The 51,416-nt window shown below is 67.8% G+C and carries 50 protein-coding genes and 6 pseudogenes (1 of these 56 only partly in view); 23 read left to right on the top strand and 33 right to left on the bottom strand.

Annotated elements, in window-relative coordinates:
• From ACIBK6_RS24660 to ACIBK6_RS24670, 3 genes are all read right to left on the bottom strand, one after another.
• Nucleotides 1-1,456, bottom strand: partial view of an acetoacetate--CoA ligase gene (locus ACIBK6_RS24660; protein ID WP_399053499.1) — the 5' portion only. 566 nt of this gene lie to the left of the window's left edge; only the first 1,456 of its 2,022 coding nucleotides appear in the window; the start codon lies at nucleotides 1,454-1,456; the stop codon falls past the left edge of the window.
• Between the two features lie 251 nt (nucleotides 1,457-1,707).
• Nucleotides 1,708-2,826: an MFS transporter gene (locus tag ACIBK6_RS24665; RefSeq protein WP_399053500.1), complete on the bottom strand. Its 1,119-nt coding sequence runs from the start codon at nucleotides 2,824-2,826 to the stop codon at nucleotides 1,708-1,710.
• Between the two features lie 107 nt (nucleotides 2,827-2,933).
• A complete protein-coding gene (locus ACIBK6_RS24670) occupies nucleotides 2,934-3,698 on the bottom strand; it encodes a BTAD domain-containing putative transcriptional regulator (protein ID WP_399053501.1) in 765 nt (254 codons plus the stop codon).
• A gap of 648 nt (nucleotides 3,699-4,346) precedes the next feature.
• Between ACIBK6_RS24670 and ACIBK6_RS24675 the strand changes: the two genes are divergently transcribed.
• The gene (locus tag ACIBK6_RS24675) at nucleotides 4,347-5,675 is read left to right on the top strand and encodes a cation:proton antiporter (protein ID WP_399053502.1); all 1,329 of its coding nucleotides are present in this window, start codon (nucleotides 4,347-4,349) and stop codon (nucleotides 5,673-5,675) included.
• An 84-nt stretch (nucleotides 5,676-5,759) separates the two neighbouring features.
• A complete protein-coding gene (gene fabG / locus ACIBK6_RS24680; RefSeq protein WP_399053503.1) occupies nucleotides 5,760-6,581 on the top strand; it encodes a 3-oxoacyl-ACP reductase FabG in 822 nt (273 codons plus the stop codon).
• A gap of 173 nt (nucleotides 6,582-6,754) precedes the next feature.
• Here the strand turns inward: fabG and ACIBK6_RS24685 are convergent, their stop codons facing one another.
• Complete coding sequence (locus ACIBK6_RS24685) at nucleotides 6,755-7,111, bottom strand: 3-oxoacyl-[acyl-carrier-protein] synthase III C-terminal domain-containing protein (protein WP_399053504.1); 357 nt, start codon at nucleotides 7,109-7,111, stop codon at nucleotides 6,755-6,757.
• 385 nt (nucleotides 7,112-7,496) lie between these two features.
• Here ACIBK6_RS24685 and ACIBK6_RS24690 point away from each other — a divergent pair, with 385 nt between their 5' ends.
• Nucleotides 7,497-8,090 carry a hypothetical protein gene (locus ACIBK6_RS24690; RefSeq protein ID WP_399053505.1) on the top strand — a complete coding sequence of 198 codons (594 nt, stop codon included), beginning with the start codon at nucleotides 7,497-7,499 and terminating at the stop codon, nucleotides 8,088-8,090.
• Between the two features lie 96 nt (nucleotides 8,091-8,186).
• Here the strand turns inward: ACIBK6_RS24690 and ACIBK6_RS24695 are convergent, their stop codons facing one another.
• The 4 genes from ACIBK6_RS24695 to ACIBK6_RS24710 are packed head-to-tail and all read right to left on the bottom strand — an operon-like array spanning nucleotide 8,187 to nucleotide 11,931.
• Nucleotides 8,187-9,167: a C40 family peptidase gene (locus ACIBK6_RS24695; protein WP_399053506.1), complete on the bottom strand. Its 981-nt coding sequence runs from the start codon at nucleotides 9,165-9,167 to the stop codon at nucleotides 8,187-8,189.
• A 21-nt stretch (nucleotides 9,168-9,188) separates the two neighbouring features.
• On the bottom strand, nucleotides 9,189-9,662 hold the full coding sequence (locus ACIBK6_RS24700; RefSeq protein WP_399053507.1) for a poly-gamma-glutamate biosynthesis protein PgsC/CapC: 474 nt from the start codon (nucleotides 9,660-9,662) through the stop codon (nucleotides 9,189-9,191).
• Nucleotides 9,659-10,861: a poly-gamma-glutamate synthase PgsB gene (gene pgsB, locus ACIBK6_RS24705; RefSeq protein WP_399053508.1), complete on the bottom strand. Its 1,203-nt coding sequence runs from the start codon at nucleotides 10,859-10,861 to the stop codon at nucleotides 9,659-9,661. The genes ACIBK6_RS24700 and pgsB overlap by 4 nt, the downstream gene beginning before the upstream one ends.
• Nucleotides 10,861-11,931: a HAMP domain-containing protein gene (locus ACIBK6_RS24710; RefSeq protein ID WP_399053509.1), complete on the bottom strand. Its 1,071-nt coding sequence runs from the start codon at nucleotides 11,929-11,931 to the stop codon at nucleotides 10,861-10,863. The genes pgsB and ACIBK6_RS24710 overlap by 1 nt, the downstream gene beginning before the upstream one ends.
• A 166-nt stretch (nucleotides 11,932-12,097) precedes the next feature.
• Here ACIBK6_RS24710 and ACIBK6_RS24715 point away from each other — a divergent pair, with 166 nt between their 5' ends.
• From ACIBK6_RS24715 to ACIBK6_RS24740, 6 genes and pseudogenes are all read left to right on the top strand, one after another.
• Nucleotides 12,098-12,790, top strand: coding sequence for a response regulator transcription factor (locus ACIBK6_RS24715; RefSeq protein WP_399053510.1), 693 nt, complete (start codon nucleotides 12,098-12,100; stop codon nucleotides 12,788-12,790).
• A complete protein-coding gene (locus ACIBK6_RS24720) occupies nucleotides 12,787-14,085 on the top strand; it encodes a sensor histidine kinase (RefSeq protein ID WP_399053511.1) in 1,299 nt (432 codons plus the stop codon). Before ACIBK6_RS24715 ends, ACIBK6_RS24720 begins: the two co-directional genes overlap by 4 nt.
• A 105-nt stretch (nucleotides 14,086-14,190) precedes the next feature.
• A pseudogene (locus tag ACIBK6_RS24725) lies at nucleotides 14,191-14,739 on the top strand (integrase core domain-containing protein); the annotation flags it as partial.
• 40 nt (nucleotides 14,740-14,779) lie between these two features.
• Nucleotides 14,780-15,151, top strand: a complete 372-nt coding sequence (locus ACIBK6_RS24730) for a hypothetical protein (protein WP_399053512.1) — start codon at nucleotides 14,780-14,782, stop codon at nucleotides 15,149-15,151.
• Between the two features lie 896 nt (nucleotides 15,152-16,047).
• Nucleotides 16,048-16,209 (top strand): hypothetical protein, encoded by a 162-nt coding sequence (locus ACIBK6_RS24735; RefSeq protein ID WP_399053513.1) that lies wholly within the window; start codon nucleotides 16,048-16,050, stop codon nucleotides 16,207-16,209.
• A 273-nt stretch (nucleotides 16,210-16,482) separates the two neighbouring features.
• Nucleotides 16,483-18,195: a purine-cytosine permease family protein gene (locus ACIBK6_RS24740; RefSeq protein WP_399053514.1), complete on the top strand. Its 1,713-nt coding sequence runs from the start codon at nucleotides 16,483-16,485 to the stop codon at nucleotides 18,193-18,195.
• 68 nt (nucleotides 18,196-18,263) lie between these two features.
• Here ACIBK6_RS24740 and ACIBK6_RS24745 read toward each other — a convergent pair whose 3' ends face one another.
• The 10 genes and pseudogenes from ACIBK6_RS24745 to ACIBK6_RS24790 all read right to left on the bottom strand — a co-directional run bounded on the left by ACIBK6_RS24745 (nucleotide 18,264) and on the right by ACIBK6_RS24790 (nucleotide 25,856).
• On the bottom strand, nucleotides 18,264-18,608 hold the full coding sequence (locus tag ACIBK6_RS24745) for an integrase core domain-containing protein (protein WP_399053555.1): 345 nt from the start codon (nucleotides 18,606-18,608) through the stop codon (nucleotides 18,264-18,266).
• Between the two features lie 10 nt (nucleotides 18,609-18,618).
• Nucleotides 18,619-19,719 carry an Ig-like domain-containing protein gene (locus ACIBK6_RS24750; protein WP_399053515.1) on the bottom strand — a complete coding sequence of 367 codons (1,101 nt, stop codon included), beginning with the start codon at nucleotides 19,717-19,719 and terminating at the stop codon, nucleotides 18,619-18,621.
• Between the two features lie 1,210 nt (nucleotides 19,720-20,929).
• Nucleotides 20,930-21,331 (bottom strand): hypothetical protein, encoded by a 402-nt coding sequence (locus ACIBK6_RS24755; protein WP_399053516.1) that lies wholly within the window; start codon nucleotides 21,329-21,331, stop codon nucleotides 20,930-20,932.
• Complete coding sequence (locus tag ACIBK6_RS24760; RefSeq protein WP_399053517.1) at nucleotides 21,303-21,539, bottom strand: helix-turn-helix transcriptional regulator; 237 nt, start codon at nucleotides 21,537-21,539, stop codon at nucleotides 21,303-21,305. The genes ACIBK6_RS24755 and ACIBK6_RS24760 overlap by 29 nt, the downstream gene beginning before the upstream one ends.
• A 201-nt stretch (nucleotides 21,540-21,740) precedes the next feature.
• Nucleotides 21,741-22,511, bottom strand: coding sequence for a polysaccharide deacetylase family protein (locus tag ACIBK6_RS24765; protein ID WP_399053518.1), 771 nt, complete (start codon nucleotides 22,509-22,511; stop codon nucleotides 21,741-21,743).
• 287 nt (nucleotides 22,512-22,798) lie between these two features.
• Nucleotides 22,799-22,921: a hypothetical protein gene (locus ACIBK6_RS24770; RefSeq protein WP_399053519.1), complete on the bottom strand. Its 123-nt coding sequence runs from the start codon at nucleotides 22,919-22,921 to the stop codon at nucleotides 22,799-22,801.
• Nucleotides 22,922-23,249: 328 nt separating this feature from the next.
• Nucleotides 23,250-23,486, bottom strand: a complete 237-nt coding sequence (locus ACIBK6_RS24775; RefSeq protein ID WP_399053520.1) for a hypothetical protein — start codon at nucleotides 23,484-23,486, stop codon at nucleotides 23,250-23,252.
• Complete coding sequence (locus ACIBK6_RS24780) at nucleotides 23,479-23,880, bottom strand: hypothetical protein (RefSeq protein ID WP_399053521.1); 402 nt, start codon at nucleotides 23,878-23,880, stop codon at nucleotides 23,479-23,481. The genes ACIBK6_RS24775 and ACIBK6_RS24780 overlap by 8 nt, the downstream gene beginning before the upstream one ends.
• Nucleotides 23,880-24,897, bottom strand: a pseudogene (locus ACIBK6_RS24785) (IS481 family transposase). The gene ACIBK6_RS24780 and the pseudogene ACIBK6_RS24785 overlap by 1 nt, the downstream one beginning before the upstream one ends.
• Nucleotides 24,898-24,956: 59 nt before the next feature.
• Nucleotides 24,957-25,856: an NAD(P)-dependent oxidoreductase gene (locus ACIBK6_RS24790; RefSeq protein WP_399053556.1), complete on the bottom strand. Its 900-nt coding sequence runs from the start codon at nucleotides 25,854-25,856 to the stop codon at nucleotides 24,957-24,959.
• An 18-nt stretch (nucleotides 25,857-25,874) separates the two neighbouring features.
• On the opposite strand from ACIBK6_RS24790, the gene ACIBK6_RS24795 reads away from it, so the two are divergent.
• Nucleotides 25,875-26,489: a CGNR zinc finger domain-containing protein gene (locus ACIBK6_RS24795; protein ID WP_399053522.1), complete on the top strand. Its 615-nt coding sequence runs from the start codon at nucleotides 25,875-25,877 to the stop codon at nucleotides 26,487-26,489.
• A gap of 174 nt (nucleotides 26,490-26,663) precedes the next feature.
• Here the strand turns inward: ACIBK6_RS24795 and ACIBK6_RS24800 are convergent, their stop codons facing one another.
• Nucleotides 26,664-26,963, bottom strand: a complete 300-nt coding sequence (locus ACIBK6_RS24800; protein WP_399053523.1) for a YciI family protein — start codon at nucleotides 26,961-26,963, stop codon at nucleotides 26,664-26,666.
• A 515-nt stretch (nucleotides 26,964-27,478) separates the two neighbouring features.
• Here ACIBK6_RS24800 and ACIBK6_RS24805 point away from each other — a divergent pair.
• From ACIBK6_RS24805 to infA, 7 genes and pseudogenes are all read left to right on the top strand, one after another.
• Complete coding sequence (locus ACIBK6_RS24805; RefSeq protein ID WP_399053524.1) at nucleotides 27,479-28,888, top strand: family 2B encapsulin nanocompartment shell protein; 1,410 nt, start codon at nucleotides 27,479-27,481, stop codon at nucleotides 28,886-28,888.
• 11 nt (nucleotides 28,889-28,899) lie between these two features.
• On the top strand, nucleotides 28,900-30,078 hold the full coding sequence (locus tag ACIBK6_RS24810; protein ID WP_399053525.1) for a family 2 encapsulin nanocompartment cargo protein terpene cyclase: 1,179 nt from the start codon (nucleotides 28,900-28,902) through the stop codon (nucleotides 30,076-30,078).
• Nucleotides 30,079-30,124: 46 nt separating this feature from the next.
• On the top strand, nucleotides 30,125-30,985 hold the full coding sequence (locus ACIBK6_RS24815; protein ID WP_399053526.1) for a geranyl diphosphate 2-C-methyltransferase: 861 nt from the start codon (nucleotides 30,125-30,127) through the stop codon (nucleotides 30,983-30,985).
• Between the two features lie 324 nt (nucleotides 30,986-31,309).
• Nucleotides 31,310-31,549: pseudogene (locus tag ACIBK6_RS24820) on the top strand (transposase family protein); the annotation flags it as partial.
• Nucleotides 31,550-31,569: 20 nt separating this feature from the next.
• Entirely contained in the window at nucleotides 31,570-32,142 is a 573-nt protein-coding gene (locus ACIBK6_RS24825) for a transposase (RefSeq protein WP_399053527.1), read from the top strand.
• A 26-nt stretch (nucleotides 32,143-32,168) separates the two neighbouring features.
• Nucleotides 32,169-32,960 carry a GNAT family N-acetyltransferase gene (locus ACIBK6_RS24830; protein ID WP_399053528.1) on the top strand — a complete coding sequence of 264 codons (792 nt, stop codon included), beginning with the start codon at nucleotides 32,169-32,171 and terminating at the stop codon, nucleotides 32,958-32,960.
• Nucleotides 32,957-33,181: a translation initiation factor IF-1 gene (infA, locus tag ACIBK6_RS24835; RefSeq protein ID WP_399053529.1), complete on the top strand. Its 225-nt coding sequence runs from the start codon at nucleotides 32,957-32,959 to the stop codon at nucleotides 33,179-33,181. Before ACIBK6_RS24830 ends, infA begins: the two co-directional genes overlap by 4 nt.
• Nucleotides 33,182-33,286: 105 nt before the next feature.
• On the opposite strand, the pseudogene ACIBK6_RS24840 reads toward infA, so the two are convergent.
• A pseudogene (locus tag ACIBK6_RS24840) lies at nucleotides 33,287-33,454 on the bottom strand (transposase); the annotation flags it as partial.
• A gap of 619 nt (nucleotides 33,455-34,073) precedes the next feature.
• Here ACIBK6_RS24840 and ACIBK6_RS24845 point away from each other — a divergent pair.
• Nucleotides 34,074-34,283 (top strand): annotated as a pseudogene (locus ACIBK6_RS24845) (SDR family oxidoreductase); the annotation flags it as partial.
• Between the two features lie 39 nt (nucleotides 34,284-34,322).
• On the opposite strand, the gene ACIBK6_RS24850 reads toward ACIBK6_RS24845, so the two are convergent.
• The 6 genes from ACIBK6_RS24850 to ACIBK6_RS24875 all read right to left on the bottom strand — a co-directional run bounded on the left by ACIBK6_RS24850 (nucleotide 34,323) and on the right by ACIBK6_RS24875 (nucleotide 39,342).
• Nucleotides 34,323-34,643: an antibiotic biosynthesis monooxygenase family protein gene (locus tag ACIBK6_RS24850; protein WP_399053530.1), complete on the bottom strand. Its 321-nt coding sequence runs from the start codon at nucleotides 34,641-34,643 to the stop codon at nucleotides 34,323-34,325.
• Between the two features lie 21 nt (nucleotides 34,644-34,664).
• Nucleotides 34,665-35,912 (bottom strand): MFS transporter, encoded by a 1,248-nt coding sequence (locus ACIBK6_RS24855; RefSeq protein WP_399053531.1) that lies wholly within the window; start codon nucleotides 35,910-35,912, stop codon nucleotides 34,665-34,667.
• A gap of 10 nt (nucleotides 35,913-35,922) precedes the next feature.
• Nucleotides 35,923-37,053 carry a transaldolase gene (gene tal, locus ACIBK6_RS24860; protein WP_399053532.1) on the bottom strand — a complete coding sequence of 377 codons (1,131 nt, stop codon included), beginning with the start codon at nucleotides 37,051-37,053 and terminating at the stop codon, nucleotides 35,923-35,925.
• A 23-nt stretch (nucleotides 37,054-37,076) separates the two neighbouring features.
• Nucleotides 37,077-37,910, bottom strand: a complete 834-nt coding sequence (locus tag ACIBK6_RS24865) for a mycofactocin-coupled SDR family oxidoreductase (RefSeq protein WP_399053533.1) — start codon at nucleotides 37,908-37,910, stop codon at nucleotides 37,077-37,079.
• Between the two features lie 71 nt (nucleotides 37,911-37,981).
• Entirely contained in the window at nucleotides 37,982-38,683 is a 702-nt protein-coding gene (gene rpe / locus ACIBK6_RS24870) for a ribulose-phosphate 3-epimerase (protein WP_399053534.1), read from the bottom strand.
• Nucleotides 38,680-39,342, bottom strand: a complete 663-nt coding sequence (locus tag ACIBK6_RS24875; RefSeq protein ID WP_399053535.1) for an HAD family hydrolase — start codon at nucleotides 39,340-39,342, stop codon at nucleotides 38,680-38,682. Before ACIBK6_RS24875 ends, rpe begins: the two co-directional genes overlap by 4 nt.
• Nucleotides 39,343-39,653: 311 nt before the next feature.
• Between ACIBK6_RS24875 and ACIBK6_RS24880 the strand changes: the two genes are divergently transcribed.
• Together ACIBK6_RS24880 and ACIBK6_RS24885 are read left to right on the top strand one after the other, a co-directional pair.
• A complete protein-coding gene (locus tag ACIBK6_RS24880; RefSeq protein WP_399053536.1) occupies nucleotides 39,654-39,812 on the top strand; it encodes a hypothetical protein in 159 nt (52 codons plus the stop codon).
• A 168-nt stretch (nucleotides 39,813-39,980) separates the two neighbouring features.
• Nucleotides 39,981-40,457, top strand: coding sequence for a hypothetical protein (locus ACIBK6_RS24885; RefSeq protein ID WP_399053537.1), 477 nt, complete (start codon nucleotides 39,981-39,983; stop codon nucleotides 40,455-40,457).
• Nucleotides 40,458-40,948: 491 nt separating this feature from the next.
• On the opposite strand, the gene ACIBK6_RS24890 is transcribed toward ACIBK6_RS24885, so the two are convergent.
• From ACIBK6_RS24890 to ACIBK6_RS24905, 4 genes are all read right to left on the bottom strand, one after another.
• Complete coding sequence (locus ACIBK6_RS24890) at nucleotides 40,949-41,503, bottom strand: HAD domain-containing protein (RefSeq protein WP_399053538.1); 555 nt, start codon at nucleotides 41,501-41,503, stop codon at nucleotides 40,949-40,951.
• A 67-nt stretch (nucleotides 41,504-41,570) separates the two neighbouring features.
• Entirely contained in the window at nucleotides 41,571-42,053 is a 483-nt protein-coding gene (locus ACIBK6_RS24895; protein WP_399053539.1) for a hypothetical protein, read from the bottom strand.
• A 107-nt stretch (nucleotides 42,054-42,160) separates the two neighbouring features.
• Entirely contained in the window at nucleotides 42,161-42,427 is a 267-nt protein-coding gene (locus ACIBK6_RS24900; RefSeq protein ID WP_399053540.1) for a hypothetical protein, read from the bottom strand.
• Between the two features lie 388 nt (nucleotides 42,428-42,815).
• Complete coding sequence (locus ACIBK6_RS24905; RefSeq protein ID WP_399053541.1) at nucleotides 42,816-43,100, bottom strand: hypothetical protein; 285 nt, start codon at nucleotides 43,098-43,100, stop codon at nucleotides 42,816-42,818.
• Between the two features lie 540 nt (nucleotides 43,101-43,640).
• On the opposite strand from ACIBK6_RS24905, the gene ACIBK6_RS24910 reads away from it, so the two are divergent.
• Complete coding sequence (locus ACIBK6_RS24910; protein ID WP_399053542.1) at nucleotides 43,641-44,030, top strand: hypothetical protein; 390 nt, start codon at nucleotides 43,641-43,643, stop codon at nucleotides 44,028-44,030.
• Here ACIBK6_RS24910 and ACIBK6_RS24915 read toward each other — a convergent pair.
• A complete protein-coding gene (locus ACIBK6_RS24915; protein ID WP_399053543.1) occupies nucleotides 44,014-44,187 on the bottom strand; it encodes a hypothetical protein in 174 nt (57 codons plus the stop codon). The two genes, ACIBK6_RS24910 and ACIBK6_RS24915, sit on opposite strands and share 17 nt — an antisense overlap.
• Before the next feature lie 49 nt (nucleotides 44,188-44,236).
• Complete coding sequence (locus tag ACIBK6_RS24920; protein WP_399053544.1) at nucleotides 44,237-44,443, bottom strand: hypothetical protein; 207 nt, start codon at nucleotides 44,441-44,443, stop codon at nucleotides 44,237-44,239.
• Between the two features lie 398 nt (nucleotides 44,444-44,841).
• Between ACIBK6_RS24920 and ACIBK6_RS24925 the strand changes: the two genes are divergently transcribed.
• Complete coding sequence (locus tag ACIBK6_RS24925; RefSeq protein WP_399053545.1) at nucleotides 44,842-45,675, top strand: PIG-L family deacetylase; 834 nt, start codon at nucleotides 44,842-44,844, stop codon at nucleotides 45,673-45,675.
• Nucleotides 45,676-48,202: 2,527 nt separating this feature from the next.
• Here the strand turns inward: ACIBK6_RS24925 and ACIBK6_RS24930 are convergent.
• Nucleotides 48,203-48,978: pseudogene (locus ACIBK6_RS24930) on the bottom strand (phage minor capsid protein).
• A 1,767-nt stretch (nucleotides 48,979-50,745) separates the two neighbouring features.
• Between ACIBK6_RS24930 and ACIBK6_RS24935 the strand changes: the two are divergent.
• Nucleotides 50,746-51,087 carry a hypothetical protein gene (locus ACIBK6_RS24935; protein ID WP_399053546.1) on the top strand — a complete coding sequence of 114 codons (342 nt, stop codon included), beginning with the start codon at nucleotides 50,746-50,748 and terminating at the stop codon, nucleotides 51,085-51,087.
• Nucleotides 51,088-51,416 lie beyond the last annotated feature (329 nt).

Below are 51,416 nucleotides of genomic sequence, written 5' to 3' on the forward strand. Positions count from 1 at the left end.
CGTCGGTGTCTCCCCACAGGGCGACGGGCATGCTGGGCATGGGGTGGGTCACTACGAGCTCCCCGGTGCGACCAGTGACTGGCTGCCCGGCGGGATCGTACGCCTCGATCCGCGCCCCCAGACAGCGGCAGCTGATCTCACCCTCGACGACGGGTAGTAGCGGAACTCCGCCGACGAAGCCAGTGCACACGTCGGTGCCGCCTGACAACGATGTGAGCATGGGGGAGGGCGCCTCGCTCTCGCCGGACGCCTCGTACACCCAGCGGAACCCTTCCGCGGGCAGCGGGGCGCCGGTCGATCCAATGCCGCGCAGCCGTGAGAGGTCGTGGTCTCGCCACGGGGTGATCCCGGCCTTGCGGCAGGCCATCAGGTACGGCGCCGAGGTGCCGAAGTATGTGGTTCCGGACTCCGCTGCAAGCTGCCACAGGGCACCGAAGTCGGGATGCGTGGGATTGCCGTCGAAGAGCACCACCGCGCTGCCCACGGCGAGCCCGGAGACCAGGTAGTTCCACATCATCCAACCCGTGGTGGTGAACCAGAAGAAGTGGTCCCCTGGGCCCAGGTCGTGATGAAGGGCAAGCATCTTCAGGTGTTCCAGGAGGATGCCTCCGTGGCCGTGCACGATGGGCTTCGGCAGCCCCGTGGTTCCCGACGAGTACAGCACGTACAGGGGATGGCCGAAATCCACCTGCTCGAAGTCGAGTTCATCCGTCTCGGCAAGCAACTCGCACCAGGGCAGAGTGTCGAAGATGCCGGAACCCGCGTACGGCACGGTCACGGTGTGCGTCAGACTCGGCAGCGCGGCACGGATCGCCTCGACCTCCGGCGCGCGGTCGACGAGCCGGTCGCCCGAGCGATAGCCCGTGACGGTGACCAGGACCTTCGGTTCGATCTGGCGCCATCGGTCCTGCACCGATCGGGCGCCGAACTCCGGGGCACATGAGGAGAAGACGGCACCCAGACTCGCGCATGCGAGCAGTAGTACCAGGGCTTCGGGAATATTGGGCAGATAGGCGGCCACCCGATCTCCACGTCCCACCCCGAGTCCGCGCAGTCCGCGCCGTGCCCGCGCGACTTGGTCGCGTAGATCGTCGGCGGTGAGCACGGTGGGCTCCCTCGTTTGGGAATGACCGAACACCACAGGAGTGGAGCCCTCGATACCTGGCATGCTGAGTACGCGCTGCGCGTAGTTGATGCGCGCCCCAGGGAACCATTGGACGTCTGGCATGGCGGGAGCGTCGACGAACGCGGTGGCTGGCGTCTGTGGCGTGACCTCAAAGTATTCCCATATGGACGACCAGAAGCCGTCCAGATCCGTCACTGACCAATGCCACAACGCGGCATAGTCGTCGAAGCGGAGCCCACGGCGCCGGTCGAGCCAGCGTAGGTAGTCGCCGATGCGGGAGCGGTCGAGTACGTCATGGGGCGGAGTCCACAGGGGGGTGTCGGTGGTCATGGTGGTCACCTCGCACGGAGTGAAGTGCTAGTTGGACAGGGCCGTTGAGCAGTGCGACGCAGCAGACATTGCCGGGCCGCTCCAGTTGATGTCGGGCCCAGGCTGAGCCGCGACCGTAGTGGCCGCGACCGATGTCGCGCAGCCCTGTGCCGGTGGCCTTTACCCAGGCCTCGCGCCGGGTCCAGGTGCGGTACCAAACCGCGACGTTGCCGCACCCTAACCACGGCCGCTAAAAGGCCACTTAGCTTCCCTTAAAGCGTGTTGACCCAGCCTGTGCGGGACTTGGCCGCGACAAAGACACACGCGGGGATCGCCACCGCTGAGAAGGCGACCACTGCCGTCAGCAGATCGGTTGACGTAGCCAGCAGGCCGACGCCGATGACGGGCAGGCCGACGCCGAGGTAGGTGACCATGTAGAAGGCGGAGAGAATCTCCGCCCTCGATTCTGGCGGCGCCAATTCGTTCACCCTGGCGAGGGCGGCGATGAAGGTGATGCCCTGGCCCGCCCCGCCACAGGCGGCGGCCGCGAGGAGCAACCAGAGCGAGCGGGTGCCTCCGGCGGCCGCCAGCATCGCAAGGCCGACGCAGAGTAGGAGCAGACCGGTCGTCGGCCGTGCCACGGCGCCCGCGCGCGCCAGCCCATATTGTGTGCCCGCGGCGAAGAGGAGGAACATGCCCGCGGCCGTGCCGGACAGCAGCAGGTCGTGGCGGTGCAGGATGGTGGTGGCGTATGACGGCACCACGGCGAGGAAGAGTGCGACTGCGGCCCACCCCAGGACGCTGACTGCGGAAGCGAGTGCGAACCGCCGCCGCAATGGGGCCGGGATGTGGGGTCGGTGAAAGCGTCGGACACCGGGCCGCGTCTGCCTGGGCAGCAGGGTGGCAGCGGCCGCCGCTAGGGCGAGCAACGCCAGTTCGACGAGGTAGGTCAGGCGCAGCGGTAGCGGTGCGTGTTGCCCGAGGAACCCGGAGAGGATCGGGCCGATCCCGCCTCCACCTGTGATCATGGTGGAGGCGAGCAGGGACGCCCGCGCGCGGTCCCCTGCGGGTTCTGTCTCGACGAGGGCGGCGGTGAGCGCGCTGGAGGCCGACCCGACCGAGATCCCCTGCAGTGCTCGCGCGGCGAACAGCCAGGCGACGCTATGGGCGCAGAGGAACAGGAGCGCCGCCACCGCCGCGAGCGCAATGGCGGGGCGGGCCATGCGGCGGTACCCGATACTGTCGGTTAGCGCCCCGGCGAGCATGGCTGTGGGGATCAGGGTGCCTGCATACACGGCGAAGATGAGGGTGACCATCAGCGGGGACAACCCGAACTCGGTCTGATAGAGGGCGTACAGCGGGGTCGGTATGTTCGTGCCGACGGTCAGCACGAAGAGGATGTAGGCGGCTGCCGCGAAGGGAAGGCGGGCGCCAGGCCTGAGTCGTTCGTACCATTTCGCGGTCCGCGACCGCCCCAGGTATGGGTCCCCGGTGACGTTCACGAGGCGTACGCCATCGACAGCGGCCGAGTGTGGTCGTCAAGCCACGGCTCCCGGGCGAGTATCGCGCGGTGCAGATTATGCAGGCGGCTGCAGGGTTCCATGCCCAACTCCTCGTGAAGTGTCTTTCGGATGCGCTGGTATGCCGTCAGACACTCCGGTATTCGTCCGCTGCGGTAGAGAGCGATCATCAGGCAGGCGTGCACGGTTTCCCACATGGGGTGTTCCTGGGCCAGCCCGTAGAGCTCGCCGATGAGCTGGCTATGGCGGCCCAGCCGGAGTTCCAGGGTGAGCCGCTGTTCGTGCAGCGCGTTGCGCCGCTCGTCCAACTGCTGGGCGTACCCCTCCAACGCGGGTGTGGTGCGCACGTCGGCGAGTGCTGGTCCCCGCCAGAGCATCAGCGACTCGGACAGCAGCCGGGCGGACTCCTGAGGCCGGTCGATGTGGATGGACTGTTGGGCCCTGGCCGCTCTGGATTCAAAGAGGAGGAGGTCGAGGCAGTGGTCGTCGAACCGCATCGTGTAGCCGGATGCCGTGGTCGTGATGAGGTTGGGGCTCGCGCCGGCTTGGGTGAACTGCCCACGCAACTTGGAGACATAGACCTGGAGCGCTGTCGCAGCTGTGCGCGGCGGCGTCCCTGCCCAAAGATCGCTGATGAGTCGGGTGGGGGAGATCGCGTGGCCCGCGTGCATGCAGAACAAGGCCAGTAGTGACCGGATTTTGAACGCCTGCGGGGTAATTATCTCGCCGGCGTCCGTCTCCACCTCTATCGTGCCCAGAATCCTAAACCTCATATACACTCTCGCTTTATTTTCGAAGGCTTTCCCTGCCCAGGTGGCGCGCTGGGCGTCAGGCGTAAAAAATCATGGATGGAGGCTTGGGGGACGTCAAGTAGCAGAAGATCGAAGGCCGAGTTATTCGGGCGATTCAGGGGGTGGTCCGCCGAGTTATTGACGGAGGGGCCATGGTGTAGGATCTAATCCTTGGATGCCCTCTAAATATATCTATATCGTGACATCTGGGTGGAATTTCTCAAAGAGTGATTCCAGCAGCTGGCCGCAGATGATCGTGGGTAGGGTCGGAATCCGGACAGTCTTTCCTTCGGTGGTCAAGTCCTTGCAAATAAAGACCGGGGGCCGCGCGCCCTGCAGCGGGGCGAGGGCGACGCCAGGGTTTGGGCATCCTTAAGCGAGATGTTAGTAAGACCCATCCCTGCGCCGGCCCCTGGCTGGTTGCGCGCCACGGTGCGGCGGCCATGCGCAAGTGTTGGCGCTTAGGGGATATTTAGGCACTGCTTCAGCGCGAGATGGCAGGCTCGTAAGGCGTATCCGACGAGTGACCCAAGGGGCATCATGCGGTATCTCGCTTTTTACTCTCCGAGTGATCCAAATCTCGAACTTACTCTAAAAGTAGTGCTCGCCATACTCGCCATTCTGGCCGTCTCCGCGCTCTGTGGGCGGCTGGCGCTCATGATCAAACAGCCGCGAGTGCTCGGCGAGATGGTCGCCGGGGTTCTTCTTGGTCCCACGTTGCTGGGGCTTCTGTTTCCTGGATTTCAGAGGTCGCTCTTCCCAGCGGATGTGAAGCCGATTCTCTATGTGTTGAGCACTATCGGGCTCACGTTGTACATGTTCCTGGTGGGCGCCGGGCTCGATCACAAAAAAGAAGCGAACAAGAGTGAGGATGGCGCGAAAGGCGCAGGAGAGGTGAGGCAGGGGCGCCACGCGATGCTGCTCGCAGTGTCAGGCATGTTTCCCTCTCTTGTGCTGGGTGCCGCAGCGGGACTGCTGTGGTACTCGCGACTTTCCAGCCACGACGTTTCCCGCATGGAGTTTGCCTTCTTCATCGGCGGCGCTCTGTCCCTCACAGCCTTTCCCATGCTCGCCCGCATCTTGTACGAGCGAGGCCTGGAGAACTCGCCGCTGGGCAGACTGACGTTGATCGCCGCCTCCGTGGACGACGCGGCCGGCTGGTGTTTCCTCGCGATACTGTCCGCTGTGCACGCCGGCTCGGGCCCCATGAGCGCGCTGCAGAGCATCCTGCTCGCTGCGGTCTTCACCATCGTGATGATCTTCGGGGTCGCGCGGCTGCTGCGCCCGATCGGAACCCAGGTGGCACGGACGAAGAACCTTACGCTCGGTCAGATGTATGTGGTGGCACTCGTCGCCCTCGGCGCCGGCTGGTTCACGGACCGCATCGGCATCTACTCGGTCTTCGGCGGGTTCATTGCGGGACTCGCTATGCCGCGGGACGCTGCGTTCCGCGAAGCGCTGCACGGCAAGATGATGGACTTTGTGAGCGTCTTCCTGCTGCCGATCTTCTTTGCTTTCTCCGGGCTCAACACCAAGCTCAACGGCGTGGCCGGTGTCACCATGCTGCTTGCCTTCGCGACATTGTTCACTGCCGGATTCCTCGGTAAGTACGTCGGCTGTGGGCTCGCAATGCGGGCGGTGGGATTTTCCTGGCGGGAATCCTGGGCGGTGGGTGGTCTCATGAATGCCAGGGGCCTGATGATTCTGATCTTCATCAACATCGGTCTTAGCCAGCACATCATCTCCCAGGAGGTCTTCTCGATCCTGGTCCTGGTGGCGGTAGTGACCACGGCCGCAGCCGTGCCGCTCTACCGATGGGCTCTTCCGCCGACGGTGGAGGCACGTGTCGCAGCCCGCGTCTCCGGCGCCGCGAGCCCGCTGCAGGGAGACCAGGCCGAACGGCGCGAGATGGCGGCCGATGCCTCTTGACGACGGCAGGGCGCGTTTGGCGAGATCTCCGCGGGTGAGGGAATTAAGCGGCTCTTTATAGGCCGGTGCTTTCCTGGGACGCAAATGTTCCGCGACCCGGGAGGGATCTTGTCCAACGAAATCGCTGAGGGTGGGCCGCACGCCGCGCCCGACACGGAACGTGAGCCTGGCATTCAGCGCCGCGTTCTGGTGACGGGGGCGGCGCGGGGGATTGGCCGGAGCATCGCCCTCAAGCTTGCCGCGGAGGGGTACGACGTCGTGGGCTGCTACCGGTCCGATAGTAAGGAGGCCCGGGAGACCCAGGAGGAGGTCGAATCCCTGGGGGTACGTGCGCTGTTCACGGAGTGCGACATACGGGACCGAGATGCCGTTGAGGAGATGGTGGCCCGAGCCGAGAGCGAGCTGGGCCCCCTCACGGCGCTGGTGAATAACGCGGGAATCACCAGGAACGGCCCCATGCCGCTGCTGACGGGCGAGGCCTGGGACGACGTGGTCGACACCAATCTCACCGGCACGTGGAACGTGTGCCAGTCGGTCCTGTACCGCTTCCTGCGACGCAAGTCCGGCGCGTGCGTCAACATCTCCTCCATCGTCGCCCTCAGCGGCTTTGTGACCATGAGCAACTACGCCGCCAGCAAGGCGGGCATCATCGGCATGAGTAAATCCCTTGCGCGGGAGGTCGCGGCCCACGGTGTCCGGGTCAACGTGGTCGCTCCTGGAATCACTGATACGCAGATGATGGAAGACATCCCCGTACCGATGCGAGAGAAGATGCTGGAGCGCATCCCGCTCAAGCGGTTCGGCCGTCCCGAAGAGACCGCCGAACTGGTCGCCTACCTCCTTTCCGACCGCGCGGAGTACATCACCGGTCAGGTGATCCGGGTGGATGGCGGCGCGGCCCTGTGACATCCCGGCCGACGAAGTGTGCAGGCAAACCGTCCCCGACAGGATGAGCGCGCACTCGCCGCGTCCTCGTGCACGTCCTCCAGGACGTGCACGAGGACGCGGCGACACTGGTACTTACCTTCACGGCGTACGCCGATATGGTCAGGGGCAGATCACGACTTGGGCCGCGTAGCTCAGCCCGGCGCCGAATCCGACGAGCAGCAGAATGCCCCGCTGGCGATCCGCCCGGACGCGCGCATGTGGTCCAGGGCGAGCGGGATCGACGCGGACGAGGTGTTGCCCGACTCTGCGATGTCGTCGGCGACCACCAGGTCGGGCCGGGCTCCGTCCGCCTTCAACTGCTTGGCGATGGAGTTCACGATGCGAAGGTTGGCCTGGTGGGGCACCAACGCGTCGATGTCGGCGAGCTGGAGCCCCGCCCGCTCGACGGCGCGCGCGGCGACCGGGGCGGCGGTCTCCGTCGCCCACCGATAGACCGAAAGCCCGTCCTGCTGAGGGTGCTTGCGGTTCCAGATGCCGACGGTCGACACCTGGTCACCCGCGCTGCCCCACACGACCGGCCCGATCTGGGGCTCGTCGGACGGGCCACAATCCCCAGACCTGTCAGGAGTGCCGCCAGCCGCTGTGACTTCTTCATGATCCCCTTCGCCGTGCGATCGGTTTGATGTGTGCGTGAATGGATTACGGGCCTCAGGGTCCCGTGGGTGAGGCTGGGTGGGAAGTTGTTTGTCAGCCACGGCCGTTCCAGGAGTGTCCGACGGGTTGCAGCGCGGCCGAAAGCGCGTCTTGACGAGTAATGAGGTGGACGGGATTATCCGGAAGCGAAGACGCACCTCAGAGGTCGGCACCGGTAATTCGTTTCGGCTCATATCGACGGCGGAGTGGTCGTCGACGTGTCCACGCGGAGAGTGGGTCATGGGACATCGCGAGAGTTCACCGCACGCTGACCGGAGAATCTTTCTCACCAAAGCATTCGGCGTGACAGCGGGACTCGTCACCGCCGCGGCGGCCATCGACACCCGAGCCGCCGTAGCGGATCAGGCAAGATCCACCTCGTCCAAGCAAGCCGTTGCCTCCGTGACCGGGCAGGACAACTGGCGCTTCTGCGTAAAGTGCTACGTCATGTTCTACTACGGCTATCCGGACAACGGTCGTTGCGCGGCCGGAGCGGACCACAGCATGGCCGGATATAACTTCGACATCCCGCACGACATACCGGAAACGCCAAATGTGCAGGCGAATTGGCGCTTCTGCACCCGTTGCTACGCGATGTACTTCTTCGGATACCCCAGCGGCGGCTGGTGTCCAGTTGGCGGGTCACACAACGCCGCCGGTTTCAACTTCGTCCTCCCGCATGACATCGTCGAAACGCCCAACGCTCAGGCGTATTGGCGTTTCTGCACAAACTGCTTCGCACTGTTCTTCTGGGGTTACCCGGAAAAGGGCCGATGCCCCGCAGGCGGCGGACACAACGCGGCCGGTTTCAACTTCGTCGTTCCCCACTACTGAGACGGGGGTTCGCGCCGACGCCGCCTGTGCCCGGTGCTTGTTTCCGTGAGCTGCCGCCGCCCCGGCCCTCCGCTCGTTCAACTCCCGGCGAACTGATCAAAGCCGCTTGGCGGCGCGGAAGGCACGGGCGTACAGGCCGGTGCCGTCGAGCAGGGATGCGCCGCCGGCATCGCCCAGGGTCGGACCGTTGGCGGTTTTGCGACTGGAGACGAACCGGTGGTGACCGGTGGAGTCGAGGCCGAGGTAGATCCCGACATGGTCGATTTGCGGTCCGGCATCAGGGCTGGCGTTGAAGAAGAGCAGATCTCCTGGTTGCAGGGCACCGAAGTCGGTGGCCTGGTGGTGGCTGTTCGCGACGACGGTCACGCCCGGACCGTCCTGCGCCATCATGACGGCGCGGCGGGGCAGCGCCCGGCCCGTCGGCTGCTTGAACTCCAGGGGGTATCCGGAGCGGTAGCCGTAGACCAGGCGGACGAAGCCGGAGCAGTCGACCGAGCCGTAGAAGTCGCTCCGCGCCTTGCGCCGACGGCCGTTGGGGAACGCCCAGTCGATCCCGAGGTAGTCGTTGAAGTCGGCGGTGGCCTTCCGTTCGTCGTTGTCGTCCATGGGGCCGTAGGTGGCGGGGCCGGCGTACCGGGTGCCGTCGGCGGCGCGCTGGTCGGACGCGGCGGGCAGGTACTGAGCGGCGATGTCCAGGAGGTCGGGGTCGCGGCTCGTTCGGGCTGCGGCGAACCATCGCTTGAACCAGTCCTCGTCCGCGGCCCCGGGACGCCACGGCTGCGGGGCGAGTCGGACCACGGCGTGGGTGGTGACCGTGCTCGTGCTGGTGGCTGGTTCGGTGAAGGTGCGTTCGGGGCCGGTGAACAGGACCGTGCGGGCGCCGTCGGTGAGAACGGCCACCGTGGCGCCGTCACCGGACCGGATGACGGTCCGGGCCGGCGAGTCGAGTCGCTCGTCATCCGGTCCGTGCTGCCACAGCAGGACGAGGGCTGTGACAGCGGCGAGGACGAGAATGAGTGCGCACCCTTGCCGGAAGTGCGGTCTGTGGACGGTCAGTTGCTTCACATCAGGTGGCATGGGTATCCGGGTCCTGCTTGGTCAGACCGTCAGGTGCAGCAGGAGACCGCTGGCGAGGACGGTGTAGGTGAGGCCGGTGACGGCAGTGGTGGCGGTGGCGGTTGCCAGCACCGGTTGCCTCAGGAACTGGTAGGCGATCAGGCCGGGCACGATGAAACCGAGCGTCTGGTGACTGAACAGCAGCGGATACTCCTTGAGCAGGAACAGGGAGAGCGTCATCTGTAGAAAGACGCCGAGCAGGACCACGCTCGCGAACAGCCGCTTGCCGTACAGGATGATGACCTTGCGCGCACCGGCTGCTCCGGCCCAGGTGAGGAGGGTGACGGCGCCGATCAGAAGGAGCCTGCTCCAGTCCTCGACCAGGGTCAGCGCCAGCCACGCCGGGGTGATCATGCCGCCCGGGGAGAGATTGGTGGCCAGGTAGCAGCCGAGACCGAAGAGCAGCCCGATGGCCAGGCCCAGGGTGGCCACTTCGGTGGAGAGCGGGGAGTTCACAGCACCTTCCTCTGCGCCGGGACGACGGGAACGGACTCCAGGTGCTCCAAGAGACGCTCTCCTTGGCCGTGGATGTTGCCGACTGCGACCAGTGAGGCGGTGCCGGTGACGTGGGTGGTGATGGTGTGCCAGATCTCGGCCGGGTTCCGCTGCGATCCCCCGAGGTCCAGCACACGACCGGGCCAGTCGGCGGGTACCGCTTCCCTGGCCGACCTTGTGGGGTGGCCGATGAGGACCAGAGTGTCCGTCTCCAGTTCCGTCACGATGCGGCCCATCTGGCTGTTGCGCTCGATCCGGTCGGGACGGCAGTTGATCAGGGTGATGTACGGCGGCTTGAGCGTGCCGGTCGCCACCAGTTGGCGGAAGTTCATGACGGTGGACTCCGGGTCGTTCGCGGCGAATATGTTCGCGAGCCGCACGGTGCCGTGCTCCACAGGGATCTCACGGACGGTCAGCACTCCCGGGTCGGGCGGAGCGGCGTACATCCCGCGCAGCGCGTCCCTGCGGCCCACGCCCAGTTCCTCGGCAACGGCCAGGGAGATTGCCACGTTCTCCTTGAAGGTGACGTATGCGAAGCCCGTCATCTCCTCGTCCGTGACCGCTTCCGGGTCGACCACCACCAGTCGGCAGTCGCGGCGGGCCGCTTCGCGCTCCAGGACGGCCCGGCGCTCGTGCTCGGCAGTCACGCACACGCCGCGGTAGGGCATGGAACGGGCCAGCGACCGGGCCACGTCATCGAGCGTCGGCCCCATTTCCTCCAGGTGGTCCTCTCGGACGTTGCAGAGCACGCCGATGGTGGAGCGCACCAGTACCTGCTGGTTGATCTCCTGCAGCGCGGGCTGGACGGCCATGCACTCCATCACCAGGACGTCCGGTTCTGCGGCTGCGGCCTGCCGGACGATGCCGATCTGTTCGACGACGTTGGCAATCCCGAACTTGCGGTGCACCGGTTCCTCGGTGGCGTCCGGGTGGATGAAGCGGGCGGCCGTCCCTGTCGTCTTCGCCACCACTCTCAGCTCGCCACCACGCAGTGCTCCTGCGGTGAGCCGGGTGATGGAGCTCTTGCCCCGGATGCCGTTGACCAGGATGCGCACGGGTATCCGCCGGAGGTTGCGGTCGTGGCGGCGGCGCTCGGCCACGCCGGCCAGGAACAGCAGCGCCAGGGCGACGGTGAAGACCCAGTAGAGGTAGAGGGCCATCAGTGCACCGGCGTCCGGTCGGAGGCTGCCTTGACCAGCCGGAGGCGGATCCGTTCGAGCGCGTGGGCGACCTGGCCCAGCTCGTCGTGCCGGCGTACCTCGACACCCGCGCGCAGCTCACCGTCGGCTATGCGCTCTGCGTCACCGACCAGCCTGCGCAGCGGACGCAGCCACATGACGTACAGCCAGCCGAACACGGCGACAGCCACCGCAGCGACGGCCAGCGCCGCCAGTTTTGCCTGGTCGCGCGCCTGGGTCTCCGGCAGCAGGACGGTGTTGACGTTGCGCGCGGTGACCACCCGCCAGGACGGTCCGGGCGTCTTTCCGCCATCACGCACCGGTGCGGAGGCCACTATCTCCCGGGCGTCTATGCTGCCGCCGCCCGCGAGGGACACCGCGGGCCGGTCCGCTTCGGCCGCCCTGCGCAGCTCACTCCGCTCCAGCTTCTGGAGGGCCGTGAAGCCCGAGGTCGAGGCGAGCACCTCGCTCCTTGCGTTGACCACCCAGGCCGTGGCCGGCAGGACGGCATCGAAGGCGTGCTTGAGGCTGGCCAGAGCGAACTCGGCGACGACAACTGCCCCGTTCCTGTTGCTGTATGTGAAGGGCGCGTGCTGTATCACCACCGGCAACTTGTCCACTATGAGCGCGTCAGTGCTGCCCGCCCCCGTCGGTCGGTCCGGCACCCGTTCGGGGTGAGGCTGGCCACCGGCCCTGGCCACCAGGTGCCGGTCGGCGTCGAGCACGTAGACGGCTTGGTAACGCCCGTAACGCTTGCGGAAATCCTTGAGCTGGCCTTCGAAGTGTGACGTGTCGGCTGCCAGCGAGAGCCCCGCCGCGAGCTGGCCCAGGTCGAGCTCACTGCCACGGACCGCTCGCCGAACGTGCTGTGCCGCGCCCACAGTGACCTGCTGCTGGCTGTCCAACACCGCCATCGGGACGGTGACACCGCCCTGTACCCGGCCGCCAACGGCCAGCGCCGCCCCCGCGATCGTCAGCAGCGCCAGCACTCCGGCTGCCCACGGCAACCAGAGCGATGACGCCAGGCGCCGGGCTCGCCGTGAACCGCTCATGCCCGGCCGGGGCTCCCCCTGCCGCAGGCCGGCCAATCCCGGTAACTCCCTTGCGAACCAACGCACTTCAGGCCCCCTCGCCCTGGATACCACGATGTCCTCGCTGGAGGATTCCTGAGCGAACCTGAGGATTTGATGAAGTCGGGGCCGGGCTATCCTGACCGCCGTGCGGGTACTGGTGGTCGAGGACGACGATGATCTGCGGTTCGCGGTGGCCGCCGCCCTGCGCAGCGGGGGACTGGCCGCCGACGCGGTGCCCGATCTGCCGGCCGCCGACGAGGCACTGTTCATCACCGAGTACGACTGCGCAGTCTTCGACCGGATGCTGCCCTCCGGGGACGCCGTTGACTACGTGCACGGGCTGCGCCGCTCGGGACGGAGCGTCCCTGTGCTGTTCCTCACCGCCCGCGACACCGTCGCCGACCGCGTCGAGGGATTCGCCGTGGGAGGCGACGACTACTTGGTCAAGCCGTTCGCGGTACCCGAGCTGGTGGCCCGGGTCCGCAGCCTCTGCCGTCGAACGGCGCTCATCAGGCCCCCGCTCCAGCAGTTCGCCGACCTTCGGATCGACACTGCCCGACGCCAGGTGCACCGGGGCGGCATCCTGCTCATCCTGACCCGCAAGGAGTTCGCCGTGCTGGAACTCCTGGCCGCCCGGCCGGACCAGGCAGTGCCCCGCGGCGACCTGATAGCAAAGTGCTGGGACGAGATGGCCGAGCCGAGATCCAACGTGGTCGACGTGCTGATGTCCCAACTGCGCCGCAAACTCGGCGATCCGCCGCTGATCCACACCGTCCGCGGAGTGGGCTACCGACTGGCACTGCCCGACACCCCCGGCAGCAGCGACCTCGGCCGATGATGACGGCCGCGGCCCGGATCCGGCGTCTGCGCTGGCGGCTCACCGCCCTCTTCGCCACGACCAGCGCGGTCGGACTGATCGGCCTGGCAGCCTTCGCCATCCGAAGCGACGACAACGCATGGAGCCGTCAGCTCAACGACGCGCTCAACCTGCAGACCAGCCGGGCGATCCCGCTGATGAACTTCGACGACAACGGCCGACTTGCCGTACAGGACCTGCTGGACGATCTGGAGGCCGAATGCCCGCCTGTGACCGTGTTGTCCACTACGGCGGGCCGGCCCACCATCGCCTACGCGCCGGGCAAACCCTGTGTACGGGCCCGCACTTACGACCTTGAGGCAGCGGCCGCCAGAGCCGTGGAGGAGGGTTCGGCCATCGTCGCCGATGCACGCAGCGAGGACGGCCACCGGATCAGGCTCCTCGCCGAGCCCTACGACGGACCTGACGGCCATTCGTACGGCGGCGCGCTGGTAGCCGCTGCCGACACGACCGCTGACCGGGCCGAGCACCGCAGTCTGGCGTTACTGCTGGTGGCGGGCTGCGGGGTGCTGGTGGCGCTGTCCGCGGGAGCAGGGCACCTGCTCTCCGGGCGGGCGATCCGGCCGGCCCTGACGGCACTTCACCAGCAGGAGCGGTTCCTCGCCGACGCGGCCCACGACCTCCGCACCCCGACGGCCTCCCTGCGGAGCCTCGCGGAGACCGCGCTGTACGGGGATGCCCACCGCACCGCCGCGCTCGAACGCACCGTGCGACTGGCAACCCGCATGGGGGACCTGATCGACGGCCTGCTCACCCGGGCACGGCTGATGGCCGGCGTCGGCGTGCTCGCCCGCCAGCCCATGCGCATCGACCAGCTGGCCGAGACGGTCGTCGAGGACACCGATACCGGCGAGCACCAGGTCACCGTCCACACCGAACCGGCCGTCGTGGTCGGCGACCCCGACCTGCTCCGGCGGGCAGTGGCCAACCTGCTCGGCAACGCACTGGTCCACGGGCACGCGCCGGCCCGGCCTGCCGAGATAGAGCTGACCGTGACTGCCGACGGCACAGTGACGGTCGACGACGCCGGCCCGGGGGTGCCCGATACCCTTGCCGACTCGTTGTTCCAACGCTTCCACAGCGGCTCGGGCTCCACTGGGCTCGGCCTGTCCATCGCCTCGTGGATAGCTCACGCGCACGACGGGAGCCTCGACGTCGGTACCAGCCCCCGCGGCGGTGCCCGTTTCACCCTCCGCCTGTCTCCCCGGACGAAGCAGGGCCCCGCCAGCGGCGGAGGATCGTTGCAACACAAGTGATCAGCCGGTTGCGGCCAGGAGCCCGACGAGGCGCTCGGCACGGATTGCCCAGCGGGTTTCCGGAGGCGGCTGCTGAGCTCGGCGGCGTCCAGGTCCTCGTTGGTGCCCTTCTTCGAGACCGCCACCCTGTCCGGGGTCCGCTTGTACGTGTTCGCCGCGATCGAGCACGCGAACCGTCGGATCCGGATCCTGGGCGCGACCGCGCATCCGACCGCATCCTGGGTGGTCCAAGCCGCGAAGAATCTTGCCATGGACCTCGAAGACGCCGGCTGCCGGGCGCGCTATCTGATCAGCGACCGGGACGGGAAGTTCCCGCAGCTGTTCGACGAGGTGTTCAAGGACGCGGGCATCGAGGTGGCGCTCAGCGGTGTCCGGATGCCGCGCATGAACTCGATCATGGAACGGTGGGTGCAGACCTGCAGGCAAGAACTGCTGGAGCGCACGCTGATCTGGGACCACCGCCATCTCCTGTACACCCTGCGCGAGTTCGAGACGTTCTACAACGAGCACAGGCCGCACCAGGGCCTCGCCAACGCCCGCCCTCTCCACCCGCTGCCCGCTCCCATCGAAGACCCGGACCGGATCGCCCATCTGGACATACGGCGGCGAGTGCGACTCGGCGGCACCCTCCACGAGTACCAACATGCCGCCTGATCAGCAGGGATGAAGTATTCGGCAAGCGCAGAGTCCTGGGATGGGTGTGCTGCGCAAGATCCGTGACACCGGACGGGTGGCGGAACCCGTCCCGCCCCGCCCCGAGGACGAACCACCGCCGACAGCACGGCAGTTCGGCGGGTCGGTGCAGGTGCGGTGTGTGGATGCCGGATCCTGTAACGGCTGCGAGATCGAGATCGCGGCCGCCTTCGGCCCGGTGTATGACGCCGAACGCTACGGGGCCCGTCTGGTGGCCTCGCCCCGGCACGCGGACGTGGCCCTGGTGACCGGCCCGGTGACGCGGAACATGGCCGGGCCCCTGCGGCGCAGCGTCAGGCTTTCGATGTTCTTGTCGGAGTCGCTCATCGGTAGCAGCCGTATGAAGGTGAACACGCTTGTCAGCGCCAGGTAGGGCAGTCGCAGCAGCACGATGGACCATCCTGGCGTAGCTGTGCGGTGCCCCTCAGTCGTGTCCGAGAACTTGCAGGTCACCGCCTATGGATGGGGTGTTCGGCACTCACAGCGTCGCGGCGGCTTTGTTGAGCAGGGTGATGCCGATCGCATTGTCGTGCACGCTCGCGGCGACCACGATCACGGCGATGACCAGGCCGAGGACATCGGTGGCGATGCCCCTTTCCGCCCGGGCTCTTCGTGCCCGGATCCAGCCCGGTCGTCTCCTTCGGCGTATTGGCCGAGGCCCGCACGTTCTGGGAGTCCAGGAAGACGGCGGTGGGGTCCTCGTGCCGCTTGCGCATTTCGCGTGCCTGGCAGCGCAGAAGCTCGTGGATGGTCTCGGCGGTGCCGTCGTCGCGCGACTTTCCGAAGTAGTAGTACACCGCGCTCTTCGGTGGCAGGTCGTGGGGCAGGCACTGATGGGCCAGCCATTGCCACCGCGGCCGCCCCTCCGACCGCCGAACCCGCCCCGCTCCCACCAGAGCAGCACCGTGAGATCCTCAACACCGGGCACCCTCTGCCGACTTCACCTCACCAATTGAAGATCACCAACAACTTCACGAAGTTGACCCACCGGGAGGCCGCTGCCCACCAGGCTCTTGGAGCCGACCAGCAGTCACGGTGTCCCCCAGCCATCGCGCTTGAAAGGCACGGATGCACGCCATCGACCACGCCCAGACCCCACCGGCAAGCGGCCCGGCCGTGTCCCCGCCAAGAGCCAGGGTCTGAGCAGTGGGATACTCGCGGGCCTGCTTGCCCTCCAGAGCACTGCAGGCAATGCCGTTGTCGTCCAGACGCTCCGAGCGGCCGGCCACGCCCGGGTCTGGCCAGAGCGGCTTCAGCACGGTGCGGGCTGTGGCCACCAGCAGACCGAGCAGGCAGGGCAGCCCGCCGTGCAGCGCTTCACCGTCCACGACGTCCAGACTGTACTGGCAGCAGGCCTGGGACATCTTCACGGGACTCAACTCGCCCGAGGCTCACGAGCTGCGCTCGTATCTGGGTCTGCCGGACGGCTGACCCCGACCTCGGTGACCAGCCGCCGGAAGCCCTCGCGGTTGGCGGCCGTGGCCCCGGACTGTCTCTGGTCGGTGTCGCTGACGGTGATGCGGTCCTGGGGCCAGCCGAGCGCGACCGTGCGGCCCAGGGTCCGCGTCCGTTCCGTGTGACCCGGAGTTAACTCGCGGCGGGCTCCCTTAACGCGCAGGCAATCCTGGGTGGCGGCGTGCCGTCATGTCCGGCTCCTACCTTCCGGTGCGTACCGCACACCGGACCGACGAACGGGGAGCCGCGATGACGGACACCGCCGCCGCACCATCCGCCAGGACGGGCGCGCAGCCGCCGCCGGAGGGCGGGCCCCGGCGCAGCTACGCCAGGATGGCCGCCGACGAGAGCCGCGAGGACTACTCGCTGCGCTATGCCCCGCACTCCTTCCGGCGCTGGTCGCCCACGATGGTGGCGTCCACCGCGCTCGGCGGCATCGCCTACCTCGCTGACTTCGCGATCGGCGCGTCCATCGTCTTCACCTACGGCTTCACCAGTGGGCTGGCCTCGATCCTTACCGCCGCGACGATCATCTTCGTCACCGGTATCCCGATCGCGCGGGCCTGCGCCAAGTACGGCCTGGACATGGACCTGATCACGCGCGGGGCCGGCTTCGGCTACTTCGGGTCCACCCTCACCAGCCTCATCTACGCCTCGTTCACCTTCATCTTCTTCGCCCTCGAAGGCTCGATCATGGCCCAGGCCATGCACCAGGCGATTGGACTCCCGGTCCAGGTCGGGTACTTGGTGACGACCCTCATCGTGATCCCGATCGTGTTCCGCGGAATGGGGGCGCTGGCCAAGGTGCAGGCCTGGACCCAGCCGCTCTGGATCATCGGCATGGCCCTGCCGTTCCTGGTCCTGACCTTCGAGGCCCCGGACGCCTGGGGCGCGTTCGGCTCCTTCGGCGGTACCGAGGGGGCAGGCTCCGGCTTCTCCTGGATCGGCTTCGGGCTCGGCACGGGCGTGGCACTCTCACTCATCGCGCAGATCGGTGAACAGGCCGACTACCTGCGGTTCATGCCCGCCAAGACCGAGGCGAACAGGCGCCGGTGGAACCTCGCCGTGCTGGCCGCCGGACCCGGCTGGGTGATCATCGGTGCGGCCAAGCAGCTCGGCGGCGCCTTCCTCGCCTTCGTGGCTCTGGAGGCGGTCGGCAAGACGCACGCCCTGGAGCCGATCGCCCCGCAAATCGAAGCCCTGCGCCCCTGGCTCGGTTCGTTCGCGCTGCCGGCCGCCGCGCTGTTCGTGATCGTCTCGCAGGTGAAGATCAACGTGACCAACGCGTACAGCGGTTCGCTGTCCTGGTCGAACTTCTTCTCCCGGCTCACCCACCGCCACCCGGGCCGGGTCTGGTACATCTTCCTCAACCTCGCCATCGCGCTGACGCTGATGGAGATGAACATGTTCGCGGCCCTCAACAAGCTGCTCGGCTTCTACTCGAACGTGGGCATCGCCTGGATCACGGTCGTCGCCGCGGACCTCGTCATCAACAAACGGGTGGGCTGGAGCCCCAAGTACATCGAGTTCAAGAGGGCTTATCTGTACGCCGTGAACCCGGCCGGGTTCGGCTCGATGGCGATCGCCTCGGTCGTCTCCATCCTGGCCTTCTTCGGTCTGTTCGGCCGGTACGCCGAAGCCTTCTCGACCTTCATCGCGGCCGGACTCGCGCTCGTCCTCTGCCCGTTGATCGCCTGGGCCACCAAAGGCAGGTACTACCTCGCCCGCCCCAACCCGGTGAACGGACCGGAGGCGGCTGTGGCGGACGTGACGGCCACCCACACCTGCGCGGTCTGCGAGACGGCCTACGAACTCCCGGACATCGCCGACTGCCCGGTGCAAGCCGGGCCGATCTGCTCGCTGTGCTGTTCACTCGACGCCGAGTGCGGCGACGTCTGCCGTAAGGACCCGGCGGCAGGCCCGGTCCTGATGCCGCTGCCGACCGTGCGCACCGCGGTCTGAGGGCCGGAGTTACGGAGCAGTGGGCGAGCCCACGAGGACTGTGGGGCTCGGAAAGTCATCGCCGCTGGTCAAGCTGTGTACCGGTACTCGTTGATGACGCCGCCGAGGAGGCGGGTGCGTAGGAGTCTGCGGCCTTCGAAGTCGTGAACAGCGGTGGGCTGCTGGTCGGTGCCGGGTGGCAGCTGGTTCCGGGCGCGGTGGGGCCGGTGTTCGTTGTGGTGCCGCTGGTAGGCGGCCAGGACTTGTCGGGCGTGGGTCTCGTTCATGATGGGGACATGGTCCAGGGCCTTACGCCGGATACTGCCGATCACCCGTTCGCCATGGGAGTTCATTCGGGGAACTCGCGGTGCACTCTTGAGGATTCCCTCCTCGGCCTCGAAGACGGCGTCGAAGGACTGTCCGTACCTGCCAATGCGGGCGGGATCAGAGCGTGGGGAGGAGACGGGCGGGGGCGGTGGTGGTCGGGTGGTGGGGGATTCTGGTCAGGGAACTGCCGGTACGCCACTGTTTCCAGGTGAGGTTCCAGTCGCCGTAGCCGTTGTCGAAGACGGTCATGGGGGCGCCGTAGCCGTGGATGACGTCGACGATGTCGCCGGGGCGGATGGTGTCGTAGAACCAGGCGGCGTCGTCGGTGGACATGCCGGTGCAGCCGTGGCTGACGTTCTCGGCGCCCTGGGATTCGAGAGACCAGGGGGCGGCGTGGACAAACTCGCCGCTCCAGGTGAGGCGGGTGGCGTAGGAGACGGGAAGGTCGTAGAAGTCGCTGGTGCCGCGAGCGATGCCGATGGAGTCGCCCCGCATCCGCACGACGTGTTCCTTGCCCAGGACCACCTTGATGCCCCCGCGGGTGCGGAAGCCCGGCTTGCCCGTGGTCACCGCAATCGTCCTCACCGTGCGGCCGTTGCGCTGGACGGTCATCTCGTGTGCCGCGACGTCGGTGACGGCCTCGATCCGGTCACCGGTGGTGAGGGTGAGCGGCTGTGAGGGCCCGCCGTACAGCGTGTCGGTGACGTGGACCCGGTCGAGGCCGCTGCGGACCTGGATGGTGGCGTGGGCGGGCCAGTATGTCCTGGGCCGGTAGTGGAGGGTGCTGTCGTCCACCCAGTGCCACGAGCCCTCCACGGCGGGCTGGGAGGTCACCTGCAGGGACCGTTCGACGGTCCTTCGTGCCTGACGGTCGCGGGCCGGCACGGGCTGCGACAGTTCGGCAACGACGGGCTGCCCCACCCCGTATACGCCGGATGCGGGACCGAAGGCGGCTGTGAGCCGGCTGCCCGGCGGCGGCTGCGGCATCTCCAGGACCCAACTGGCCTGCCCGGGCATGCCGTCCTCGTCCTCGGCCGTGGCCCGGAGGAGGTAGCGGGTGCCGGCGCGCAGCGGTGCCGTGCTGTGCCAGCAGACGCCGTCACTGCTGATCCACCCGGCCAGGTGTCGCCCCTGCGCATCGGTGGCACTCACGTCCGTCAGATGGCCCTCCTCCCTCAGCCTGACCGTCAGCGAACCAGCCGGCTCCTCCAACGGCATCACAGACTCCGTGCCCAACGTGGCACCGTGGACAGGCAGTTGCCGCGACTCGGCGCCGTCGACCGCGTGCAGCCGGTCCTCGCGCCAGGAACCCGTAGTCGCGCACGAGCCGACGGGGCAGCCCGTGGTGCACTGTCTGCCTGGCGGTTCCTTGCCCACCAGGACGTCCACTGCTGTGTCCGCGAGAAGGGGCACTGCTGAGAGGGTGGGCCGTGATGGCGTGGGCGCCGCGGCCACTATGGTCATGGCACTCGCTGCGGCGAGCGCCATGCTCCAGTTCCTGACCCGGGGTCTCACCGCGCAGCCCTCCCAAGCATCGACAGCCGGACGGCGTCATCACAACAGACCCCAGGGGCACAATATGACTGCGCCGTCGTCGATGGCCCCGAACGGGCGCAGCGGACCGCCCGGTTGAACCAACCGTCCAAGGCGAGATCGTCCTGTGTTTCCTGGAAATCCGAGAAGCATCAGCGCCTCCAGCAGGCGGGCTCCTGGAACGTGCCCGCGCCGCGGCCCGAGCGGTCCGGGCGCGGGTCGCCGTCGTGGTCGACGTCGTCCTGGCGGCCGTCGACGGGACCGTGACAGTGTTCGCGATGAACACCGGGGGCCGTTTCCACCGCCGACACCTGCTCGCCGAAGCCCGCCGCCATCTCGCCCTGGTCATACGCGGCCGGCGACGCGAGCCGGGCCTGGACGAACGGATCGTGATACCGCGCTCGCCGCCGGCTGCGCGGACATCAGCGAACCGAGGACGTTGCGCGGCACGATGCCGCCCTACCGCCTCTACACCGCCCGCTGAGCACTCCCTGATTTCGCCCCGGCCCGGCGCCCGCGCCCCCACACCCGGACCATCAGCCCCCGGCCGACCCGGACGGGCAGGCCGCACGCCGGACCCCGGACCAAGAGGCGCGCGAGCGGGAGACACCACGGGTGCCGCTGCGCTACGACCGCGCCGTTCTCGCGGGCACCGCCCTCCAGCAACAGCTGCGCACGGCCCACCGCCGCAGGGCAGCTGCGGCGTACGACGTGGTGGCGCACAGCGGGCCGCGATACCCGAGGAACTGCTGCCGCCGGACGAACAACCGCACCCGGAGCACCCTCACGGGCCCGGCCGGCTCACCCGGCCCACGGCCGCGAAACCTGCATTCCGGCACTGTCAGCCAAGGGGTGACTGACCCGTCGCCCCCCGCCACCATCCGACGCCACTACCTCAGGTGTGCCGACGAAAGAAGGCGACGAACGCGACGTAGGCAAGGGCTGCGGTCGCCACCAGCCAGTAAAACGGGTTGCCGCTGCGGCCAGAGGCCAGTTCGCCGATGAGGGCGCCGAGGTTCCCCAGGGTCAGTACCACACCAGTGCCTGCCCAGGCTCGCTGGCCGATCAGAGCAAAGCGTTCGTCGGGCTCCTCAGTGAGGCCCCGGTAGGTTTCGCTGCGCCGAGCCAGCAGAAGCAAGGCAAGACTGCAGACCGCCATGCCGCCGAGCATCGCCAGACCAAGACCGACGTGGCCGCCAGCAGCCGCGGATACCAGGCAGACGACGCCGATCCCGAGGAAGAAGGCAGGGATCGACCACCGCGAGTTCCTAGTCACCTGCTGGGCTGTCTTCGACATGGAACATCTCCTCAATGCTGACCCCGAAGAACCGAGCCAGGGAGAAGGCGAGCGGCAGGGATGGCGTGTACCGCTCGGTCTCAATGGCATTGACCGTCTGCCGCGAGACCCCCAGCGCCGTGCCTAGCTGCCCCTGGGAGAGTCCTCGCGACGATCGCAGTTCTCTGACCGTGTTCCTCACATGTAAAGCATGCTTGTCACTATCCACTGCTGTCAAGCATGCTTTACAGGGAGCGGTCGAATCAGCAGGTGCCCTCCGCCCCCAGAGACCGCCGACCGGTGGAGCCAAATCAACCTGGTACGCAAGTGGGGCCAGAAGGAGTTGGTACGGCGGAGCCGGAACCCCGAACTGGCGCGTACAAACACCGCATTTCAGTAAGTCGGCACAGTCCGTTGGCTGGCGCGTGGCTCAGTGCACCGGGAAGCCGAAGGAGTAGCCCTGCTCCTTGAGTCGGGGGAGGAGCCTGCGCAGGGCTTCGACGGTCTGGCTGCGGTTGCCGCCCGCGTCGTGGAAGAGGAGGGTCGGTCCGCCTGGCAGCTCCCGCTCGACCGTGGCGACGATGACGTCGGTACCCGGACGATCGAAGTCCTTGGAGTCCACATTCCAGCCCAGCGGGCGCATGCCCCGGGAAGCGGCGAGCTGGCGGCTGTAGGGGGTGAAGGCTCCGCCGGGGGCCCGGTAGTACATCGGCCGTACGCCCCCGGACGCCTTGGTGATCATGTTCTCGGCGTCGAGTATCTGCTGCGACTGGTAGCTCTGCGGCTTCTTGTCCATGGAGGTGTTGTGCGACACCGAGTGGTCGCACAGCCGGTGCCCGGCCGCGACCACCTTCTTCACGAGGTCCGGGTGGGCCTGCGCCTGCGTCCCCACCATGCAGAACGTGGCCGTCGCCCTGAACTCCCGCAGCAGGTCGAGGACTTGAGGGGTCCACACCGGGTCCGGGCCGTCGTCGATGGTGATGTTGACACCGCGCGTCCCCGCCTCCGAGGCGTGCGCGATGGTGTCTGCGACCGGCGTGACGCCAGTGCCCGGCGTGGCCGGCGCGTGCGCCTTCGGGGACGAGTCGCCCGCGGTACCGGCCTGCGCGGTCCACACCGAGGCGCCGGTGGCGAGCAGTGTCACCCCGAGCGCCGCCCCGACTGTCTTGCCGTACCAGCCCCGCCCACCGTGCCGTGCCATATCCGCCCCTTTTCGCGCAGTCCCTCGCCGGTCCCCGGTCACCTTGTGACCACCCGGCAGGACGAGGCGCGGCGGCCAAGGGATGCCTTCGTTACCGATCACGGACAATTCCGGGAGAGTTCACGGACAACTCTCCCCGAGCAGCGGCCAGAACCGTGCTGGTTGGCCCGATCCCGCCTCCCCGACGGCGAGCTTGAGGAGCCGGTCAGAGGCCCAACTCCCTCGCACCGCCCCTCCTCTGGCGCCTGGCGGCGAATGCCTCCTCCCGTCGTCGGGCCGACTGCCGTTCAGGTGAGGGTGATCCGCAATTCGTACAGGCGGCCGGTGCTGATGGCCTCGGCCTGCTCGCACAGATCGGCCGCGGTAAACCCGAGCAGGGCCTGGTCGGCGGCGCGGCGCAGTAGCAGCACGATCCGAGCCGGCGGCTGGCTACGGTGGGTGGCGGCCAGGGCAGTGAAGGCCTGCTGAGCGGGGATCCGCGGCGCTGGGTAGTGCGCTGCTCCGCCGCCTTCTCATCTTCCGCTTGAGCGGACTGGCTGGACATGGCCGGGTTCACCAAGCACGGATCCACCCGGAATCCGCCTGACCTATGCCAAGCAGCATCTGACCGACCACGATCTGCTCCTCGCTGACCTGACGCACCCCGAGTGCGGGCTCGAGCTCAAGGAGGACATGCGAACCTGCGCCTGCGCCTACGGCGAGACCGGCTGCAGGATCTGGTTCGACGACGCGGGGCCATCACGCGGCCGTCCAGACCTCCAGATCCACGTCGAGCACGCGGCGTGTGAAATCGCCGAATTCGATAAGGCCCTGACCTTCACCGGCAGCCCGCGTGCGGAGATCACGAGGGTGACCGGGTTTCCGCCCGGTACGACCGCACCATGTGCGCGAGGCTGCCATCGCCGACACGGCATTGTCGACTACCTGCGAGGAGTTGCACGAGGCCGCCGGGCAGAGCGTGAACAGCTCAAGCACGGCGCAGCATCATGCTGACAGCGGACGCGATGACGGCCCTGGAGAGCTGCCGCCAACCGACTTCGTCCTCCAGGGCGCGTGCCGCCGAGTCGTGATCAGCCAGGCTCTCATGGACCTCGCGAATCCTGTCGTGCTCCCCATCGCACACGGCCTTGATGAGGCGGAGCGTCCGCATCTTGTATGGCATGCACGTCATCCCGGCTTCCAGGCTGAGGTGGCCGGCGGGCATCTGCGACACCATGCTGACGAGGGTTGACAGGAGTGGGCGGCACTCATCGGCGGGCGATGGTTCGGCAACGCCGAGCAGAACAGTGAACGCTGTGCGGCATTCGGGCACGCCGGAGGCGACGGCCAGCCCAACTTGCAAACCGATGTTGTGCAGGGTCCGGGCCATCAACTGTTGTATGAAGCCATGACGTTGGTGACGGTGCTGCAGGCTCGCGCGGCTGGGGGGGGTGGTTTCCCACGGCGGTGCGTGGTCGATGGTAGTTGTAGTGGATGTTCCAGACCGACAGGGCTTCAGCGCGCTGGGCTTCTGAGGTCCACACGCGGGCGTAGAGGAACTCTTCGGAGAGGATCCGGTTGTACCTCTCGACCTTGCCGTTGTGGCGGGGCGTGTAGGGGGTGATCCGCTGGTGGCGGGCGCCCTGGAGGACGTGGGCGAAGTCGTGGGCGCGGTAGCAGGCGCCGTTGTCGGTGACGAACCGCTCGATCCTGGTGATCCCGTGGGCGGCGAAGAACGCCTTGGCCCGGTTGACGAACCCGATCGCTGTCTTGGCCTTCTCGTCGGGGAGGGCCTCGGTGTGGGCGAGGCGGGTGTGCCCGTCCACGGCCGAGTGCAGGTACACACGTACCCGGCCTTGGCGCCCCTGGCCTTGGCCCGGTCCGCGGCCTTCGCCTGATTGCTGCCCCGGCCGTGGGCGCGCCAGCCGCCTCCGTCGGGGATGCGGCCGGCCTTCTTCACGTCCACGTGGACCACGTGCCCGGGCCTGCGGGCGTGGATCTTCCGCGGTTCGCGGTTCGTCTCGCCGATGGGGTCGATGAACTTCCGCCGGTTCAGCCCCAGCGCGGCGAGGTGGCGGGTGACCGTCCGGCGGGAGATCGGCATGCCGTCAGCGGCGAGCTCGAACGCGATCCGGGCCGTGGACCACTTGTGCTCCCGCCGCAGCGCCCCGATCCGCGCCACGGCCTCGCAAGGGGTCGCTGTCGGTTGGCGGTGCGGTGCGCTGGAGCGGTCGAGCAGGCCCAGTTCCCCGTACTGCCGGTACCGGTTGACCGATTTGGAAGCACACGCGCGCGAGATGCCCATCTCCGCGGCGACGTGTGCGATAGGGCGGGTCTTGCAGCGTTCGATGAGGCGGCGGCGTCCTTCGACGGCCAGTGGGGCGTTGCGGTGCGGCACGGGCAGCATGCGGACCGCCCTGCCCGGCGCTGGGCACCGCGCGTCATCGACCGTACGAGCAGTGGTGTTCATCGCGGCTGCTGCTCGGCAATCACAGCCCAGTCGTCCGCTGCGCGGCCGTCGGCGATCGCCTGGTCGAACACGCCTCTGAGCAGTTCGCCGAACGGCAGGGAGACCGCTTGGCCGGCTGCTGCCTCGAGGGCGAGGTGGAGGTCCTTGCGTCCGAGTGCCGTGGTGAACCCGGCCGGCTGGTATCTCCGCTGCGCGATCATCGACCCATATCCGGAGTAGACGGGTCCGGGAAAGAGTGTTGAGGTCAGCAGTTCGACGAACTGACCCGGGTCGGCGCCGGCCGCGTCGGCGACGCTGACCGCCTCTCCGAGCGACTGGATCGCGCAGGCGATCAGGTAGTTGCCCAGGACCTTGGCGATGTTGGCCTGCTCAGGCAGTTCGCCCAGGCGCCAGGTGCGCGATCCGATCACGTCGAAGAACGGCTGGACCCGGTCGATGAGTTCGGGCTCTCCTGCGGCGAGGATGTTCAGCGCACCGGCCTCCGCGACGCTGACCCGGCCGAACACTGGGGCGGCGACGTAGTCGATCCCGTGTGCAGCGTGCGCCTCTGCGGCATGGCGGGCCAGCCCGACGCTCACCGTGGCCACGTTGACGTGGACCGCCCCAGGCCGGGCCTCGCCGAGAACCCCGGAGTCGAGGAATGCCTCCGCGAAGGCCGTGTCGTCGGACAGGACCGAGAACACCACCGGGCACTGGAGGGCCTCCGCGACGGATGCGACGCGGAGGGCACCGGCCTCCGCGAGCTCTTCCGCGGGCCCCGCTGAACGGTTCCACACCACAGTCTCATGGCCTGCCCGCACCAGATTGCGCGCGATCGCCCGCCCCATCCCGCCCAGACCGATGACTGCAACCTCGCCCATCGCACAACCTCCAAACATGAACCGTCTAAGACGGATCCATTGTGGCGTGGGTCGATGCCTGTGTCGAACTGGCTAAACTGGTTCAAGCAGCGGTCCATGGTGGTGCGGAAGGTGGTGACCGTGGAGGCCCGTCAACTGTTCCGGCTGGACAACGAGGTGCTGGCGTTCCGCTTCACTGCCACGATGAGCGATCGGGCCAGCGCGGCGCCCCGGGAGCGGCTCTCCGACCACGGCCGGCTCAAGCTCTGGTTGCATGCCGCGGGGTTCGGCGTGCCCGACGTCTCACCCGCCGAGCTCCAGGATGCGCTCGACCTGAGGGAGGCGATCTACCGTGCTGGGCTGGCCGTCACTGTCACCCAGCGACCCGATCCGGGTGACGCGGCGATCCTGAACGGGGCCGCGGCCGCAGGACAGCCCAGGCCCGCGCTCGAGAACGGGCTCGCAGTCTGGCACCTCAGCGAGGAAGCACCGGTACCGGACGCGCTCGGCGTGCTTGCCGCCAACGCCATCCACGTACTCGGAGGCCCCGACCGCGGCCGGATCAAAGCATGCGAAGGCCCCGGCTGCGCCGGCCTCTTCCTCGACACCAGTCGCGGCGCAAACCGCCGCTGGTGCTCAATGAACACCTGCGGCAACAGGGTCAAAAAGGCCCGACTCGCCAACAAGTAACCGACTACAGGAAACCGCCCCCCAAGCTGTCCGCCACCGCCTCGCGCTCATGTCACCGGCGGGTCGCCAACTGCGGACACCGCCAGCACCCTGTCAACAACCTCACGACCCGCAACACCTAGGCCGTCGTTCGGTTCTCCGCCGGGGCGGAGCCAGTCGGCCGCCGGAACGGGTTCAGCTGGGACGCTCCTGGCGGTACGGCTCCAGTGGCGGAGCGGTCTTCGTGGCGGCGAATTCCGTGATCGCGTACTCGGCGACACCAGCCACGCTGAACGGGTCGCTCTGCACGATCTCTTCGATCTTCGCTCGGTCGTCGCCGAGGGCGAGGATGACGCCGCCGTCGCGCGGGACCTTCCTGCCAGAGGCGATGAAGACGCCGCTGGCGTAGTGGGCATCCAGCCATGCCACGTGCTCTGCGAGGGCGGCGTCGACGCGCTCGATGGGCGCAATGTAGGTCAGCTCCAAAACGAACATGATCGCCAGGATAAGCACCTACATGCCCCACTGCCGCAGAACCAAGAATTCCCGCACGGCGGGGCAAACGCGGGCGCCGGGGCACGACTTGACGCCCTTCGAGCACCCACTCCTGGTGTTGCACCGTCAGCTGTCCCCCGAGGTCGTCGCCGACCTCAAATCCCCGGGCTGGGTTCGGGACGGCCGCAAGCCCTCGTTTGTCGGCGGAGGATATCGGCCACCTCGCCCGCCGCATGCCGGGCGACAGGGCTCGTGCACCGCACCGGACCTGTCTACTCAGAATGCGGATCATCGCGGCATAGCGGGCATAGCAACGGCCTCTGGCCGGTTCGAGAGGCCGGGTGGGCCGGGCGTTCCCCTGTCCGTTCGGTGGCGCAAATACGTCGGTGCTTATCCGGCCGCCTCGACCAACATCATCTGACGTTGATTCACTTGCGCCACAGGAGCCTCACGGGCCGGCCGGCCCGTCACGGGGGCTCCTTCTTGATGCGGTCACCCATACGGAAGGGATCAGGATGTCGCAGCCGGAGCAACCCAACCTCTCAGCAGGACGGGCACAGCTGAGTCTGGGGGTCGCCGCCGCGCGGAACCTGGCGACCACCACCAAGACCGTGCCGCAGATGCAGGGCCTCAGCTCGCGGTGGCTGCTGCGGATGCTGCCCTGGACGGAGGTCAAGGGCGGAACGTACCGGGTCAACCGGCGGCTGGTGTATGAGGTCGGCGACGGCCGGGTGACCTTCGTCCAGGAAGGGGCCGAGGTCAAGGTCGTCCCGGCCGAGCTGGGCGAACTTCCCCTGCTGCGCGGCTTCGACGACGATGCGGTGCTGCGGGTGCTCGCCGAGCGGTGCGAGCAGCGGGAGTACGAACCCGGCCAGGTGATGGCCGAGCAGGGCCAGGCCCTCGACCACGTCTACCTGATCGCGCGCGGCAAGGTCGAGAAGCTCGCCCCGGGGAAGTACGGCGAGGAGAACCGGCGCGGCGTGCTGGCCGACGGCGGGTTCTTCGGCGGCCAGGTGATGGCCGAGGAGCCGGGCGCGTGGGAGTTCACCGCGCGCGCGATAACGGCGTGCACGGTCCTGGTGCTGACGCGCGCCGCGTACGAGGAGGTGGCGGCGCGGAACGAACGCCTGCGGGCCCACGTCCTGCGACGCCAGGCCGAAAGGGCGCGGCCGCACAACAAGAAGGGCGAGGCGGCCATTTCCCTCGCCTCCGGCCACAACGGCGAGCCGTTGCTGCCGAGCACGTTCGTCGACTACGAACTCCGGCCCCGCGAGTACGAGCTGAGCGTGGCGCAGACGATCCTGCGGGTACACAGCCGGGTCGCGGACCTCTACAACGACCCGATGGACCAGATCCAGCAGCAACTGCGGCTGACGATAGAGGCCCTGCGCGAGCGCCAGGAGTCCGAGCTGGTCAACAACCGCGAGTTCGGGCTGCTGCACAACGCCGACTACAGCCAGCGCATCTCCACGCACTCCGGCCCGCCCACCCCGGACGACATGGACGAGCTGCTGAGCATGCGGCGCGGAACCAAGGCGTTCTTCGCCCACCCCCGGGCGATCTCCGCCTTCGGCCGCGAGTGCAACAAGCGCGGTCTCGCGTTCGACACCGCCGAGGTCAACGGCCACCCGGTGCCGGCCTGGCGGGGCGTGCCCATCCTTCCCTGCGGCAAGATCCCGGTCACGGAGCAGGGCACCTCCGCGATCCTCGCGATGCGGCTGGGCGAGGCCGAACAGGGGGTGGTCGGCCTGCGCCAGACCGGGATCCCCGACGAGTACGAGCCGGGCCTCAACGTCCGGTTCATGGGCATCAATGAGCAGGCGATCATCTCCTACCTGGTCAGCACCTACTACTCGGCGGCCGTTCTCGTGCCCGACGCGCTCGGCGTCCTGGAGAACGTCGAGGTTTTCGGCACGTCGTCCTGAAGGAGATTTCCGTGTCGCTGCTGTCCCGCATGACCGCGCCCGCGGCCCGTCACGACGTGGCGCGGCTCGTGGCGACGCTGCTCGCCCAGCACCAGGACGTCCGCCGCCCCGCAGCTTCGGAGCGGCTGCCCGGAACCGCCGTCCGCCGGGAGGGGTTCACACTGCCGTCCGGGCCGACGGGACTGGGCACCTCCGCTGCCCGTATCACGCCAGGGAAACGGGCAGTCGGCGCAGGTGTCCCGGACCTGTACTGCCCGCCCGCACTCCGCGACGACCCGACGCTGGCCGAAGAGGTCAACGGACGCCTGGTGGAGTGGGCCCGGGAGATCGGCCTCTACGCCGGCCGGCTCGACCGCATCCACGCGGCGGACTTCGGGCGCCTGATGATGCTGGCCCACCCCGACACCGACGACCCGGACCGTCTGCTGGCCGCGGGCAAGTGCGCCCTGGCGGAGTGGGCCACGGACGACTACTACTGCGACGACGAGACGATGGGATCCGCCCCGGCGCTGCTCGGCGCGCAGCTCGGCGTCGCCTACGCGGCCATGGACCCCGCCCACCCCCCGGCGCGTTACGTCTCCGCCGTGGAACAGGCCATGCGGGACGACCCGGTGCGGGTCGCCCTGCGCTCCGGCTTCGCGCACCTGGCCCGGTATGCGGACGCGTCCCAACTGGCCCGGCTGCACCACGAGGTCGCCGTCCTGTTCGTTGGCTACGGGCAGGAGGGCTCCTGGCGCTCCCAGGGCCGGATGCCCGCCGTCTGGGAGTACCTGGCGCACCGTCAGATCAACAGCTTCCTCCCGTGCATCGCGATGACCGACGTGGTGGGCGGCTACGCGCTGCCCGCCGTCGAGTACGCCGACCCACGGGTGCGCCGCGCCGTGACCATGGCGTCCACCGCCGCCACGCTCGTCAACGATCTGTACTCGATGGCGAAGGAACACCACTCGGAGAGTGTGGAGTTCAACCTGCCGACCGTGATCGCCGAGGAGGAACGGTGCTCGCCGCGCGAGGCGGTCGAGCGGAGTGCGTCGATCCACGATGAGCTGGTGCGCACCTTCGAGACGGAGGCGGCGGCCCTGGCCCTTGCGGGCTCACCGCAGTTGCGCCGCTTCCTCGCGGGGGTGTGGGCCTGGCTCGGCGGCAACCGCGCCTGGCACAGCGGCAGCCCCCGCTACAACGGCGCGTGAGCGCCTTCCCACTTACCGACTTACCTAATGTTGCAAGGAGCCCCCCATGACGACCACTCCCGCCCCCGCCGCTCCCGTCCTGCGCACGGCGTACCAGAAGTCGGTCGCCGACTACTGGAACAAGGAGAAGGACCCCGTCAACCTGCGCCTGGGCGACGTCGACGGCCTCTACCACCACCACTACGGCCTCGGCGACTATGCCCCGTCCGTCCTGGAGGGCCCCAATGACACCCTCGACGCACGCATCGTCGAGGAACTGCACCGCCTGGAGTCGGCCCAGGCCGACGTCCTGCTCGACCACCTCGGCGATGTGCAGCCCACCGACCGCCTGCTGGACGCCGGCTGCGGCCGCGGCGGCACCAGCATCATGGCCAACGCCCGCTTCGACTGCCAGGTGGACGGCGTGTCCATCTCCGAGGCCCAGGTCGAGTTCGCCAACGGCCAGGCCCGCAAGCGGGGCGTCGACGACAAGGTGCGCTACCACTTCCGCAACATGCTGGACACCGGCCTGCCGACAGGCGCGTTCCGCAGCATATGGAACAACGAGTCCACCATGTACGTGGACCTGTTCCAGCTCTTCGCCGAGCACGCCCGCCAGCTGCGGTTCGGCGGCCGTTACGTCGTCATCACCGGCTGCTACAACGATGTGACCGGCGGCCGGTCGAAGGCCGTCAGCCGCATCGACGAGCACTACACGTGCAACATCCACCCGCGCAGCGCCTACTTCAAGGCCATGGCGGCCAACGGCCTGGTCCCGATGAACGTCCTCGACCTGACGGACGCGACGATCCCGTACTGGGAGCTCCGCGCCAAGTCCTCCCTGGCCACGGGTGTCGAGGATCCCTTCCTGAGGGCGTACAAGGAGGGCAGCTTCCACTATCTGCTGATTGCGGCGGACCGCATCTGATCGGGTGCGCCGGGCCCCGCAGCCGCCATGAGGTGGTTACGGGGCACAGTGCCGTTTCCGTACAGACCTGCGGCAGACCACGAACCGTCCGGCGGGGCCGTTCACGCCGCTGGCTTGGTCTTCAACCTCGGCGGTCGAATGATGCCTCGAACTTGATCACTGAACCGTTTTCATCCTGTCTCTGGGAAGTGAAAGAGCAGGTCAGCGGGGTGGGTAACGAGACGAGGCTCCTGGTCGTTGCGGTGGTGTTCTCTACGCACCCACGCATCGCCCGAGGAGCCTCGCTTGATCCCGTAGCGTGCCACGGTCGACGTCCCGCATGCGTTGGTTGAGCATGTTTGCTGGCTCATCCATGCCCGAAGGTGTGAACGCCGCTCGCGATGGCGGAAGTTGAGCTGCTTCCAGCAGGCCCTGCTGGCCTTGGTGCGCTTGCGCAAGAACGAGACGCTGCCCGCACTCGCGGCCGGCTTCGGCGTCTCGGTCGCAACCGCCTGGCGCTACGCCGACGAGACCCTCAACGTCCTCGCCGCCTGGGCGCCGGGCCTGTACGAGGACCTTGTGGGCGGGCCGGAGTCTTCGAGCGGTTGCACCGGATCCTGCTCGCCGAGCTCAACGCGGCTGGCGAGCTCGACTGGACCCGCGCGTGCGTGGACGGCTCCCACGTGCGCGCGAAAAAAGGGGGAATCGCGACCGGTCTTCCGCCGGTCGACCGGCGGAAGACGGGCAGCAAGCACCACCCGATCTGCGACGGCAAGGGCACCCCGCTGCACGTCATCACGACCGCCGCCAACGTCAACGACATCACTCAGACCCTCGACATCGTGGACGGCATCCCGCCCGTCGCCGGACGGCCCGGCCGGCCCCGACGGCGGCTGGAGTGCCTCCTGGGCGACAAGGCATACGACTCGAAGGCTGTGCGCGGTGAGCTGCGACGCCGCATCCAGGCGGTGATCTCCCGCAAGGGCTCCCTGAACATCAGGGGCCTGGGCAAGCTCCATAGAAAAGGATTTGAGCGAGACGGCGCCCCGCCGCTACCGTCGTGGTGGATCGTGAAGTCGTCGTATGGAGGTGAGACCCGTGAACACAGTTACCCATGGGTGCTCCCCCAATCCGTCACGGTCCGGCGGCTGACGTTCGGTGTCGCCAGGAGCGCCTGAGATCGAGGCACTCCAAGGAGACTCCGATGAACACGAAGCCTTTCACCTCTGGCCTGAGCGAGAACGCGGTGGTGATCACGCGCGTCGCGGACAGGCAATGGCATGCACTGGATGACGACCTGGTGGTCGGCCGCGGGTATGCGGGGAACCGGCCCGACGGACGCTTGTTCGTCAGCATCGACGCCTGGCACGACGCCGCCTTCGACCGGCTCGCCGAGGCGATGCTGGCGGAACTGCCGGCGCCGCTGTACACGGTGGTCGACGAAGCCGACGTCGAGCTGACGGCCGGCTGGCGGCGAGCCGGTTTCACGATCCGGCGCCGCGAGTGGGAGTACGTCGTGCCGACCGACCCACAGGTCACAGGGCTCGAAGCAGTCCTGCCGCCTTCGGGCGTGACGATCGTGCCCGCCGGTCAGGCGGACGAGAGTCTGCTGCGGGCGGTGGACCGCGCGATCCGTGACGAAGTCGAGGCGAGCGTCGGGTGGCAGTCGATGCCCGCGGAGGTCATTCCCCGCCCCGAAGGCGACACCATCATCGACCCGTCGAAGTACGCGGTGGCCGCGGCGCCGGACCGCTACCTGGGTCTGATCCGGGTGGTGACGGTGAAGCGGCCACGCATCGGGCTGGTCGCGGTCCGGGCCGGCGAGCAGCGCCGCAGCATCGCGCGGGCACTGCTGGCCCACGCGCTGGGGACGCTGCACCGCTCCGGGTTCGCCGCGGCCCATGCCGAAGTCCACGAGTCCAACCAAGCGGCCTCGGCGCTGTTCGAGGGCATCGGCGCCCGGCCGGTGAGCAGCAACCTGGAGCTGGTGCGATGACGAAGAACAAGAACGTCATCGAAGTCGAGGGCAAGGTCGTCGAGTGCCTGCGCAGCGCCATGTTCACCGTGGAGCTCAAGAACGGCCACCAGGTGCTCGCGCACATCAGCGGGAAGATCCGCAAGAACTACATCAAGATCTATCTGGAAGACCGGGTGCTGGTGGAGCTCCCGCCGTACGACCTGACGCGCGGCCGGATCGTGTTCCGGTACCGGAACTAGCGGCGGTCGCCACCTTCCGCGGCAGCTGATCCTGGGGCCCCGGTCACGGCGTTTCCGTGACCGGGGCCCCGATGATGGCTCGCACCGCCGCGGCGGCCGCCGCTCCAGCCGCCGCCAGCAGGTCTGGCCCGAGCCGAACCCCAGCTCCAGGGGCAGCAGTTGCCAGTCGATGTCGTTGTGCAGCACGTACAGGATGCTCTGCAGGAACAGCTGGTCCGGCACCGGCCGCGGGCGAGGAGCCTCTTCAGGGTGAGTCCGGTTGCGGCGAGGCATCCGTCGACAACGTCGGGTCGGTACTGGCCCCCGGTGCAGTCGCCGTTGAACCGGTTCTTGGATCCCGTGAGAAGTGCTCGCGAATGTCAATGGTTTGAGGGATAGCGCCCGGTGTCCAGGCTGAGTGGCGTGAGCGACATCTGAACGGAATGGGCATCGCTGTCCGTCGGGTGTTGGCGCAGTGTGACGGCGATGACGTATTACGTGAGCGCGATTTCGCCGCTCACCAGTGATGTGTGCCTATGGCCCGCTTCCCCCCCTCGGACACCAGTTGAGACCCCACTTCGCGTGGGGTTTTCTGCATTTCTGGGCAGTGGCGTGACCAACCGCGTGACCAACGGCCCGGAGAGTCGCCTGGTCGGACCAGGGATGACAGCGTGCGTGCCGAGAACCTCGTCCGCGCTGGTCAGGCCGCATGTTGGTACTCGTGGATGACGCCGCCGAGGGCGTCGCGTCGTCGTATGTCGAGGCAGGTGATTCGTTCGGGTTGGGTGATCGGTTCGGGGGGTGCGCGGAGTGGGGCATCTGCCGAGGAGCGCAGGAAGTCGGCCCAGGCGGTGGAGGGAGCGACTTTGATCCCGAGCACGGCTGGCTCTCCGTGGATGCGGCGGTAGCCCCAGCCGCCCTGCCCGCGATGCGCGCTCAGGGCGGCGGGCACTTCGTGAACATCGCCTCCGTCGGCGCCTACGAGGTCCCTCCCACCGCCGCCGTCTACTGCGCCACCAGATTCGCCGTCCGCGCGATCTCCGAGGGGCTGCGCCAGGAGTCCGCCGGGAACATCCGGGTCACCCTCGTCTCCCCGGGCGTGACCGAGTCCGAACTCGCCGATGCCTGAGGCGGCCCGCCGAGCGGCGCCCGCGCGTCTCCCTCACGCCCCGGCCGCGGTGCCCGGCGCGCCGACGGGGTCGGCGGCGAAGTGGCGCAGCGTGGGCTCCCTGTCGAAGAAGTGGTCGATCGCTTCGGCGAAGCGGGGGGCCTGCTCGCTCTTGAAGAACTTCTCGGTGTGGTCCTCCAGCGTGGCCCAGCCGACGCGTAGCAGGTAGGCGCCTTCGGTCTCGACGTCGCGGTGGAGTTCGACGGAGTGGCAGCCCTCGGCCGACTCCAGGATGGGCGCGGCGGCGAGCAGCGCCTGTTCGAACTCCTTCTCCCGGCCGGGCGTGATGTACAGGTAGGCGTATTCGTAGATCATTGGATCTCCTTTCGGGCGCGCTCAGCGCACTGTCCTGATGCGGGTGACGGTGACGGCCGCCAGCAGGCCGACCGCCATGGTGAAGAGGTAGAGGGCGGGGTAGTTCCCCCCGGATCCGATGGCCAGGAGCAAGGGAGCCAGGGCGGGGCCGATGGACTGGGGCAGGACGTCGGCGCTGTTGATGACGCCGAGGTCCTTGCCCACGTCGTCCGAGCTCGGCAGGACTTCGGTGGCCAGGGCCATGTCCACGGCGAAGTAGAACCCCGACCCGATGCCCAGCAGGGCCTGAGCGAGGTAAACCGGGGGCAGCGTGGTGGAGACGGCCAGCAGTAGAAGGCCGGCGGCGAGGAACACGGCGGCGGCGGTGACGAAGACCTTGCGCCGGTTCAGTCGGTCGGAGAGCCACCCGCACAGGGCCGCGGTCACGGCGCTGAGTGTGTAGTTGAGGGTCGTCAGCAGAGCGACGGTGACCGCCACCGAGCCATCGGCAAGGCCGACGCGGGAGCCGAGGTAGTAGGCGAGGTACGGGACGGGAGCCACGGAGGCGAAGTAGGTCAGGAACCGGGTCAGCCAGACCCAGCCGAAGTCCGGATGGCTGCGCGGGTCGGTCCAGAAGCTGCCGAAGAACTCCTTCGCGGAGAACGGGCGCAGCTCCGCGGGCGCGGGGGAGTCCTTCAGCGGCAGCGCGAACAGGGAGACGCAGCCGATCGCCGCGGCGGCGGGCAGGAGGAATCCGGCCGGGCCGGCGGAGAAGAGGGCCGCCGCCCCCATCCCCACCGGCACGGCCAGGCGCTGACTGAAGCCCATCACCCCCGACACGGTGCCTCGCTGCGCGAGGGGCACGTGCTCGGGCACCGTAGCCGCCAGTGCGGCGATGGAGGCGTTGAAGCTCAGCTGCGCCAGACACCAACCGGCGGTGATCGCCGCGATCGACGGCACCAGGACGACGACGGCCAGGCCGACGGCGCCGCCGAGGACCCCGCAGACCAGCCAGGGACGTCGGCGTCCCCAGCGGGAGGTGGTGCGGTCCGACAGGCGCCCCGCGAGGGGGTTGGCGAACAGGGCGACGAGCGCCCCGAGCCCGGCCGCGACAGCGAGGCTGGTTTCCTTGTGCTCGGGGTCTACATCCTCGATGCGCAGGGCCAGGGTGACCAGCGCGACGGAGAGGACGGCGCTGTAGAGGCCGAGGTAGGCCAGGCCGAGCCGGACCACGAAGGCGCGTGACACCCGTGGCCCGGTCCCGGCGGTGGTGGGGGCGAGGCGGGTCATGGGGCGGTGTTCACCGTGCTTCGTGCGGGCCGCGCAGGCGCGCGAGGGAGGCTTCGACGCTGTCCAGGAGGCTGTTCCACGCCTTCGTGAACGCAGCGACGCCCTGGTCCTCCAGGAGGCGGACGACCTCGTCGTAGTCGATCCCGAGCCCGGAGAGCGTGGCGAGCACGCGGGTCGCGTCCTCGTGGTTTCCGCGCACGGTGTCCCCGTGGATGTCGCCGTGGTCGGCGACGGCGTCCAGGGTCTGCGGGGGCAAGGTGTTGACGGTGCCCGCGGTGACCAGCTCGGAGACGTAGAGGGTGTCGGGGTAGGCGGGGTTCTTGGTGCTGGTGGAGGTCCACAGCAGGCGCTGGACGTTGGCTCCGGCCGCCTGGAGGGCCTGCCAGCGTGTGGAGCGCACGGTCTCCTCGTACACCTGGTGGGCGCGCCTGGAGTTGGCGAGTCCGGTCCGGCCGCGCAGTTCCAGCGCCTCCGGGGTGCCGATCTCCTCCAGGCGCCGGTCGGTTTCGGTGTCCATCCGTGAGACGAAGAAGGAGGCCACCGATTCGATGACGGAGAGGTCGCGTCCGTTGCGCAGGGCCTCTTCCAGTCCGGTCTGGTAGGCGTCGACCACCGCCCGGTACCGCTCGATCGAGAAGATGAGGGTGACGTTGACGCTGATGCCCTCGGCGATCGCCCGGCTGATGGCGGGGAGGCCGGCCGGTGTGGCCGGGATCTTGATGAGCAGGTTGGGCCGGTCGACCGTCCACCACAGGTGGCGGGCCTCGGCCACGGTGGCGTCGGTGTCGTGGGCGAGGCGCGGGTCGACCTCCAGGGAGACCCGCCCGTCGTGGCCGTCGGTGCGCTGATACACGCTCCGCAGCACGTCGGCGGCCTCGCGTACGTCGGCGGTGGTCAGGGCGCGCACGGCCTCTTCGGCAGTGACGCCTCGCAGCGCGAGGTCGCGCAGGTCGTCGTCGTAGGCGGAGCCGGTGCCACCGGCGATGGCCTGGTGGAAGATGGACGGGTTGGTGGTGACGCCGACGACGTTCTGGTCGCGGACGACGGACGCGAGGCCGCCGGAGGCGAGCCGCTCCCGGCTCAGGTCGTCCAGCCAGATGGACACGCCGTGTTCGGTCAGCTGCCGTAACGGATCGTTCATGGGGGGTATGGCTCCTCGTGTGCTCATGCCTTGACAGCGGCTCCGGCGTCCACGGGCAGCGTGGCGCCGGTGACGTAGCGGGCCTCGTCGGACGCCAGCCACAGCACCGCGTTGCTGATGTCGCTGCTCTCGACCCAGGGCACCGGGATGACGCTCAACTCGGCGGCAGCCGCGGCGAACTCCTCACGGGAGGGGTTCTCCACCTCCGGCAGCAGGAGGCGTCGACCGGTGATGTTCTGGACCATGTCGGTGTCCACGTTGCCCGGGTGGATGCTGTTGACGCGGATGTAGTACGGGGCCAGTTCGTTTGCCAGCGACCTCATGAGTCCCACGAGTCCGTGCTTGGACGCGGCGTAGTGGGACATGTTCGGCCGGCCGAGGGTACCGGCGACGGAGTTGGTGAAGATGATGGATCCGCCGCGGCCGGCCTCGATCATGTGGGGGACCGCCGCCTTGATGGTGTGCCAGGCGCCGGTGAGGTTGACGTCGATCATGTCGTTCCACTGCTTCTCGGTCAGCTCCCAGGAGCGGCCGAGCGAGCCGATGCCGGCATTCGCGCACACCACGTCTATTGGCCCGAACTCGTCGAGCCCGGCCCGGACCAGGGTCTCCATCTGGTCCAGCCTGCGCACGTCGGCACCGAAGGTGAGGATCCTGCCCCCCTCCTTCTCGACCAGGCTCCGTGTCTCCTGCAGGTCCTTGGAGGTCGCCAGAGAGTAGTGCGTGCTGCCGACTTCCTCGCAGATGTCCGACGCGATGATGTGCGCGCCCTCCTGAGCCAGTCGGACGGCGTGCGAACGGCCTTGACCGCGCGCGGCTCCGGTGATCAGGACGACCTTTCCTTGTACCCGTCCCATGCGTGTGTCTTCCTCCTCGATAGCGTGCCGGGTGGTGTCGGTGCGGGGTGTTCCCGCGTGATCGCGCCGCCTCAGGCGCGTGCGCCAACCGATCGTGCGCCGTCGGCGGCGCGAGCGCGCAGGGCGCGTACGGCGGCTCCGGGATCGTCACTGGCGTAGACGGCCGACCCGGCCACGAAGGAGTCGGCACCAGCCTCGGCGCAGCGCGCGATGGTGGTTTCGTTGACGCCGCCGTCGACCTGGAGCCACAGCGGTACGTCCCGGCCGCCGAAGCGGCACAGGTTGTCGATGAGGGCACGGGCCTGGCGGATCTTGTCGAGGGTGAACTCCAGGAACTTCTGGCTCCCGAAGCCCGGCTCCACGGTCATGATCAGCAGGGTGTCGACCTCGGCCAACAGCCCCTCGTACGGCTGGAGGGGAGTGGCCGGGTTGAGGGCGAGTCCGGCCTGGGCGCCCGCGGCGCGGATGGCCCGAAGCGTCCGTACGGGCGAGTGGGTGGCCTCGGCGTGGATCGTGACGCTGCCGGCGCCGACCTCGGCGTAGCCGGGGGCCCAGCGGTCGGGGTCGGAGACACCCAGGTGGATATCGAGGGGAAGTCGCGCGTTTTTTACGAGGGATTCCACCACTGGTAACCCAACTGTGAGGTTGGGCACGAAGTGGTTGTCCATGACGTCGACATGGAGAAAGTCGGCGTCATCGGCGACCGCAGCCGCCTCCTCGGCGAGACGGGTGAAGTCGGCGGCGAGAATACTGGGGGAAATCCTGGTGTTCATAAGAGAACTCCATCGATGGTGAGGGTAATTCCGTCCGGTTGTGTACGGCACTCGATGGACTTGACTCCGTCAGCGACCACATGGGCATTGCTCAGTTCGCTGACGTCATGCCGGAAACGCACGGCGACAGCCGTCAAACCGGCGTCCTTGGCGGCGCTGATACCGATGGGGGAATCGTCGATTCCAACCACTGACGCGGGGTCGAAACCGAGCTTTTCGGCGCCGAGGAGGAATCCTTCCGGGTGAGGCTTGGGGTGGACCACGTTGTCCGCGCTGACGAGCACGTCGGGTACCGGCAGGCCGGCGCTGCGCAGACGGGCCTGCGCCACCTCGGTGTCGTTGGAGGTGACGATCCCCCACCGCTCGGGGGGCAGGGCGGCCAGCACCTCAGCCGCTCCGGGAAGGGCGACGACCTTGTCCACTCTGGCCCGTTCGGCCAGCCGGACCCGTTCGGCGTGTTCGTCGATCTCCTGCTGTGAAAGCTGCGGGAGAAGGGTGCGGATGATGTCGGCGCGTTTCTGTCCGTAGAAGGGGGCGAGGTCGAATGTGTCGCCCAGGCCGACGGAATCGGCCCACTCACCCCAGCAATCCTCGGCATCCCCGTAGGAGTCGACCAGCGTTCCGTCGAGGTCGAAGAGGATGGCCGCGTGCAGTGCCATACATTGCCCTTTCCGGCAGGTTCTTTCGGCTGGAATATGCAGCCTACAAGCGCCATTCCGTGCTCGCCGGGAGCGATGATCGCGAATCGGCCGCCCCGGCGGACCTCCGCACCCCGCCGCTCGCCTGCGAGGAAATCCGCCGGACACGCGCGCTGCCCCTCTATGTCCGGTTCTGGAATGGCCAGAAGTTATCGCACCTGCATGCGCACCCCCGGGGTGTGCGGGTGCGCAGAATAGCGCAGGGCGGAAACCCAGAAAAACGGAATTCAAACCCGTGTGGCAGATCGGGTTTCGCCCGCGATGCTCCCCGCGTGCGCGATTTGGTACTGCCGGCCGGGCCCGCGGTGTCGGGTCGCCATGGATGTCAGGAGGAGTTCTCCGGGCGGGAGTTCGCTGCCGGACCTGCCGGGCCTGCAGACGCCGGCTACCTCGGCCCCATCGAGTTCGAGGAGATGCACCACGGCGAGTAGGCGACGACCGAACCAACGAACCTGAACACCCGTCAACCCGCTCTGACCAGCTGATCAGCACCTCCCGCGCAGCGGGGGAACCTCAGGATGCAGGCTTGTCCGAAGAAGGCGATCTGACCGCCAGGTGCAGGCCGACTCCCAGCGTGTCGCAGAGAAGAGTGGGAGCTCGTGCTGGATCTTCTGATGGAGATCGGGGACGAGCACCCGGTTCCCTTGGGCTTCTGGTCGCTTCTCGCGGAGGCTGCTCAGGCGATGATGCTGGAGCACAGCGCTCGCTGGTGCGAGTGGCGGGCCTGGGAGGTGCAGCACGGTGCTATCCGGGCCAGGTTGAGTCTGCTGAGGGCGGAGGAGGGCGGGCGTCAGACTGCGTTCTCGGGCGAAGGTCAGCTCAGGCCGCTGTGGGACATCGGCAACCGCGCACCCGGCGGCGAGCAGGCCGTGAACATCGCACGGCTGTGGGTGGAGGGTGCTCCTGGACTGGCGCCAGGAGAGGGCGCCACGGTCCGCTTGGCTCCTCTCGGTCCCGAGCAGTGGCACCATCTTGAGCTCGGCGATGTGATCACCATGCATGAGGGCGGACCGGCAGTGGGCAGGGCCACGATTATCGAGGTCAGGCCGCCTGCCGTTCCCGAGCATGAGCGGTAGCTGCGGGCCGCGAAGAGCCAACAGGTGGGATGCTGACCGGCATGACGATTACCAGAAAGGCTGATGCCGCGTAGACGGCCTGGCCGCGTCCGTACCGACCTTTCGCGCGGGCTCAGGATGCAGGACGACCCCACGATCATCCATGGTCTCTCCTCGGCAGCTCTCGCTGAGGTTCGACGGATAGAACGCCAGAAGAAGTACCTGTGGCCGGGCTCGATCGGGTCAGCCATGGTGCGCTGGAGAAGCTTCGTCCACCAGCCGAACCGTCGCCTGTGGGAGTACGAGAGCGGCGGCTGCACGGAATGGTCCTGTTGCGGAGACTCTTGGCAGGCTCGTGAGCACCTCGAAGCGGTGATGTTGACAATGTCCCGACGGCGGGCGCGTGAACTCCGCAACCTTGTCGATGCTCTGGACAGACACTACTGATGCGCGGCGGGGCGGCCCGTGTTCGTGTCGCGGGCGGCCTTGTTCTCGGGCGGTTTCAAGCAGCGCTATGCGGCGGGGGTGTCCGCGGCAATCTTGTGCAACCACTCACTGAGAGTGTCGTAGTCCAGGTTGGTCAGGCCGCGGCGGGGGTCGACGCGATGGAGGAGGGCATGTCCTTGGTGGTGTGCGGACACCCAGGCCCGATCGGTGTCCGTGATCTCATCGTCGACCCAGGCGAACGAGCGCCCGGCTGCCCAGTCGATGAGGACGCGGGTCTTCCAGTGCAGTCCGGCCCGCTCGGCCTGTTCGTCTTCGGCGGAGGGCTCCGGCCAGGTCACCACTGCCAACTGCGGCAGGCCGATCCGTCGTGCGATGCACTCGTTCGCGTCGGCCATCCATGTCGTGGCCCAGACGAGATCGCACGGTAGCGCCCTCAACCGGGGTCCGTGCTCGGGGTTGATCCTGGCCAGAAGGGGATTCGAGTCGGGCCCCTGTGGTTCGGGGCCTGTCTGATACGTCGGATGCCCGTCCGGATACTCCTGCGGCGCTGCCCCGAACGGAATGAGTGGACCGTCGACATCGAGGAAGAGCAGTGGAGTCTGTGCAGCAAAACCGGTCACGGCTGCACGGTAGCGGCTCCTTCGGGAACAGGGCGAGGGGCCGCGGCCGGACTTGCTCCGGCCCTCGTTAGTCATCGCCCAGCGCGAGCAGGATCACGAAGTGCTCTGCGGTGCTTCCGGCAACGACGACATCGATGCCGTGCCGGGTGACGGGCGTCCACGCGCGGCCGTCGCCGATGCTCTCCGTGTTCGTGACCCAGCTCGCGCCTGGGCCGAGCAGTTTCGCCACCCGCGTCGCCGCGCGCTCCGCGTGATCGCGGTCTCGGAGGAGGTGTCGTGGGTAGACGAGGTCGAAGGCCGACAGAGTGGTCATCAGCTCGATGGTGCCGACCATGTCGACGGGCTCAAGCGCTGCCTCGATCTCGCGACCGGAGACAGGCCCGACGGCGCCCGCGATGGCCTGATGCGCCCAGTCGGCTTGTGCGACCATGACGAGGGCGAACACCTGCTCCGCGACGGTGGCCTCCGATATTGCGCCCCACTTGGCGTAGACATGACTTGAGGTGGCCAGTGAGCCCAGCAGCGGTGCGAGTTGCTCAAGGATCTCCATCCGGGGCATCCTGTCAGGCCCCACTCCATGAGAGGCCCTCCATTTTGCAGGCCGGAGATCGGGAACGTATCGGCGCTCAGTCCTCGTCGGGTTTCCTGTCGCTCGGTTCATGAGTCCCACTGGTCGCAGTACTCGATGTGGATCTCGCGCGCGGCGCTGAGAATGCTGTCGTTGGAGTGGAGCTCTGTGCAGAAGTACGGATAGCTGGGATGGACGGGGACGTAGCCTGGACCGTTTCGGGCGACGTTGAGGAAGTGCCGGGCGGTTTCCCTGAACACCTTCGCGCTGCCGGTCATGAACAGGGTCTCGGCGTGGAGATGCTGGTGGAACAGATCCCGGTTCTCCCGGTAGTGCCGTGCCTCGTGGTCAATCACGGCGTCGCCTGTATGTCCCGGATCGGGCAGTGTCACGGTCTGCGAACGACCCGGGCCGAGTCGCCCGCGCACCTCCTTCCATCGTGAAGGCGCGAGCTGGAGCGAGCGATGCAGAAGCACGAGATCAAACTGACGCGTGCCGTCTTCCGGCAGCTCGCGGGAGGGGGCTTGGTTGCCTCACATCGGCAGGTGGACCAGCGAGCGCGGTGAAGAGGCGGCGAGCGTCCATAGACCGCCGATTCGCCGAGCGGCGTCTTGATCGAGACAGGCGTCCAGGTGTCGATCGTGGTCGGCGAACACGGCGTGGACCAATGGCTGGGCTGGTCGGATGACTTTGAACTCCACGGCGCCGAGCCGTGCTTGGTGGATGGTGATGGTGATGGGTAGCTCATCGATTCTCCGGGACACGGCGGCTGACGTCGGCGGCGTAGGCGGCCCAGTCGCGGGCGGATGCCTTCTGCCACTGGACGGCGACTTGCATGTGGATGCCGAGCATGCGGGCCAGGATCGCGGCTGGGACTTCCTCGGCAAGGGCGAACAGGGCCGTGGACCGAGCCTGGCCTGGCTGGATTCCGACGGCGATCAGCCGTAGGCCGAGCCGGTCGGCGCTGGCGTGCCGGCCTGGGCGTTGACCTGGAAACAGCAAGGGCGTCTGGTCGGCGTGTCCGATCACCGTGTAGGGGCGTCGTGTTGCGATGAGGTCGAGGACCAGTGCGGCGAGCGGTTCGGGCAGGACTGTCGGGGCCGTCCCCAGCTGGACAGACGACCCCAGGTCAGCGCACTGACGGCCGTTCGTCAGTAGATCCCCGTCAGTGGATTCGTCAGTACGGCACCACCACCAAATCCCCCGGAGCCCTTGGCGGTTGAGTGCCGTACTGACGCCGATCACCCGTCGTACGGAACGGGCGTCAAGGTGAGCTCGCCAGACGTCACGCTCATCCGGTGCCCTCGCCGGTGCTCCGGGCGTCGCGGCTAGAGCGAAGACGAGTCCCTCGGGGAGGGGGTGTCGCCGCTGGGTATGTCCTTGAGGCAGTGGACCGGCGGGCCTTGCTGCGCCACCTCACTTCTCGCCGTGTGGGGAACCCCCTCCAGCGCACGCATACGCTGGACCAGGGATAGTTGACCTTGATCCGATCTTCGAGTGACAGCAGTTGCGAACTGGGGTCTCTGGTTAGGGTCGTACAGCTGCGGAGACAACCGGGAGCGGTACCCAGTGGGTGACGACGGCGAGGTCCCCGACATCAAGACCGCTGACTTGAAGGCGACTGCGCCGACGTTCCATGAGCAGAGCGTGGCGGTGGAGCGTGCTCTGAGCACATTGGGGACGTCGTTGGCCAAGGCGGGGGCCGCGTGGGGCGACAACGAGCCGGGCGGGAAGTTCCACGATCAGTACGGCCCGCTCATCGCCCGGATCGAGAAGTCAGCCCGGATCATCAAGGACGGCTTGGCCGGCATCAACCTGGCCATGGTCGGCATGGCGGACGAGCACATCGACAGTGACGCCGTGGTCGGTTCAATGTTCCGCAAGCCGGTACCGCGGCCCAACCAGCAGCACGATGATGCCGGCAACCGTGACGGGGCCCGGATCAGTGAGTGCCGGTGACAAGGTCCGGGAGATCGTCACCGACGTCACCGGTATCGGGTGGCCCGCCGGCGACGTGGGCAAGCTGCGCGACGTCGCCAACGCCTGGCGGAAGTTCGCCGACGACATGGAGGACGTCGCCGCAGCCGCCGACAAAGCCGCCCAGGCGTTGATCCACAACAACAAGGGTGATGCATCTCGGCGTTCGCCGACCCCTTCTGGGCCCGCTACACCGGGACAAGAAGGGCTGGCTCCAGGACCTCGTCGACGGCCGAGACCTGGCCACGGGAATCGACGAGTACGCCGACGCCGTGGCCGACGCCAAGAAGAAGCTCGACCACGAACTGGAGATCGCCGGCGCCACCATCGTCGGCACCACCTTCGCCACAGCCGCCGTCGTCGGCATCGAATCCGTCACCGTCGACCTCGCCCAACCGCTCAGGATTGCCGCTGGTCTACAGGGCGGATTCAGCCTCGATGAAGCGAGCGGCGCGGCTACTGACGGCATGGTCTACGGAGGGTTGTTCGGTGCCGCTGGCAGCACGGCGCAGGTAGGAGCCGAGGCAGGCGGTTTCCCTACGACTTATATCAGGAGATCCAGCCTATTTCGGGAAAATCACCACTATCGTGGGCTACGACAACAGAACTGCAGGGGCGCCGGGAACAGTTGGTCAGGGCGGCGCCGTTGGATCGACCGAGGGACCGGCGCCGCACGGGCGGGGAACACGGAGACCACAAGGTCGTCCGCCCCACCAGGATCCGGGCCCTTGGAGATCGCGGTACGCCCGCCGCGCACTCGGACCAAGACGTATTTCTGCAGGAGGACTGTTTCATGGCTGACCGGCCCTTGACGCTCATGGCAGTGCACGCCCACCCCGACGACGAGGCCACCGGAACCGGAGGGGTCCTCGCGCGGTACGCGGCGGAAGGCATCCGCACGGTTCTCGTGACGTGTACCGACGGCGGTTGCGGTGACGGACCGGGGGGTGTCAAGCCGGGCGATCCCCGGCACGATCCGGCGGCGGTCGCCCTGATGCGCCGTCAAGAACTTGAGGCGAGCTGTGACGTCCTGAAGGTCAGCGATCTGGAGATGCTGGACTATGCCGACTCCGGGATGACGGGCTGGCCGAGCAACGACGCCCCCGGATCGTTCTGGCAGACCCCCGTGCAGGAAGGCGCGGCCCGACTCGCGGAACTCATGCGGCACTACCGGCCTGATGTGGTCGTCACCTACGACGAGAACGGCTTCTACGGTCACCCCGACCACATCCAGGCCCACCGCATCACGATGGCGGCGCTGGAGATGACCGCGCTGACACCGAAGGTGTACTGGACCACGATGCCCCGCTCGATGATGCAGCGGTTCGGCGAGATCATGCGCGAGTTTCATGAGGACATGCCGGAGCCGGATCCTGCCGAGACCGCCGCGATGGCCAAGATCGGCCTCCCCGACGATGAGATCACTACGTGGGTGGACACCACCGCGTTCAGCGGTCAGAAGTTCGACGCGCTGGCCGCGCATGCCAGTCAGGGGGAGAACATCTTCTTCCTCAAGATGGGCAAGGAGAGGTTCGGCGAGTTGATGGGCATGGAGACCTTCGTACGTGTCCAGGACGCCACCGGCACGGCCGTACCCGAGAATGATCTCTTCGCCGGGCTGCGCTGATCCGCCCTTCCGCTCGGGGCGGGGAACCTCATCGGCCGCACGGCGTGATCGTTCTCAGGTCGCACACCCGGAGGCTTGTCCACACGAGTTCCGCTCCGGCAGCCCGCGTCCAGGCTCTCGCCGGCGGCGTCGAGGCGTGCCTGCACGCCGACCCGACACCGCGCTCGTCCCCAACGCCACGGCCTGCGTCACTGCCCCGTCGCCGGACGCTGCGCCTGACCGGCTGGCTCGGCCGCCGCAGCAGACGCAGCTGAGCGACTCGGCGGCGCGGTTCAAGGAGGTCGATGGTGGTGAGGCCGGTCTCGCCGTTGACCAGCTGGAATGTGGCCTCGTCGCGGGCCGCGAGGTCGAGGGGGGCGAGGCCTTCGGTGTAGGCGGCGTGCACGATGCGGTCAAGTTCCGAGCCCAGCAGGGGAGCTGCTGTGCCGCAGCGAGCCACCCAGGGCGACTCCCTGGGTGGCTCCGCCGTGCAGGGTGATGTTGCGGGTGCGGTAACGGCGCATGGCGACACGGAACGCCTTGGCGACCTCGGCGAGTTGCCTGCGTGGATCTCGTACGAGGGCGGCCAGGAAACTCCGCTACCGGCTGCTGCATGTCGCCGCCCGCCTCACCCGGGGAGGAAGCCGCCCGCGCCTGCGGATTTCTGTGACCTGGCCATGGCGAAACGAGCTGGCCACCGTCTTCCACCGCCTCGCCGCGCCCTGCCCCGTCCAGTCTCCTGACCGCCAGTTGTCCTGACCCATCGGACACCCCCTAGGTGCCGAGGGGCGGCGATGGGTTGTGCCGGGAGGTCGGGGCACGCCCCATCGCCTGAAGTAGCTTGATTCCTGGGGCAGTTGTGGCTGAAAGACGGTTCTTGCTGTCGATCACGCAGCGTGTCTACATTGGGCAGACCCTTCCGGCAGGGACGGTGGGGAAGGTGCCTGATGGAGAGGGTGGAGATCGCAATGCATCTCAGGTCACCCCTCCGTGCGTCCAATCTGTTACGCAGCGGCCCTACACCGACTTTCTGAGGCAAGTTCGCATCGCGGCAGCTGAGTTAGCCGCAATCTGAGGCGAGCGCACCGGAGTCGGGAACCTCTTGGTGAAGCATGACTGCTTCCTCTCGACTTCGATAACTCGAAGCCCTGCCACCTCGCCGCTGTGATGACATAGCGAACCTGTCGGTTCGTCAGGAAAGCACTCCTGGCGAGGACATCACAGCATCCCGATCCGTATCGGAAGGGCCCTTTGCGATGTCCTCTGTTCTAGAACTTCTCAGTCCGCGACACCTGCTGTCCGCGCTGCGGATCATCCCGCTCCTGATCGTCGTTGTTCTCCTCGCTCCGGCCTGGTTGTCGTGGATTTTTCTACCTCAACCCCGACAACACTTGGTTATCGAGGTAATGCAGAAGCTAATCGAGTGGACGAAAGCAACGAAGGCATAATTGAGGCCCTGTATGGTGCGCGCCACTCGATTTCAGCCGCCGAGGCGGGCGGCGATGGCGTCGTGCAGGGAGGTCGGGCGGCGCTCGGTGGGCTGCGTGCCGGTGAAGCCGGCGCCACCCTTGGCCGGGCCCGGACCGTCGGCCCGCAGCAGGGGTTTGCCTCGACTGCGGCGGCGATCGCTGCGGCGAGCTGCTCGCCGAACTTCGGGTCGCTCGGGTCGAGTTCGGCGAGCTGCTGCTCGACGGCGCGAGAGTCGAGTAGCCGGGCCGGATCGGCGCCGGCAGTGTGGGCGGCCTGGTGGGCCGCGAGCTCGATCCGAAGCTGCTTCGCCTCGGCGAGGGCGCGTCGCGATCGTTCGCAGCCTGCGCGGCGAGCTTGGCCGGGTCCTGCTCGCTGGCCGCGCCGTACGGGGCGAGCACCTTACGCAGTGCGCCGAGCTGCTCGTCGCGCTCGGCCTGCGCTGTCTTCGCTGCCTGCTGGGCCTCGCTTGCCCACTGCTCGGCCTCCGGAACAACTGCCGGCGCCGGAGTAACCAGCGGAACAACAGGCGGAGTTGGGGCCGGAGTGGCGTCCGTGCCTGGGTCGGTGGTCCGGGCGGGGTTCGAGGTGAGTTCGGGCATGGGTGATCGGCCCTCCGGGGCGGTGTCCAGGTAGACAGAACGAGTTCGGTTCAGGCGTGACGACCCCACCCACATTGGGCATAGTCGATTGGTAAAGCGGCAGCAACGGGGTTGCTGAGCGGAGCCCAGATGGCGCCATCGGGGGGGGAACATGAGCGCGATCGTGGTGACCGTGGGGGTCAAGACTTACTCGGTGCCGTGGTGGTGGTTGGCGGCATGGCTTGCCGTGCTCACCGGGACGCTCGTGTGGGAGGGGGTGAAGAAAGTCCGAGAAATGCGCCGCCCCCGGCAGCCTTGGGACGGCTCCATTGAGCAGTATCGGTCCACTCTCGGAACACCCCGTTCTTCTCGCTCCCTGAACACAAGGCAGGGCTACGACGAGACCGCCGGCGCTTCGCCGAGGCCGCAAAACGCGGGCCCTCGTTGGCGTCTATGGCTCACAGTGGCCGCGGAATGTGCCGCCATCATCGGGCCATTTCTTACCCTCCTGCATGAGGAGCGAAAGTTGAGAGCCCGAAGCGCGCAGGTGCTGGGCACCCTGCCGGGCCTACATCCCTACTCGGTGGGAAGCGGGCGAGCCTTGGCATAGCCACCCATGTGGAGCGCCGTAGGTCGCCGGCCGCCCGGAGCTTGTCGGTGTGGCCCTCGACCGCGGCGCGACCAACCGCGGTGCGGGTCGCCATCTCGGCGTATGAGCTCATCTGCCAGGCCCGGCCGCTCTTGTCGACGAACGTGCGCAGCCCCGGTCGGTGAACCGTTCCATGGCGCGTTGGGCGGCCTGGCGACGGGTGTCGATCCCCAGTACGGGTGTCGCGGCTACCTCGCTGAGCACCTGCCGGTATCCGTCCTCGACGCCGCGGAGAATCCCGCGGTGCGTCTCGGTGACGAGGTCGACGGCTTCCTGCGCGATCCGGTCCACGGCACGGGTGTTGGGCGTCGACTCGGCCATGCGCCGTGCGTCTCGGTCGCCCAGGGTGCCGAGCTCGGCGAGGCCGGAGCGGGCGCCGGTGTTGTACGCCTCGGCCACCACCTTCCACACCTCCACGTCGACCGCGGTCGCCAGCTCGCCGACGACCTGCTGCGACGCACGGCGTAGCGGCTGAATATCCCGTAGCTTGACCACGGCCCGTCCAGGCGCCTCGTACCCGTCGGTCAACTGCCGTGCCACGATGCCGAGCAGTTGCTGCTCGGCATCCGCGTACAGATCGCGCACACCGGCCGAGAGATCCTCGACCATTCCGGGGTGGATCGGCATGCCCGCCCCCCCCAGTTCAGTGCTGTGTTGCGCGCCCTCTTGGGGCGTGCAGCAGATGCGGCAGAGGGGCTCCAGTTCGTAAACGGACACGTTTCCCTTAGCCCTGTTGGGCGTCGAGTGACATCTGCTTGATGAAGCGCAGTTGATAGTCGCGTCCGGGGATGGTTACGGCGGGTTCGTGACCTTGAAATCATCGGGGCCCAAGGTGTCTTTCCGTATTTGGCCAGCTGGCGTGAGCCCTCTTCGCGGATGCAGCACGTTCACCGCAGATTGCATCGCTCGGTGGGCCATACGTACAGGTCGGTGTCTGTCCTGTGACAGCACCGAGCGGTACCTGCTCGACGAAGCGCAGTTGCTGGTCATGCCCCGGATAGGGCCGATTGAGGCTCTGAGTCGTCGGGGCTGGTGGTGTCCGGTGATGTGCAGTGCCAGAGCGGTAGGACTTCGTCCGTAGGGCGAACGGCGGTGATCCCCAAGGCGAGTCGGGAGAATGTGGCCAGGTGTGGCATGTGCGACGTATTGCGGAAGATAAAGCCCTGGTGGGGGCGGTGGCTGTTGCCTTAGGCGGCCGCAGGGGCAGCGGTATGACCCTCAACGGAAGCTCAAATCAATGCCGTTGTTCCGAGACGCTTCCGCAGGTGCCCCGTGTAATACTCCGAGTGTGCTCGCGATCGCGATGGATCGCCTGACGAATGCGGCGTGGCTCTCACGCTGCCTCGTCGCCTGATCGGGTTGCTAGGGGAAGCGAACTCGACATCCTCACCTGCTGCGGTAGCAGCAACACCAAGTGCATTGTCGGGAGGGGCTCGTTGTGTTCGGTATCTTCCAAAATCTCAGGATCACGGCCGCGGTAACGGTGCTCGTCCCACTGCTCTTTGTCTGCCTGACGTTGTTCATCCTAGGGCTTGCCGTTCTGGTCACACCGAAGTCTCGGCACAGCAGCACGTTTCGCGCGATGGGAATCCTGCGGCAGGTCGTCGAAGTACTTATGTCCGGATACCGGCTCACGGGCAGCGCCTCTTAAAGCATCAGAACAGCGCCCCCGTCTTCATCGGGTCGGGCACGGCCTGCCCGGTCTCGACGAGGATGCGGTCGACTTCGGTCTGCACCCGGTCGTCAGCCCAATCAGGGTGCACGATGCGCACGCGGGTGTCGACGCTTGCGGCCTGTGCTGGGTGAGCAGGGAGAGGGTTTTTTGCGCGACGTTGGTCGGGTCGTCGCTCACTGCGGCCCCGCAGGCGGCAGACTGCACGGCCTGCCGAACGATCTTCGCGGCGGTGGAGTCGTGCTCGGCGATCCTGAGCGCGAACTGCGACAGGGTGATGCCGACGCCGTTCGGGTCGGGAGGGCTTGCCAGATTTCGCGGTCGTCGTCCAACAAGGCGCCGCGGCCGGGGCGGTGGTCGCGTAGGTAGGAGTCCGGCACGATGAGCCAGCCGCGGGCGAGGCGGATGTCGCGCATATCAGCGGGTTGCGGTCGTAGCCGCAGCGGTCGCGGGTCGGGTGACTTCGTACTCCGCGGCGCAGTGGGTCCCATGGGCCGTTTCGCGGGTGGTCGCGCTGCAGCTCGCGCGTAGTGGCTGGACAGTCCCGCCCGTCACGCCGAGGGGGTGTGAGTGTGCAGGGCCCTGGGGCTGGTCAGGCCGCGGGACCCCTGCTTCCCCCGCCCAGCCCATGCCGAGTTCGGCGGGTTGCGTGAGCTGCTGTCTCTGTTCAGCCTGTCGCGTCGGCTCTTCTGGTTGGACACCCGTACATCGAGGCGCACTTCGTGGTCCTGGCCGTCGATGACGGTCTGTTCGGTGTGCTGATGCGGGATGACGGTGCGCTGCTCGTGCTGGACGTCCTGCGCGAAGAGCCGTCACGCTCCGCATGCACGGGTCGGAGCCCCGCGCTCAGTCTTCGCGCCGCCGGGCGCCGACGCCTTACGGGCCTGTACGGCGGCTGGTTGCACTCCGAGCCTAGTGAGTCGCTTCTGCTGTTCCTTGTTGCGCTGGCCGAAGTCGCGTTGCCGGTGGGCGAGTCACCGCCCGATGTCGTCTCTGCGGCAGTTGACGCCGGGCACGGTCTCGGCCATGCGGTCTCGCGGTTTCGTATCGGCGGAATGCTGTGAAAGTGGGGCGTTTCCGCTGTGGTGGCCGGGCGCGGTGGTCAGTGGGCCGTTCCGGGGACCAAGCTGCTTGCTCTGCCAGACGGGGCTTGTCGCCTCGCCTTCGCCGTACTCGCGGCCGTGCTGTCAGTCTGGTGACGTGCCTGCCTGCCTCGTGCTGCTGCCCACAACTGAGGGCGTGCGGGCAGCAGCACGAGGCGACGGCTGTGGGGCAGGGTCAGAGGAGCTTCTGCGGGCCCTGGTACTGGTCGACGGGTGCGAGGTTGCAGGCGGACTTGGGGCCGCCGAGGCCGTGTCCGCCGATGCCCTCGCCCTCGGGCAGCGGGACCAGG

The organism is Streptomyces sp. NPDC050485 (assembly GCF_044458185.1).
In the GTDB taxonomy this organism is placed as follows: domain Bacteria; phylum Actinomycetota; class Actinomycetes; order Streptomycetales; family Streptomycetaceae; genus Streptomyces.

Bases quoted from the DNA above. Each gene is read 5' to 3' on its own strand.
- fabG (WP_399053503.1), top strand. From the start codon at position 5,760: ATGTTCCGCGACCCGGGAGGGATCTTGTCCAACGAAATCGCTGAGGGT.
- ACIBK6_RS24690 (WP_399053505.1), top strand. From the start codon at position 7,497: ATGGGACATCGCGAGAGTTCACCGCACGCTGACCGGAGAATCTTTCTC.
- ACIBK6_RS24695 (WP_399053506.1), bottom strand. From the start codon at position 9,167: ATGCCACCTGATGTGAAGCAACTGACCGTCCACAGACCGCACTTCCGG.
- pgsB (WP_399053508.1), bottom strand. From the start codon at position 10,861: ATGGCCCTCTACCTCTACTGGGTCTTCACCGTCGCCCTGGCGCTGCTG.
- ACIBK6_RS24710 (WP_399053509.1), bottom strand. From the start codon at position 11,931: ATGAGCGGTTCACGGCGAGCCCGGCGCCTGGCGTCATCGCTCTGGTTG.
- ACIBK6_RS24720 (WP_399053511.1), top strand. From the start codon at position 12,787: ATGATGACGGCCGCGGCCCGGATCCGGCGTCTGCGCTGGCGGCTCACC.
- ACIBK6_RS24730 (WP_399053512.1), top strand. From the start codon at position 14,780: ATGGGTGTGCTGCGCAAGATCCGTGACACCGGACGGGTGGCGGAACCC.
- ACIBK6_RS24740 (WP_399053514.1), top strand. From the start codon at position 16,483: ATGACGGACACCGCCGCCGCACCATCCGCCAGGACGGGCGCGCAGCCG.
- ACIBK6_RS24750 (WP_399053515.1), bottom strand. From the start codon at position 19,719: ATGCCGTTGGAGGAGCCGGCTGGTTCGCTGACGGTCAGGCTGAGGGAG.
- ACIBK6_RS24755 (WP_399053516.1), bottom strand. From the start codon at position 21,331: ATGTCGAAGACAGCCCAGCAGGTGACTAGGAACTCGCGGTGGTCGATC.
- ACIBK6_RS24765 (WP_399053518.1), bottom strand. From the start codon at position 22,511: ATGGCACGGCACGGTGGGCGGGGCTGGTACGGCAAGACAGTCGGGGCG.
- ACIBK6_RS24780 (WP_399053521.1), bottom strand. From the start codon at position 23,880: ATGGCCCGGACCCTGCACAACATCGGTTTGCAAGTTGGGCTGGCCGTC.
- ACIBK6_RS24795 (WP_399053522.1), top strand. From the start codon at position 25,875: ATGCCTGTGTCGAACTGGCTAAACTGGTTCAAGCAGCGGTCCATGGTG.
- ACIBK6_RS24800 (WP_399053523.1), bottom strand. From the start codon at position 26,963: ATGTTCGTTTTGGAGCTGACCTACATTGCGCCCATCGAGCGCGTCGAC.
- ACIBK6_RS24805 (WP_399053524.1), top strand. From the start codon at position 27,479: ATGTCGCAGCCGGAGCAACCCAACCTCTCAGCAGGACGGGCACAGCTG.
- ACIBK6_RS24815 (WP_399053526.1), top strand. From the start codon at position 30,125: ATGACGACCACTCCCGCCCCCGCCGCTCCCGTCCTGCGCACGGCGTAC.
- ACIBK6_RS24830 (WP_399053528.1), top strand. From the start codon at position 32,169: ATGAACACGAAGCCTTTCACCTCTGGCCTGAGCGAGAACGCGGTGGTG.
- infA (WP_399053529.1), top strand. From the start codon at position 32,957: ATGACGAAGAACAAGAACGTCATCGAAGTCGAGGGCAAGGTCGTCGAG.
- ACIBK6_RS24850 (WP_399053530.1), bottom strand. From the start codon at position 34,643: ATGATCTACGAATACGCCTACCTGTACATCACGCCCGGCCGGGAGAAG.
- ACIBK6_RS24855 (WP_399053531.1), bottom strand. From the start codon at position 35,912: ATGACCCGCCTCGCCCCCACCACCGCCGGGACCGGGCCACGGGTGTCA.
- tal (WP_399053532.1), bottom strand. From the start codon at position 37,053: ATGAACGATCCGTTACGGCAGCTGACCGAACACGGCGTGTCCATCTGG.
- ACIBK6_RS24865 (WP_399053533.1), bottom strand. From the start codon at position 37,910: ATGGGACGGGTACAAGGAAAGGTCGTCCTGATCACCGGAGCCGCGCGC.
- rpe (WP_399053534.1), bottom strand. From the start codon at position 38,683: ATGAACACCAGGATTTCCCCCAGTATTCTCGCCGCCGACTTCACCCGT.
- ACIBK6_RS24875 (WP_399053535.1), bottom strand. From the start codon at position 39,342: ATGGCACTGCACGCGGCCATCCTCTTCGACCTCGACGGAACGCTGGTC.
- ACIBK6_RS24895 (WP_399053539.1), bottom strand. From the start codon at position 42,053: ATGGAGATCCTTGAGCAACTCGCACCGCTGCTGGGCTCACTGGCCACC.
- ACIBK6_RS24925 (WP_399053545.1), top strand. From the start codon at position 44,842: ATGGCTGACCGGCCCTTGACGCTCATGGCAGTGCACGCCCACCCCGAC.